Source organism: Streptomyces sp. BK022 (assembly GCF_004217355.1).
In the GTDB taxonomy this organism is placed as follows: domain Bacteria; phylum Actinomycetota; class Actinomycetes; order Streptomycetales; family Streptomycetaceae; genus Streptomyces; species Streptomyces griseoluteus.
On sequence record NZ_SHKU01000001.1, the window covers coordinates 1,015,372 to 1,073,042 of the forward strand.

Annotated in this window: 42 protein-coding genes (2 of these 42 only partly in view); 19 read left to right on the forward strand and 23 right to left on the reverse strand. The window is 71.8% G+C overall.

Features of this window, described 5'->3' with window-relative positions:
* The 4 genes from EV284_RS04680 to EV284_RS04695 form a co-directional block, all read right to left on the reverse strand.
* Positions 1-5,834: the 5' portion of a DNRLRE domain-containing protein gene (locus EV284_RS04680; protein WP_130330479.1), read on the reverse strand. 319 nt of this gene lie to the left of the window's left edge; only the first 5,834 of its 6,153 coding nucleotides appear in the window; the start codon lies at positions 5,832-5,834; the stop codon falls past the left edge of the window.
* 355 nt (positions 5,835-6,189) lie between these two features.
* Positions 6,190-6,849: a hypothetical protein gene (locus EV284_RS04685; RefSeq protein ID WP_130331106.1), complete on the reverse strand. Its 660-nt coding sequence runs from the start codon at positions 6,847-6,849 to the stop codon at positions 6,190-6,192.
* A gap of 41 nt (positions 6,850-6,890) precedes the next feature.
* Positions 6,891-8,483 carry a glycerol-3-phosphate dehydrogenase/oxidase gene (locus EV284_RS04690; RefSeq protein WP_130330481.1) on the reverse strand — a complete coding sequence of 531 codons (1,593 nt, stop codon included), beginning with the start codon at positions 8,481-8,483 and terminating at the stop codon, positions 6,891-6,893.
* A complete protein-coding gene (locus EV284_RS04695) occupies positions 8,480-9,079 on the reverse strand; it encodes a TetR/AcrR family transcriptional regulator (RefSeq protein WP_130330483.1) in 600 nt (199 codons plus the stop codon). The genes EV284_RS04690 and EV284_RS04695 overlap by 4 nt, the downstream gene beginning before the upstream one ends.
* Before the next feature lie 80 nt (positions 9,080-9,159).
* On the opposite strand from EV284_RS04695, the gene EV284_RS04700 reads away from it, so the two are divergent.
* The 4 genes from EV284_RS04700 to EV284_RS32605 are packed head-to-tail and all read left to right on the forward strand — an operon-like array spanning position 9,160 to position 13,815.
* A complete protein-coding gene (locus EV284_RS04700; protein WP_130330485.1) occupies positions 9,160-10,752 on the forward strand; it encodes an FAD-binding oxidoreductase in 1,593 nt (530 codons plus the stop codon).
* Between the two features lie 20 nt (positions 10,753-10,772).
* Positions 10,773-11,684: a YegS/Rv2252/BmrU family lipid kinase gene (locus EV284_RS04705; protein WP_130330487.1), complete on the forward strand. Its 912-nt coding sequence runs from the start codon at positions 10,773-10,775 to the stop codon at positions 11,682-11,684.
* 41 nt (positions 11,685-11,725) lie between these two features.
* Positions 11,726-12,991 carry a glycosyltransferase family 4 protein gene (locus tag EV284_RS04710; RefSeq protein WP_130330489.1) on the forward strand — a complete coding sequence of 422 codons (1,266 nt, stop codon included), beginning with the start codon at positions 11,726-11,728 and terminating at the stop codon, positions 12,989-12,991.
* Positions 12,988-13,815 carry a transferase gene (locus EV284_RS32605; protein ID WP_165425455.1) on the forward strand — a complete coding sequence of 276 codons (828 nt, stop codon included), beginning with the start codon at positions 12,988-12,990 and terminating at the stop codon, positions 13,813-13,815. Before EV284_RS04710 ends, EV284_RS32605 begins: the two co-directional genes overlap by 4 nt.
* Here the strand turns inward: EV284_RS32605 and EV284_RS04720 are convergent.
* A complete protein-coding gene (locus EV284_RS04720) occupies positions 13,799-15,736 on the reverse strand; it encodes a cellulase family glycosylhydrolase (RefSeq protein ID WP_130330491.1) in 1,938 nt (645 codons plus the stop codon). The two genes, EV284_RS32605 and EV284_RS04720, sit on opposite strands and share 17 nt — an antisense overlap.
* Positions 15,737-15,865: 129 nt before the next feature.
* Positions 15,866-17,938, reverse strand: a complete 2,073-nt coding sequence (locus tag EV284_RS04725) for a SpoIIE family protein phosphatase (RefSeq protein WP_165425456.1) — start codon at positions 17,936-17,938, stop codon at positions 15,866-15,868.
* Positions 17,939-18,034: 96 nt separating this feature from the next.
* On the opposite strand from EV284_RS04725, the gene EV284_RS04730 reads away from it, so the two are divergent.
* Both EV284_RS04730 and EV284_RS04735 read left to right on the forward strand, forming a co-directional pair.
* Entirely contained in the window at positions 18,035-18,622 is a 588-nt protein-coding gene (locus EV284_RS04730) for a thioredoxin domain-containing protein (RefSeq protein WP_130330495.1), read from the forward strand.
* A 107-nt stretch (positions 18,623-18,729) separates the two neighbouring features.
* Positions 18,730-19,116, forward strand: a complete 387-nt coding sequence (locus tag EV284_RS04735) for an NUDIX hydrolase (RefSeq protein ID WP_130330497.1) — start codon at positions 18,730-18,732, stop codon at positions 19,114-19,116.
* Between the two features lie 132 nt (positions 19,117-19,248).
* Here EV284_RS04735 and EV284_RS04740 read toward each other — a convergent pair whose 3' ends face one another.
* Together EV284_RS04740 and EV284_RS04745 are read right to left on the reverse strand one after the other, a co-directional pair.
* Entirely contained in the window at positions 19,249-21,759 is a 2,511-nt protein-coding gene (locus EV284_RS04740) for an ATP-dependent Clp protease ATP-binding subunit (protein ID WP_130330499.1), read from the reverse strand.
* A 100-nt stretch (positions 21,760-21,859) separates the two neighbouring features.
* Positions 21,860-23,608, reverse strand: a complete 1,749-nt coding sequence (locus tag EV284_RS04745; RefSeq protein ID WP_130330501.1) for an FUSC family protein — start codon at positions 23,606-23,608, stop codon at positions 21,860-21,862.
* A 101-nt stretch (positions 23,609-23,709) separates the two neighbouring features.
* Between EV284_RS04745 and EV284_RS04750 the strand changes: the two genes are divergently transcribed.
* Entirely contained in the window at positions 23,710-24,351 is a 642-nt protein-coding gene (locus EV284_RS04750; protein ID WP_130330503.1) for a DUF1345 domain-containing protein, read from the forward strand.
* Here EV284_RS04750 and EV284_RS04755 read toward each other — a convergent pair whose 3' ends face one another.
* The 7 genes from EV284_RS04755 to EV284_RS04785 all read right to left on the reverse strand — a co-directional run bounded on the left by EV284_RS04755 (position 24,352) and on the right by EV284_RS04785 (position 30,649).
* Positions 24,352-24,795 (reverse strand): molybdenum cofactor biosynthesis protein MoaE, encoded by a 444-nt coding sequence (locus EV284_RS04755; RefSeq protein WP_130330505.1) that lies wholly within the window; start codon positions 24,793-24,795, stop codon positions 24,352-24,354. It lies immediately after the preceding gene.
* A gap of 54 nt (positions 24,796-24,849) precedes the next feature.
* Positions 24,850-25,125 carry a MoaD/ThiS family protein gene (locus EV284_RS04760; RefSeq protein WP_130330507.1) on the reverse strand — a complete coding sequence of 92 codons (276 nt, stop codon included), beginning with the start codon at positions 25,123-25,125 and terminating at the stop codon, positions 24,850-24,852.
* A gap of 45 nt (positions 25,126-25,170) precedes the next feature.
* A complete protein-coding gene (locus EV284_RS04765; RefSeq protein ID WP_130330509.1) occupies positions 25,171-26,376 on the reverse strand; it encodes a molybdopterin molybdotransferase MoeA in 1,206 nt (401 codons plus the stop codon).
* Complete coding sequence (locus EV284_RS04770; protein ID WP_347402177.1) at positions 26,373-26,630, reverse strand: DUF6457 domain-containing protein; 258 nt, start codon at positions 26,628-26,630, stop codon at positions 26,373-26,375. The genes EV284_RS04765 and EV284_RS04770 overlap by 4 nt, the downstream gene beginning before the upstream one ends.
* 43 nt (positions 26,631-26,673) lie before the next feature.
* On the reverse strand, positions 26,674-27,705 hold the full coding sequence (gene moaA / locus EV284_RS04775) for a GTP 3',8-cyclase MoaA (protein WP_130330511.1): 1,032 nt from the start codon (positions 27,703-27,705) through the stop codon (positions 26,674-26,676).
* Between the two features lie 326 nt (positions 27,706-28,031).
* Positions 28,032-29,060, reverse strand: a complete 1,029-nt coding sequence (gene cydB / locus EV284_RS04780) for a cytochrome d ubiquinol oxidase subunit II (protein WP_130330513.1) — start codon at positions 29,058-29,060, stop codon at positions 28,032-28,034.
* A gap of 23 nt (positions 29,061-29,083) precedes the next feature.
* On the reverse strand, positions 29,084-30,649 hold the full coding sequence (locus EV284_RS04785) for a cytochrome ubiquinol oxidase subunit I (protein ID WP_130330515.1): 1,566 nt from the start codon (positions 30,647-30,649) through the stop codon (positions 29,084-29,086).
* 316 nt (positions 30,650-30,965) lie between these two features.
* Here EV284_RS04785 and EV284_RS04790 point away from each other — a divergent pair, with 316 nt between their 5' ends.
* Positions 30,966-33,266: an FdhF/YdeP family oxidoreductase gene (locus EV284_RS04790; protein WP_130330517.1), complete on the forward strand. Its 2,301-nt coding sequence runs from the start codon at positions 30,966-30,968 to the stop codon at positions 33,264-33,266.
* A 353-nt stretch (positions 33,267-33,619) separates the two neighbouring features.
* Positions 33,620-34,456, forward strand: a complete 837-nt coding sequence (gene fdhD / locus EV284_RS04795) for a formate dehydrogenase accessory sulfurtransferase FdhD (protein WP_130330519.1) — start codon at positions 33,620-33,622, stop codon at positions 34,454-34,456.
* Between the two features lie 45 nt (positions 34,457-34,501).
* On the opposite strand, the gene EV284_RS04800 is transcribed toward fdhD, so the two are convergent.
* Positions 34,502-35,437 (reverse strand): LysR family transcriptional regulator, encoded by a 936-nt coding sequence (locus tag EV284_RS04800; RefSeq protein WP_130330521.1) that lies wholly within the window; start codon positions 35,435-35,437, stop codon positions 34,502-34,504.
* A 317-nt stretch (positions 35,438-35,754) separates the two neighbouring features.
* Between EV284_RS04800 and EV284_RS04805 the strand changes: the two genes are divergently transcribed.
* The 4 genes from EV284_RS04805 (at position 35,755) to EV284_RS04820 (ending at position 42,685) form a co-directional block, all read left to right on the forward strand.
* On the forward strand, positions 35,755-37,512 hold the full coding sequence (locus tag EV284_RS04805) for an FUSC family protein (RefSeq protein WP_242625564.1): 1,758 nt from the start codon (positions 35,755-35,757) through the stop codon (positions 37,510-37,512).
* A 190-nt stretch (positions 37,513-37,702) separates the two neighbouring features.
* The gene (locus EV284_RS04810) at positions 37,703-38,674 is read left to right on the forward strand and encodes a Dyp-type peroxidase (protein ID WP_130330525.1); all 972 of its coding nucleotides are present in this window, start codon (positions 37,703-37,705) and stop codon (positions 38,672-38,674) included.
* A gap of 112 nt (positions 38,675-38,786) precedes the next feature.
* Entirely contained in the window at positions 38,787-40,226 is a 1,440-nt protein-coding gene (locus EV284_RS04815) for a glutamate decarboxylase (protein WP_130330527.1), read from the forward strand.
* 164 nt (positions 40,227-40,390) lie between these two features.
* The gene (locus tag EV284_RS04820) at positions 40,391-42,685 is read left to right on the forward strand and encodes an FdhF/YdeP family oxidoreductase (protein ID WP_130330529.1); all 2,295 of its coding nucleotides are present in this window, start codon (positions 40,391-40,393) and stop codon (positions 42,683-42,685) included.
* 83 nt (positions 42,686-42,768) lie between these two features.
* Here the strand turns inward: EV284_RS04820 and EV284_RS04825 are convergent, their stop codons facing one another.
* The gene (locus tag EV284_RS04825; RefSeq protein WP_130330531.1) at positions 42,769-43,212 is read right to left on the reverse strand and encodes an Hsp20/alpha crystallin family protein; all 444 of its coding nucleotides are present in this window, start codon (positions 43,210-43,212) and stop codon (positions 42,769-42,771) included.
* Positions 43,213-43,401: 189 nt separating this feature from the next.
* Between EV284_RS04825 and EV284_RS04830 the strand changes: the two genes are divergently transcribed.
* On the forward strand, positions 43,402-45,990 hold the full coding sequence (locus EV284_RS04830) for an ATP-dependent Clp protease ATP-binding subunit (RefSeq protein ID WP_130330533.1): 2,589 nt from the start codon (positions 43,402-43,404) through the stop codon (positions 45,988-45,990).
* A 25-nt stretch (positions 45,991-46,015) separates the two neighbouring features.
* Complete coding sequence (locus tag EV284_RS04835; RefSeq protein WP_130330535.1) at positions 46,016-46,306, forward strand: hypothetical protein; 291 nt, start codon at positions 46,016-46,018, stop codon at positions 46,304-46,306.
* A 79-nt stretch (positions 46,307-46,385) separates the two neighbouring features.
* On the opposite strand, the gene EV284_RS04840 is transcribed toward EV284_RS04835, so the two are convergent.
* The 3 genes from EV284_RS04840 to EV284_RS04850 all read right to left on the reverse strand — a co-directional run bounded on the left by EV284_RS04840 (position 46,386) and on the right by EV284_RS04850 (position 50,131).
* Positions 46,386-46,862, reverse strand: a complete 477-nt coding sequence (locus EV284_RS04840; protein WP_130330537.1) for a GreA/GreB family elongation factor — start codon at positions 46,860-46,862, stop codon at positions 46,386-46,388.
* Positions 46,863-46,906: 44 nt separating this feature from the next.
* Positions 46,907-48,322 (reverse strand): glucose-6-phosphate dehydrogenase, encoded by a 1,416-nt coding sequence (locus EV284_RS04845; RefSeq protein WP_130330539.1) that lies wholly within the window; start codon positions 48,320-48,322, stop codon positions 46,907-46,909.
* Positions 48,323-48,685: 363 nt separating this feature from the next.
* Positions 48,686-50,131, reverse strand: coding sequence for a sugar porter family MFS transporter (locus EV284_RS04850; protein WP_130331110.1), 1,446 nt, complete (start codon positions 50,129-50,131; stop codon positions 48,686-48,688).
* A gap of 185 nt (positions 50,132-50,316) precedes the next feature.
* Here EV284_RS04850 and EV284_RS33130 point away from each other — a divergent pair, with 185 nt between their 5' ends.
* Positions 50,317-50,559 (forward strand): hypothetical protein, encoded by a 243-nt coding sequence (locus EV284_RS33130; protein WP_242625565.1) that lies wholly within the window; start codon positions 50,317-50,319, stop codon positions 50,557-50,559.
* Positions 50,560-50,587: 28 nt separating this feature from the next.
* A complete protein-coding gene (locus EV284_RS04860; RefSeq protein WP_242625566.1) occupies positions 50,588-51,616 on the forward strand; it encodes a cation diffusion facilitator family transporter in 1,029 nt (342 codons plus the stop codon).
* Positions 51,617-51,623: 7 nt separating this feature from the next.
* Here the strand turns inward: EV284_RS04860 and EV284_RS04865 are convergent, their stop codons facing one another.
* On the reverse strand, positions 51,624-52,913 hold the full coding sequence (locus EV284_RS04865) for a DUF3533 domain-containing protein (RefSeq protein WP_130330541.1): 1,290 nt from the start codon (positions 52,911-52,913) through the stop codon (positions 51,624-51,626).
* Positions 52,914-53,205: 292 nt separating this feature from the next.
* On the opposite strand from EV284_RS04865, the gene EV284_RS04870 reads away from it, so the two are divergent.
* Positions 53,206-53,748 carry a DoxX family protein gene (locus EV284_RS04870; RefSeq protein WP_130330543.1) on the forward strand — a complete coding sequence of 181 codons (543 nt, stop codon included), beginning with the start codon at positions 53,206-53,208 and terminating at the stop codon, positions 53,746-53,748.
* 317 nt (positions 53,749-54,065) lie between these two features.
* Positions 54,066-56,369 (forward strand): FdhF/YdeP family oxidoreductase, encoded by a 2,304-nt coding sequence (locus tag EV284_RS04875; protein ID WP_130331114.1) that lies wholly within the window; start codon positions 54,066-54,068, stop codon positions 56,367-56,369.
* A gap of 66 nt (positions 56,370-56,435) precedes the next feature.
* On the opposite strand, the gene cydB (EV284_RS04880) is transcribed toward EV284_RS04875, so the two are convergent.
* On the reverse strand, positions 56,436-57,437 hold the full coding sequence (gene cydB, locus EV284_RS04880) for a cytochrome d ubiquinol oxidase subunit II (RefSeq protein WP_130330545.1): 1,002 nt from the start codon (positions 57,435-57,437) through the stop codon (positions 56,436-56,438).
* Between the two features lie 12 nt (positions 57,438-57,449).
* On the reverse strand, positions 57,450-57,671 hold the final stretch of the coding sequence (locus tag EV284_RS04885) for a cytochrome ubiquinol oxidase subunit I (protein ID WP_130330547.1). Its footprint extends 1,314 nt past the window's final position; the window shows 222 of its 1,536 coding nt (coding positions 1,315-1,536); its start codon lies beyond the right edge, outside the window; the stop codon is at positions 57,450-57,452.

Below are 57,671 nucleotides of genomic sequence, written 5' to 3' on the forward strand. Positions count from 1 at the left end.
GGGTCGGCCGGGTAGACGTAGGCGTCATCGTTGCCGCCGAGGACAGGGTCCACGGAGAGGAACCGTCCGGCGGTGGGGTCGTACAGCCGTACCCCCATCAGGACGGCCCCGGTGACGGAGTCCGCGGAACGCTGGGCGGTGCCGAGCCAGCCATAGCGGGCGGCGGCGGTCTCGCCCTCGGGGTTGCCGTACTCGTCGTAGGACTGGGCGAGCACCGGCTGGGCCGTGTTCAGCGGGAGTCGTGCCGTCACATCGCCGTGGATGTCGCTGAGCTGCAGTACCGCCGAACCGGAGGCGTCGGTGGTGGCGTCCAGTTGGCCGTCGATCCCCCGTACGTCCCGTGTGATCGTGCCACTGGAGTCCTCGGCGGTCCAGGTCGGGCTGTCGCCGTCCGCACCGTAGTGGTTGCTCCTGGCCGCGGTCGCTGTCCAGGTGCCCCCGCTGTTGGTCTCGGTGGTCCAGGACGCGAGGCGCCCGGCCGCGTCCTGGGTCCAGGTCTGCCGGTCGCTCCCCGTCGTCTGCTGGCGGACGAGGTCGTTGGCGTAGTACCCGGTGGTCGCGCCGGACGCCTGGGTGGTGGTCCGGCCGAAGGCGTCGTAAGCCGTGCCCGAGGTGACCAGCCGGTCCGCGCTGTCGTAGGTGGACGACCGCGTGGTCGCGCCCGTCGAGGTGCAGGCCGCGCCGACGTCGGCGGTCTCCGTCGCCAGCGAAGTGCGGTTGCTGTTGTCGTCGAAGGCGTAGTCGCGCCGGGTGCAGGCCCCGTTCGGGTCGCTGTCGTCCGCCCGCGTCAGGCGTCCGGCCGCGTCGTAGGTGTACGCGCGGGCCCGGGTCTGGCCGTTGCTGTCGACATCCGTGACAGCCTGGTCCTGGACCGATCTGTCGACGTCGTCCGAGGCGATGACCATGCCGTCGCTGTCCCGGGTGTAGACGCGGGAGGTCGCGGCACCGGTCTCGTCCTGGCTGACGGTGAGGGTGTAACCGCCCGGCAGGGACTGCGTCGCCGGATCGCCGTCCGCGTCGTACGTCGCGGCGAAGGTGCCGGCGAGCGAGTCGGTGCGCGAGGTCTCCAGTCCCCGCGGGTCCTTGGCGGTGTCGTAGGTGTAGGTGGTGGTGGAAGGCGCCGAGTCGGTGGTCCTCACCACACGGTCGAGCGCGTCGTACTGCTTGTCGGCCGTGTTGCCGGCGCCGTCGCTGTAGGAGATCTCCCGCCCGAGGCGGTCGTAGGTGTGGGTGACCCTGCCCACGCTCGACGAGGTGGAGGCGACCTTTCCGTCAGCCGGGTCGTACGTCGTCGAGACGTCCGGGACCGCCGTACCGACCCCGCCGGTGACGGATGTCAGCGTCGGACGGCCCGCCGAGTCGTACGTGTCAGTGGCGGTCCGGGTAACCGAGTTGGCGGTCTCCGTCGTCTTCGCCGTGTTGCCCCAGCGGTCGTACTCGACCGTCCGGGTGGGCAGCTCCGACGGGTTGGAACCACCGCCAGTGATCGTCCCCGCCGGGCCGGTCGAGCAGATCTGGTCCGCCCATTCGGGACGCCCGTTGCAGGAACCGGTGCCCGTGGCGGACCAGTACGTGGTGACCGTGGCGCCCGCGTCCGCACCGGACGACTTCGGCAGCCACGTCTTGACGACCCGCCCCTGGGAGTCGTACGCCGTGTGCGTCTTCAGCGCCAGACCGCTCGGGTCGACCACCGTGGTGGTCGGCAGGCCCTTGACCCAGTCGTAGTCGGTGGTCGTGGTACGCACGTCCGCGTCCGACGGGTAACCGTCCACGTATGCGCCCACCGCGGTGGTGGTGATCTGGCCGGCGACCGTGGCTGTGCCGTCGGCCGGGCGGCCCTCGTCGTACGCGGTGACGGTGTGCCGGCGCGCGGCCACCTCGCTGCCCGCGGGCAGGTCCACGCCGCCGGTGCCCGCGTGCAGGACGCTGGTCAGGGTGGCCAGATGGAGGGGACCGTAACTCTCCAGTTCGCGCTGCCCGTCGCTGGAGTACCCGTACGTGGTGGACAGTTGCTTCGCACGGTCTGCCGTGGTCAGGCCGTTGATGCCGAGCCTGGTCAGCTCGTCCAGCCCCGCACCGCTGGTGGCGAGCGCCAACTCGCGGTTGCCCGCGGTCAGTTCACGCACGGTGTTGCCCAGATTGTCGTACTCGGTCACGTTGAGGTGACCGCCCGGGGTGGAGCTGTCGGTCTCCCGGCCGGACGCGTCGGCGTACCAGATGGTGGCGCGGGTGTAGCTCGCGGCGGTCAGGGCCGATCCGGTGTTCGACGCGGGCACGGCGCCCGGCGGGAAGACGGCGGTGGCGTCGGTGGGGACGTCCGTCTGGCCCCAGGCCGCGATGTCGGCGGCGCCCACCTGGTAGGGGGCGTTGGCTCCGGTCAGGGGTACGTCGTAGACCACGCTGGTCGTGGCCGTGTCCCCGTCGGTCTGGCTCTGCGAGCCCGGCGCCAGGGTGGGACGGGCGGCGGAGAGCAGCATGCCGGGGCCCGCGGTCGCCGCGTTGCCCGCCGTACCGTAGGTGAAGGTCCACGGCAGCTCGCCGGGAGGCGTCAGGGTGGCGACGCGTCCGGCACTGTCATAGGCGTAGGCGGTCTTCAGGGCCGGCGAGATCCGGGGGTCCCAGCTCTCGCGGAGACGGCCGGAGTCGTACTGGGCGATCACGGTGGCGGTCGAGGAGGCCGCACCCGGGTCGGTGGCCCACAGCTTGATCTGCGCGACCTGGCCCGTGTAGTCACCGAACACCGTGGACGTGGCAGTCGTGGAGGCCGCGTACACGTACTCCAGGACCCGGCAGCCCTGGGTGGAGGGCGTCGTACCGCAGGTGGCGGACGCCACCGCCGAGGTGGGCGCGATCACGTACTTCGGCCGGGCCAGCGTGAGCGAGCCGTTGACGACCTTCGTCGAGACCACCGTGGTGGTGGTGTTGGACGTCGGCAGATAGGTGCTGGTCACCTGCCAGGTGGTGGCGGCGGGGTCGACCTTGGCGAACGTGGTCGTGGTGCCATCGGTGTCCTTCAGCGTGAAGGAACCCGTCAGGGACCCGGTGAGCGTCAGGCTCTCCGCACCCGGCTCGCTCCTCCAGCCGCCGGCCGAGGTGGCGGTGAACCCGGTCCCCTTGCCGTTCACGTCCATGACCGCCACCGAGGTGGACGAGGTCTGACGGACGTAGGCATAGTCGGAGTCGGCGAGTTCCGCGGTGGTACCGGCCGTCCACTGCGGGCCGAAGATCGCCACCTGCCCCTGGGCGTTCGCGCCCGCGGTCGGCTGCCGTGACGAGGCCGTACGCCGTACGTTCATCCCGAACGCGGACGCGTCCGTCGCCGACAGGGTGTAGTCACCCGTGAGCTCGTTGACCGAACCAGGACCCACGCCGGTCGACGGTGCGTTGCCCGCGTCGCGGTCCACGGTGACCGTCGAGGTCGGTGAGTACCCCGTCGTCGTGCCGTCGGTGAAGGCGGCACGGACGTCGACCGGGCCGTCCTCGGTCAGCGAGGTGGTGATGTTCCACGTCAGCGCGGGCGGCGCGCCACTCGGCGCGGCCAGCGGCCACGCTGTCACGGCAGAGCCGCCGCTGTTCCGCGTCACATCGGCGAGGGGAACGTTGTGCCAGGTGTCGGTCTCGCCGCGGCGGTACTGGTACGTCACGCCGGTGTAGGTGGACTTGCCGGTGGAGGAGAGGGCGACGCGCCGGGCGGGCCGATCGCCGTTGCCGGGGCTCAGCAGCGCGGCACCGTCCGCTCCCACCCCGAAGGAGTACGCGGTCTTCGCCGTCGACAGGTTGCCGCCGGAGTCGATGGTCTGGGCGTACAGCGTGTGCCAGCCGTCGGCGGGGGTGATGGAGACGGTCAGCGGGTCGCCGCCGGTGCCGTCCACCGTGTCGTCGACGCGCTTCGCCGCCGTCGGGTCGTCCAGGCCCCACTTGAAGCCCTGGCCGTCCGTCGACGTCGTGTCGAGAGTGCAGGTCACCGCGCCGGGAGCCTTCACCGACCACGTGCTCTGCGGGTACGAGGGGCAACTGACGGCCGGAGCGGCGGGCAGTCCCGTGTTCAGCACGAACGTGTTGTAGCCGGTCCAGGACCCGTAGTCGGTGGAGTCGTAGCCCCGTACCCGGTAACGCAGGTGCGCGCCCACGGGGAAGGCGTTGGCCGACGGGATGGCCAGGGTGGCCGTGGAACCGGACGCCACACCCCCGCTGGTCGCCGTGTACGTGTACGTGGTGTCGGCGTACGCGGGGTCCGGCGTGACCTCGAACTGGGCCTTGACCGTGCCGCCGTCCGCGTCGGTCACCTTGGCCGACAGCGTCGGCGTCAGCGACGTGGCGTACCGGTGGCCGTTGTAGGCGTTCAGTGCCGACGGCGAGATCGCGGCGGACGTCGGGACGGTCGGGTAGGAGTTGTAGGTGACCGTCAGGTGCGGCTCGGCCGAGTTGTCGCCGGAGATGTAGTTGGCGGACCGGAAGCGACGCCACGTGGTCGGGTCGGTCTCGTTCGCACCGGCGATCTGCAGACCGTAGTTGGCGCTGCCGCTCGCCCAGGCGGACACGATGGAGTCGATGTCGAAGTTCATCGTGCCGCCGGGGCAGGAGCTGTCGTAGCCCAGTGCCGCCTTGTTCACGACGGCGCCGGTCGCGGTGGTCGCCGGCCTGGTGCCCCAGGTGAGAGCGGAGGAGTCCCAGGTGCCGGTGACACGGCGTACCTCGGTGCCCGCTCCGGTGGTGCCGCAGGTCGCCGAGTAGTAGGAGTACAGGGCCAGGTTCGTGTCGGTGATGTGCTTGCCGGTGAACGGCGACACGTCGAACTTCAGGTACGAACGCGCGACGTCGGCACCGGTGTCATAGGTTCCCGACTTCAGCTCGGGCGACGAGACCTGCGAGTCCGGGTAGTCCGGCGTCTGCACCCAGGTGTCGGTGGTGACCGCGAGCGTGGAGGTCGGGTCGACCGTGACCGGGTAGGTGAGCGCGGGGTCGGCCAGGAACTTCGCGTCCGGAGTCAGGACCAGGGTCTGCGCCCCGTCCTTCCCGGTCTCGACGCGGGTGGCCACCCGGGCCAGATGCTTCGACTCGCCCGAACGCCGGTCCTTGGAGGAGTCCCACATCATGGGAGCCGGGGCCTCGGCCACCAGCTTGCCGGTCTTGTCCTTCATCAGAAGGTGGCCCGAAGCCGCCCGCGTCAGGGTCAGCCCGTCCAACTGCAAGGGAATGCGGTACGACACCGGGCCGTTGGGCGCACTCGCCAGGATCACGTCGTCGGAGAAGCCCTGCTTCTGCGCCGTGACCTTCAGCGTCTGCCCGGACCCCAGGTCGTATGACGCCGTCGGCCCCTTCACCTTCGGAGCCGGCAGCCTGTCCTGCCAGCCCATGGCGAACCGGGTCCTGCCCCGGACGACCGATGCCAGCCGGCCGTCACCGCCGTCGGAGACGGCGATGTCCGCGGCCGCCGCCCTGGGCTTCAGATCGGCGCCCGCGTCCGACAGCGAGGTGTCGATGTCCTGCCACTTGCCGTCCTGCCTCACCCGCACCGGACCGGCGAAGGACTCCGTCCGCAACGATCCCGAGGGCAGCGCCCACGTGGTCGAAGCCTCTGTCCGCTTGGACAGCACCTCGATCCCGCGCCCCTGCAACCGGGCCATCAGCAGGGCCGAGGCCGTGTCGGCCGCCTCTGCGGGTCCGATCGGCTTCTTGTCCCGGCTGACGGAAGCCGTGATGGGGCCGGTGTTGCCCACCGCGACAGCCTGGCCGCTGTTCAGCACAAGCGCGGTCTCGGCCAGGAGCGCCAAGGACACCGCGGCGGCGACTCTGCTTCGCTGCCAGAACCGCTGGGGTATTCGGCGTCTCATGGTTCCTGGCCGCGGTCTTGGGCGTGCGTGAATCATTCGCAACTCCTGGTTGCCCGAGTGATGCTGAGGGGGGATGGCGCCCCCATGATCCACACGCGCCTGACCAGGCGACTTTAATATGATCAAGGTCATTACAGGGGTTGGCAAAGAACCTGCGGAACGTATCGCCGATCAACAGGTTTGAAGGTCCCCTACAGTGGGCAGCCGCATGCCCTTGCCTCGGGGAGTCGGCGCCGCGTCACCGATCGGGACACTCCAGGTACCGCCGTTGCCGTCCCCGTCTTTGCCAAACGCTGGCAGGATATGCGCCCAACTCGGGCAACGGCTCGGGTGGGCAGGCGCCGCAAACGGTGGGTCACCGCATGGGTGCCGGCCCCGGGACGCGCACCGTGGTGGTCACCCGGACCTGGCACGGCATGCGCGGAGTCGAGCCGAAGCCGAAGCGCACCGGTGGGTCCACCGGGGCGAGCGGCCCCAGGTCGCGGCCCTCGTAGGCGGCCGTCGCCGCCGTGAGCCGGCGCAGGTCGCGGGCGCCGTACCACTCGTACCGGCCGTTGCCCGCGGAGCCCCGCGTGTGGACGCCCATCAGCAGGCGGGCCACCGGGTCGGTCAGGGCGGCGAAGGCGGGCCGGGAGGTGACCGGGGCCGCCAGGCGGAGCAGGGTGCCCAGGGCGCCCCGGCGGCCGACCGTGAAGCACAGGTCGAGCAGCGCACCGGACGCTACCGTCCAGCGGTCCCCGGCGGTCCGCACCTCCACCGGTACCACCCTTACCTCGTCGAACGCGTACGTCCCCGCGATGAACTCCGCCACCCGCCCGGTCGGCGCCAGCAACGTGCGGTGGCCGTCCGGGCGTTCCAGCATCACGTCGCTGAAGGCGCCGAAGGGGCTGCGGGGCCAGTGGCCCAGGACCAGGCGGGTGCCCGAGGCCGTGCCGACGCCGGTGATCCAGCCGTCGAAGCGGAGGTCGACGCGGTCGCGCGCGGGTGGGGGCGGGGCAGGGGAGCCGGGGGGCATCACGCGCAACGGATGCCCCTGGTGGGCAGCGGTGAAACAGGTCAGACCCCCGATGGGGTGGCCCGCGACAGGATCTCGGCGGCGGCCGCGAGTGCCTCGGCGCGGTCCTCGGGGACGAGGCCGATGCGGGTGCGGCGGTCCAGGAGGTCGGACGGGTCGAGGGCGCCCTCGTGGCGGGCGGCCCAGAGGAGTTCCGCGCGGGTGACCGGGTGGCCGGGGAGCACCGGCTCGGCCAGCGCCGGGTCCCGCTCGGCCAGGGCGAGGACGGCCGGGGCCTCGGTGCCGTGGCGGCGGACCAGCCGGGCGGGGGCGGACAGGTCGCGCAGGCGCTCCGGGGCCGCGGCGCCGACCAGGGGCAGCGTGGCGGTGGGGGAGGGTACCGAGGGCAGGCCGCGCGCGGACACGGCCGCGTCCACGGCGTCCTGCGCCATCCTCCGGTACGTCGTGAGCTTGCCGCCGACCACGGTCACCACCCCGTCCGCCGAGGTCAGCACCGCGTGCCGCCGCGAGATGTCCGAGGTGCGCACCGAGTCGGGGGCGCCCGGCACGGAGGTGTCCAGCAGCGGACGCAGCCCGGCGAACGCCCCGTCCACCTCCTCCCGCCGCACCGGCGTGTCCAGCACCGAGCCCAGCACGTCCAGCAGGAAGCCGATGTCCGTCTCGGGCACCTCGGGCACATCCGGGATCGCGCCCTCGGCCGGCTCGTCCGTGAGGCCCACATAGGTACGGCCGTCGCCCTGCGGGAGCACCAGCACGAAGCGGTTGGTCTCGCCGGGGACCGGTATGTGCAGGCCGGCCGGGAGCGCGCCCAGGCGCTCGGAGCGCAGCACGAGATGGGTGCCCCGCGAGGGCCGTACGCGGAAGCCGTCGACCAGGCCCCCGGCCCACACGCCGGTCGCGTTGACCACGGCACGCGCCCGGATCTCCCCTTCCTCGCCGGTGAGTTCGTCCCGGATGCGGGCGCCGGTGGAGCCGAGTTCCAGGGCGCGGACGCGGGTGAGGACGCGCGCGCCGTGCGCTGCCGCCGTACGGGCCAGGGCGGTGACCAGGCGGGCGTCGTCGGTCACCTTGCCGTCCCAGGACAGCAGGCCGCCGCGCAGCCCGCCGGCGCGCACCGAGGGCGCCAGATGCCGGGCCTCCGCCGCCGTCAGCCGGCGCGGCACCGGCAGTATCTGGCGCGGGGTGCGGGCGGCCCTGCGGAGCATGTCCCCGGCCCGGAACCCCGCCCACGCCAGCGACGCCTGGGCCCGCGACACCAGCGGGGTCAGCGGCAGGACGAAGGGCTGCGCGGACACCAGGTGCGGTGCCGTACGCGTCATCAGCACGCCCCGCTCGACCGCGCTCTCGTGCGCCACGTCGAACTGGCCCGACGCCAGATAGCGCAGGCCGCCGTGGATCAGCTTGGAACTCCAGCGGGAGGTGCCGAAGGCCAGGTCGTGGGCGTCGACGGCGACCACGTCCAGACCGCGCGCCGCCGCGTCCAGGGCGACGCCCGCCCCCGTCGCGCCGAGACCCACCACCAGCAGGTCGGCCGTGCCGCCCCCGGCCGCCGAGGCCAGCTCGCGGGTGCGACGGGCGGCGTCGAGCGACGAACCCGGTGCCGCCGTACGGTCGGCGCGGTCGCGGTTGCTCATGGGGTGAGGGTCCTCTCCAGAAGGGTGCGCAGCTCGCCCAGGAAGGCGGCGGCGTCCAGCTCGGCGTCGTCCTCGTCGGTCATGGTGCGCAGCGACAGCGCGAAGGACTGCACCAGCAACAGCACCGCGCGGGCCTGGCGTTCGGCGTGCGTCACACGCACCGAGCCGTCGGCGTGGCCCTCGCGCAGCGCGTCGGTCAGGAGTGCCAGCAGGGCCTCCTGGGTGGCGCCGCGCCGGTCGAGGACGTAGGGGAGCAGCAGCTCGGGGTCGACGTCCAGGATCTTGTGGAACAGGGGGTGGTCCCGGAACTCGGTGACGCCCGCGACGAGTCCGGTCACGAGCCGGGCGCGGGTGTGCGGGCCCCCGGCCGCGCCGGGCATCGCGCGGGTGGCCACGGCGAGCCACTCGCGGGTCATCAAGTCGCCCACCAGCGTGCGCAGATCGGGCCAGCGCCGGTACAGGGTCATCCGGGAGACCCCGGCGCGGCGGGCCACGTCGGCGAGCGTGGTGCGGCGGACACCTACGGCCAGGACGCAGTCGCGCACCGCGTCGAGCACGGTGTCGGCGTCCGAACGGTTGTGACGGATGGACGTCATGTGTAACAGTGTAACGCCCCGGCGGCCGGGGGGAGATGGCGCCGCACACACCGAACCGACGTGGTAAGGACGACCGTCCGATGGACATGCTGTGGAACGGCTGGGGCGACCCGGCGAAGGCGGCCCCCCTGCCCGACGCGGTGGCCGGACTCCTGCACGACCTGCTCGGCGTCCGTCCGAGCCCGTCGACACCCGTCGCGCTGAACGACCTCGAGCTGCCGCGGCCCACGCTGGCCCCGGCCGCCCTGAAGGACCTCGCCGGCGCGGTGGGCTCGGCGGACCACGTCCGCACCGACACCGAGAGCCGTGTCCGGCACGTCCGGGGCAAGTCCACCCCCGACCTGCTGCGCATCCGCGCGGGCGACCTCACCGACGTGCCGCAGGCCGTCGTCCTGCCGGCCTCCCACGAGGAGGTGCTCGCCGTGCTGCGGGCCTGCGCCGCGCACGCGGTGGCGGTCGTGCCGTACGGCGGCGGCACCAGCGTCGTCGGCGGACTCGCCCCCGAGCGCGCGGAGTTCGTCACGCTGGACCTGCGCCGGATGGACGCCCTGCTCGACCTCGACCCGGTGTCCCGCACCGCCGTCCTCCAGCCCGGCCTGCGCGGCCCGCAGGCCGAAGCCCTGCTCGCCGCGCACGGGTTCACACTCGGCCACTTCCCGCAGTCCTTCGAGTGGGCCACCGTCGGGGGCTTCGCCGCCGCCCGCTCCAGCGGCCAGGCGTCCGCCGGGTACGGCCGCTTCGACGAGATGGTCCTCGGCCTGACCCTCGCCACCCCCGAGGGCACCGTCGAGACGGGCCGCGCCCCGCGCTCCGCCGCCGGACCCGACCTCCGCCAGCTGTTCCTGGGCTCCGAGGGTGCCTTCGGCGTCATCACCTCCGTCACCGTCCGGGTACGGCCCCGGCCCGAGCAACGCCTGTACGAGGGCTGGCGGTTCGCCACCTTCGCCGAAGGCGCCGCCGCGCTGCGCAGGCTCGCCCAGGACGGGCCCCGGCCCACCGTGCTCCGGCTCTCCGACGAGACGGAGACCCTGGTCGGCCTCGCCCAGCCGGACGCCATCGGTGCCGCCCTCGCCGACGGCGGCACCGGCTGCCTGGCCGTCACCGGCTACGAGGGCACCGAGGCCGACACCGCCCGGCGCCGCGAGGAGGCGGCCGCCGTCCTGCGCGAGTGCGGCGGCACCCTCGTCGGCACCGAACCCGGCGAACGCTGGGCCCACGGCCGCTACGAGGCGCCCTACCTGCGGGACGCCCTCCTCGACGCCGGCGCCTTCGCCGAGACCCTGGAGACCGCCGCGTTCTGGTCCCGGATACCCGAGCTGTACACCGCCGTACGCACCGCCCTCACCGACACCCTCACCGGCGCCGGCACCCCGCCCCTGGTGATGTGCCACATCTCCCACGTGTACGAGAACGGCGCCTCCCTCTACTTCACCGTCGTCAGCGCCCAGGGCGACGACCCCGTCGCCCACTGGACCCCGGCCAAGCACGCGGCCAACGAGGCCGTGTTCGCGGCGGGCGGCACCATCTCCCACCACCACGGCGTCGGCACCGACCACCGCGACTGGTACGTACGCGAGGCCGGGCCCCTCGCCGTCGACGCGCTGCGCGCCGTCAAGGCCCTGCTCGACCCCGCCGGGCTGCTCAACCCCGGCGTCCTGCTCCCCACCGACTGACCGCGCCCGGAGGCACACCGATGCGAGAGTTCACCGCCGTGGTCAACCCGACCGCGGGCGCCTCCACCGGGGCCGCCACGCTGCTCCAGGTGGCCCGGCACCTGCGCGAGGCCGGCGCCACCCTGGAGACCGAGTACAGCCACAGCCTCGCCCACGCCCGCGAGACCGCCCTGCGCGCCGGGGAGAACGGCCGGGTCGTCCTCGCCGTCGGCGGCGACGGCATGGCCGGGGGTATCGGGGGAGCGCTCAGCGGCACCGGCGCCGTGCTGGGGCTCGTACCCGCCGGACGCGGCAACGACTTCGCCCGCGCCCTCCGCCTGCCCTCCGACCCCGAGGCCCTCGCCGAGCTCCTGCTGCACGCCGAGCCGCGGCGCGTCGACACCATCGAGGTCGAGTCAGCCGTCCACCCCCGCACCGTCGTCCTCGGCAGCGTCTACGCCGGGGTCGACGCCCTCGCCAACCGGTACGCCAACCGGTCCCGCCTGCTGCGCGGCGCCGCCTCCTACTACGCGGGCGGCCTGCGCGCCGTGGCCACCTGGCGCACCGCCGACTACCGGATCACCGTCGACGGCGAGGAACAGCGCCACCGCGGCTACACCGTCGTCGCCGCCAACTCGCCCTACTACGGCTTCGGCCGCGCCATCGCCCCCGCCGCCGAACTCGACGACGGCCTCCTCGACATCGTGCTGATACGCGAGGCCCCGCGCCGGCTCTTCTTCACCCTGATGAACGAGCTGAAGACCGGCGCCCACCTCAGCCGCCCCGAGGTGCGGGTCCTGCGCGGACGTGAGCTGCGCATCGAGGCGGACCGGCCCGTGCCGTACGGGGCCGACGGCGAGGTGGAAGCCACCCTCCCCGTCACCGTCCGGGTCCGCCCCGCCGACCTGACCGTGCTCAGCCCCTCACCGGATCCGACGGCCACGAAGCGGTAACGTCTTGCAACCGCGGGTGCCTCGACAAGGTCTGGACCGGCATGAAGATCTCTTTCCTGCTCCACAGCGCGTACCCGATCGGAGGAACGATCACCACCACCTTCAACCTGGCCGGGGCACTCGCCGAACGCCATGACGTGGAGATCGTCTCCGTGTTCCGGAACCGGGAGCGCCCCACCTTCACGCTGGACCCGCGTGTCCGGCTGCGCCCCCTCATCGACCTGCGCGAGGAACAGGACCACCCGGCACACCGCGAACCGGCGCGCGTCTTCCCCCGCGCCGAAGGGCGTTACGCCGAATACAGCAGACTCAGCGACGAGCGGATCGCGGAACACCTGGCGACCACGGACGCCGAGGTCGTCATCGGCACCCGGCCCGGGCTGAACGTGCACCTCGCCCTCCAGGCGCCCGACCACGTCCTCCGCGTCGGCCAGGAACACCTGACCTGGGGTCATCACTCGCCACGGCTGCGCACCGTGCTCCGCCGCGCCTACCGCCGTCTCGATCTGCTCACCACCGTCACCGGCGCCGACGCGGACGCCTACGGACGCGGCGCCTGGCTGCCGGGCGTCCGCGTCGAGGCCGTGCCCAACAGCGTGCCCGACCCCGTGCTGCCGCCCTCGGACGGCCGCGGCCGACTGATCGTCGCCGCGGGCAGGCTGGTCCCGATGAAGGACTACGAAACCCTGATCCGCGCCTTCGCGCACGTCGCCGCCGCCCACCCCGACTGGCGGCTGCGCATCTTCGGCAGGGGAGAGGAGCGCGACCGGCTGCGCGCCCTCATCGAGGAGCTCGGCCTCAGCGACAGCGCCTTCCTGATGGGCGCCGCCGTGCCCATGGAGTCCGAGTGGGTCAAGGCGTCCATCGCCACCGCCTCCTCCCACTTCGAGCCCTTCGGCATGACCATCGTCGAGGCGATGCGCTGCGGGCTGCCGGTGGTCAGCACCGACTGCGCCCACGGACCCGGCGAGATCATCCAGGACGGCGTCGACGGACGGCTCGTGCCGGTCGGTGACCCGGACGCCTTCGGCGCGGCCCTGCTGGACCTCGTCCGCGACGACGAACGGCGCCGCGTCATGGGCAAGGCCGCCCTGGAGAACTCCCGCCGCTACGCGCCAGACATCGTCGTGGCCCGCGCCGAGCGCCTGCTGGCCGACGCGCTGGCCGCCAAGAAGGCCGGCCGCCGCCCGGCGCGCGCACCGGGGGCGGGACGCCACCGGCTGGCGGCCGCCGGACAGAGCGCCCACGACCTCGCGTACACGGCCGCCTCCACCGCACTGCACACCGTGCGCGGGTGGCGACGATGAGAACGACCAGCGACAAGGAGACCGGTGTGATCCGCGTGACCTGTGTGGCGCACGCCGACGGCAGCCTCACCTTCGACCTCCCGCTCTCCTCCCCGGGAAGCGCCGCCCACCTGCTGCTGAAGGCCCGGCCGCGCAAGGGCGTCCCCGACCCCGCCGCACGCCGCCTCCCGCTCGAGGCCGCGGGCGGGGACCGGGTCCGCGCCGTGCTGGACCCGGTGCCCGCGCTGGAGGAGGGCCGCTGGGACACGTTCCTGGTCCGCGAACCGGACGCCGTGCCCGAGCAGTTGACCGCCGGGCCGCTGGACCTGCGGGTCCTGGTCGACGGCGCGTGCCTCGACCGGCCGTCCCCGGTGGCGGTCCGCATCCCCTACCGGGCGCTGGACGGCTTCCTGGCCGTCCGCGCCTGGCTGCGTCCCGCGCACGCGGAGACCGACCGGATCGCGGTCGCCGGCCACGCCACCACCGTCACCGCCCGACTGCACGGCACCGAGCTGAGCGAGTCGGCCGTCGTCCGGTTGCGCGGGCGGGGCAGAGGCGCGGAGCGCACCGTCCGGCCGAGCACCGCCGGCGACGGCCGGGGCTTCACCTTCACGGTCGGCCACGCCGAACTCGCCGGCGGCGACGGCACGGACGTCCGCTACTGGGACGTCGACGTGGTGCCCGCCGCCGGCGCGGCCCCGGTGCGGGTGGGCCGGGTCCTGGACGACGTGGCGGACCGCAAGCAGTCGTTCGTCTACCCGGCCACGAACGCCGGTGGACGCCTCGTCCGCCCCTACTACACGGTCGACAACGATCTCTCCTTCGAGGTCACCGACCCCGGCTGACCCCGGCCTGCGGCAGGGTCCGGCACAGCAGCGCCGCCGGGCCCTGCCGGGCGCCGAGGCGGGTGGTGAAGGCGATCCCGGCCGCGTACTCGTCCACCGCGCACTGGCCCTTGTACGCGCCTTCGGCGAACTCGCCGCCCGCACCGTCCGAGGGCCGGTTGTCCGAGCGGTCGAACCACACGGTCCGCCCGCTCCCCCCGAGCGCCGGCCGGCCCGGTGCGCACAGCGCCGCCGACACCCGCTCCCCGCGCACGCTGTAGCCGATCAGGAACGCGCCGGACGGGCACTGCAGTTTGGTGTACCCGGACGCCCAGTCGCCGCCGGAGACGAACCGCTCGTCCTTGACGACGCTCTGCGCGCCGTCCGCCGCGCGGAGTCCGGCCGCCCCCGCGTCCGTGCACAGCCCGCGCCCGCCCGTGTGGCTCAGCCCGGTCAGCCGCAGCCCGTCCGGGCAGGCCGCCTTGTACGCCCCCGCGTCCCAGTCGCCGGTGCTGCGCACCCTGAGCGACTCCACCGCGTCCCCGTGGCCGGTGTCCAGCATCTTCCACACGGCGGCCGTCGCGACCTGCCCGGTCTTCCCCGGTGCGTCCATCAGATGCCGCCAGGCCGGGGCCCGCCAGTCGCCGGAGTCCAGGAGCCCGGAGCGGCGGCCGCCCTCGTCGTAGCGGAGCAGCGCCCAGTCGTCGTGGCCGTCGAAGCCGACGAGCGGCCAGTACGCGAAGTCGGCGTCGTGGTCGGTGAAGTAGTCGGTGATGTTGCCGAACCAGGCGCGGGTCGCCGGGTTGGTCTCCCCGGCCCCGGCGCCGAACTCGCTGATCCACACCGGCGCCGTGTAGTGGCGGCCCGACTCCTCCGCGAAGAACGCCTCGTCCGTGAGCGCCGCGTCCAACTCGTCGCGGGACAGGTCCTGGTAGCGGGCGTCGTGTGTCTCGCCGATGCCGGTGGCGCCGCTGTGCCGGGGGCCGGTGTAGCCGTAGAAGTGGGCCGAGTAGACCAGCTTGTGGGAGTCGACCAGGGTGTGGGAGAGCGTGCGGGCCGGGGTCAACTGCGGGCGTCCGTGCGGGAGTCCGTCGACCGGGACGCCGGTCCAGTTGATGCCCTCGATCACGATGAGCAGCGCGGGGTTGGCCTCGGTGAGGATGCGGTCGCCGGCCGTCCGGGCCGCCGCGTACCAGTCGTGGGCGTCGCCCAGGCCCCAGTTGGGGTCGTCCAGGATGTCCCGGCGTACCTCGTTGTACAGGTCGGCGCCGACGACGCCGGGCACGGAGGCGTAGCGGCGGGCCATGAACACCCAGTCGTCCGCCCACTGCTGCGTGGACTGGCTACTGTTCCAGCGTTCGTTGCCGTCGATACCGCAGCACCAGCGGGAGGTGTTGGTGTGGTTGTTCAGGATGACGGCGAACCCGGCCTGGCTGAGCGCGTCCACGACCGCGTCGTACACCTGGAGCGGGGTCCTGCCGCGCAGCTGCGGGTTGGCCGTGACCGCCGCGTCCGGTACGGGTGTCGTGCGGTGGACCAGCTCGTTGGAGAACGGCAGCCGGATGGTGTTGACGCCCAGCTCCCGGAAGTCGGCGAGCAGCCGGGCGATCGGGACCCGGTCGAGGCCGAGCGGGATGTCGTGCGCGTTCTGGCCCGCGTGGTGGGAGGCCGGGTCGTCCACGCTGCCGCTGCCGTTGTAGGAACCCTGTGCGCCGTCCCAGTTGGCGGCCTTCAGCCGGAACCGGTCGCCCCGGCTGTCCACGATGTACCGGCCCCGCGTCGACAGCGGGGCCGACCAGCCGGCCGCCGCCCGCGTCGCGGCGTGCGCGACCGGGTCCGGTGCCGGGACCGGTGCGGCGTGGGCCGTGACGGTCGCGCTGGAGGCGAGCAGCAGCCCGGCGGCGGTGGCGGCCAGGCGCAGGGAACGGGGAGCGGTCGGCATGGAGGCGGCCCTCGGCTGTGATGGGGGGTGGGAGCGCGGGAACGCGTGGAGCGCAGTGTCCACCACACCGCACCCGTCACGGAAGGCGCCCGGCGGCCGATCCCGTCACAGCCTTTCACACCTCAACACTCAGTCGTGGATGGGGAGTTCGGCCCAGATGGTCTTGCCCCGGTGCTCCCGCCGGGTGCCCCAGCGCTCGGTGAGCTGGGCGGTGATGGTCAGTCCGCGCCCGTGCTCGTCGTCGTCCTCGGCCTGCCGCAACTGCGGGGCGGTGCTGCTGTCGTCGGTGACCTCGATGATCAGGGCCTGGTCGCGGACCAGCCGCAGCCGGACCGGTCCCGCGGAGTAGCGGATCGCGTTCGTCACCAGCTCGCTGACCACCAGGGTCGCGGTGAACACGAGGTCCTCCAGATGCCAGTGCCTCAGCCGCTCCTCGGTGCGCTCGCGGGCCAGCGAGACCGCCTGCGGCTCGTTCGGCAGCGACCACGAGGCCACCTTGTCGGCGCCCAGGGTGAGGGTGCGGACGACCAGCAGCACCCCGTCGTCGGCCGGATGGTGCGGCGCCAGATCGTGCAGCAGGGCGTCGCAGATGTCCGGCAGGGGGCGGTCCCGTGGTTGCAACGCGCGTTCGAGCCGGGTGAGTTGGTCGCCGGCATCGGTCCTCGCGTCCCGCAGCAGCACCGGGTTGCACAGCACCATCAGCGTGCCCGCCGGCACGTCGAAGTGCGCCGTGCGGTAGCGGGGCGCGCCCCGGCCCAGCGCCGGGCCGACCGGGACCTGCGCGAAGGTCACCGGCTCGTCGGGCCGGGCCACGGCGGGCGGCGGATGGCCCGCGCTGGCCACCGTGCACCGGTGCGCCACCGGGTCGTAGACCGCGTACAGACACGAGGTGCCAGCGCGCAGGCTGTCCAGGGACTCGTCCGGGTGCCGCGACTCCTCGGCGTCCAGCCGGCCCACCAGGTCGTGCAGCCGCTCCAGCAGTTCCTCGGGCGGCAGGTCGAGCGAGGCCAGCGCGCCGATCGCGGCCCGCAGACCGCCCATGGTGACGGCCGCCCGGATGCCACGCGTGGGCGGCTCCCCGACGACCATCGCCACCCGTGCCCCGGACAGCGGGATGATGTCGAACCAGTCGCCACTGGTGCTGCTCGGCAGGTAGCTGTGCGCGGTGGCCACCGCACTGTGGCCCGAGACGTGCGCGGGCCGCAGACTCAGCTGGAGGATGCGGGCCACCGACCGCTCCCGCGTGTACAGCCGCGCGTTGTCCAGGCACAGCGCGGTGTGCCGCGTCAGCTCGGTGGCGAGGCGCAGGTCGTCCTCGGTGAACGGCGCGGTGCCCCGGCCCCGGTAGAACCGGGCCAGGCCCAGCACCCCGCCCCGCGCGGCGAGCGGCACCGCCATCCTGGAACGCGCGCCGTCGGCCTGCGCGACCTCCTGCCCACCGGGTCCGGCCGGCACCGTGTCGGGCTCGGTGATCAGCACGGGGCGCCCCCCGGTCAGCACCTCCTTGTACCGCGAGGTGAGCCCCGGCTCCATCACACAGCCGACCTCCGCCGCCCGGTGCCCGTTCGCCGCCCGCACCGACCGGTACCCGGCACAGCGCAGCAGCAGATCGCGCCCCAGCGACTCCACCGGCGGCACATCGCCCCGCAGCACGGCGTCCAGCACGTCCACCACGACGGTGTCGGCGAGGTCCGGCACGCCGATGTCGGCGAGTTCCTGCGCGGTGCGCACGGTGTCCAGGCTGGTGCCGATCCGGGCGTTCGCCTCCCGCAGCACGCTCAGCCGGACCCGCGCCCGGTGCCGCTCGGTGGCGTCCACCACGCTGAGCGCCACCCCGGGCAGCCCGCCGTCCGCTGCCCGCAGCCGGAACGCGGACAGCGCCAGCACCCGGTCCGGCGCGTCCGGCGTGGCCCCGCCCGCCACCTCCACGTCCCGCCGGGGCTCCCCGGTGGCCAGTACCTCGCGCAGCATCGCCTCCACCGGCTCCCGGTGCAGACTGGCCGCCCACTGCCGCAGCGGCTGCCCCAGCGCTCCGCCCAGCGGCAGCACGTCGAAGTCCCCCGCCGCCTCGTTGAAGCCCACCAGCCGCAGCGCGCCGTCGAGCACGTACAGCGGGTGCGGCGAGTCGGCGAAGAGCGCGTCGAGCACGGCCCTGTCCAGGTCACGGCCGCGATGCGGAGCCCTGCTGTGCGATGAGTCCACCCCTCCAGACTGCGCCCGCGAGCGGCGTCGTGTCGTCCCGACCGCACCCCGTGCGCACCGTTCGTGCGTCACGCCCATCTGTGCCAAGCTCGACACATGACTCCCGCGAACACGACCGGCGGCGAAGGCACCACGCTGTACTACGGCGACCTGTCCGCGCCGCACGTGCTCCAGGTCTTCCTGGAGATGCGCGACCGTGCCTCCGCCCGCATGGCCCAGACGCTCCTGGACACCATCCGCAAGGGCGCCGACGGCGGACAGTACGTGGTGAAGTTCCACTTCGCCGGGACGATGGACGACACCGTGGGCGGCAACGGCGACCAGAAGGCGCTGGGCGCGCTGGCCGCGGCGAGCGACGAGGGGCAGCAGCAGTTCATCGAGTACCTCGGCGCCCTCTTCGACAACCAGCCCTTCCCGCCCGCCGAGGACAAGTTCTCGCAAGGGGCGGTGCTGCTGTCGATCGCCGGTGACGTGGACGGCCTGCGCTCGGCCGACTTCGACCGCAAGGTCTCCGACGACACCTATCTGACCTGGGCCGGGGAATCCATCGCCACCTTCGAGTCCTTCGGGCTGCCCGGCACCCCGGCCGTCTGGTACGACAAGGAGAACATCCCGGTCACCACGGTCGAGGGCGAAGTGGACACCGACCCGCAGAAGTTCCTCGCCGCGATCAGGACGTCCTGACCGAGCCGGGTGCGCGCCCGCCCCGCTGGGTAGGGAACGGCCGTCCGGCCAGTGGGCCGGGCGGTCGACGCGCGTGCGGACCGGCGCGCGGGGGAGAGGACGGGGCGATGACTTCCGAGCGGGAGGCCGGCGGCCGGGTGCTGGCGGTCGCGGTGTACGACGGACGGCTGCTGCTGGTGACCCAGGGGGACGGCGGCCCCTGGACGCTGCCCTCCGGCACCGCCGAACCGGCCGAGACCCCGGGCGCGACGGCCGAGCGGGTCGTCTACGAACTCACCGGCTACCTCGTCGACGGCACCGAACCGCTCGGCCCGGCCGACGGCGAGTCCCCGGACGCCGTCCCGGCCGTGGTCTGCCAGTTGCTGACCGACTCGCCCTCCGGCGGGGCCTCGCTGCCGGCCGGGCAGATACGCTGGGTCGCCTTCGAGGAGGCCGAGCGGGACGCGCTGCCGCCGGCCGTGCGCACCTACCTCCAGGGCCACAGCCCGGTCTGAGCCGGCGGGAACGTCTCGCGGTCCACCAAGGGCGGTCTCGGCCCCCGCCCTTCGCGCGACCGGCACGCCCGCACCGTCGACGGCAGGGGCGGTACGGGCGTCTGTCCGTACCGCTCCTTCAGCCGTGCGGTGTCACTCGGCGGACGCGGGCTCGTCCGGCTCCGGGTGACGCACGCTCAGGTGCAGCGAGTCGTCCCGTACGTCGGCGACGATCGTGTCGCCCTCGCCGACGCCGCCGGACAGCACCAGCTCCGCGATCCGGTTGTCCAGCTCGGTCTGGATCGTGCGGCGCAGCGGACGGGCACCGAACTCCGGCTTGTAGCCGTGCGCCACCAGCAGCTTCTTCGCCGCCTCGGTGACCTCCAGACCGATGCCCTGCGCCCGCACCCGCTGGGCGCTGCGCGCCAGCAGCAGGTCGATGATGTGCCCGAGGTCCTTCTCGCCGAGCGCGTGGAAGACGATCGTCTCGTCGATCCGGTTGAGGAACTCCGGCGGGAAGTGCCCCTGGAGGACCGACTCCAGTTCGCCCCGGATCTCGTCCACCTTGCCCTGATGGGCGAGGATCAGCTGCGAGCCGATGTTGCTGGTCAGGATGATCACCGTGTTGCGGAAGTCCACGGTACGGCCCTGCGAGTCGGTCAGCCGCCCGTCGTCCAGCACCTGCAGCAGCGTGTGGAAGACGTCCGGGTGCGCCTTCTCCACCTCGTCGAACAGCACCACGCTGTACGGCTGGCGGCGCACCTTCTCGGTGAGCTGGCCGGCCTCGTCGTAGCCGACGTAACCGGGCGGGGAGCCGACCAGGCGGGAGACGGTGTGCTTCTCCTGGAACTCGCTCATGTCGAACCGGATCAGCCGGTCCTCGTCTCCGAAGAGCAGCTCCGCGAGCGCCTTCGCCAGCTCCGTCTTGCCCACACCGGTCGGACCGAGGAACAGGAACGAGCCCACCGGACGGTCCGGGTCGCCCATGCCCGCCCGGTTGCGGCGCACCGCCTGCGCGATGGCGAGGACCGCCTCGTCCTGGCCGACCACGCGGTCGTGCAGCGCGTCCTCCAGCTTGAGCAGACGCTCCTTCTCGCTCTCGGTCAGCTGCGCCACCGGGATGCCCGTACGGCGGGACACGATCTCCGCGATGTCGTTCTCGGTGACCGCGACCACGCCCTCGCGGCGCTCCTCGATCTGCGCGAGTTCGGTCTCGATCTCGGCGATGTGGTGCTTGAGTTCCTTGGCGCGGTCGAACTCCTCGGTGGCGACCGCCTCGTCCTTCTCCCGGTTCAGCCGGGCGAGGGAGTCCTCACGGTCCTGCACCTCCTTGGACTTGCCCCGCGAGCGCAGCCGCACCCGGGCACCGGCCTGGTCCAGCAGGTCGATCGCCTTGTCGGGCAGGAACCGGTCCGCGATGTACCGGTCCGACAGCTCGGCCGCCGCGACCAGCGCCGCGTCGCTGAACCGGACCTGGTGGTGCGCCTCGTAGGCGTCGCGCAGCCCCTCCAGGATCTGGACCGTCTCCTCGACGCTGGGCTCCGGCACCTTCACCGGCTGGAACCGGCGCTCCAGCGCGGAGTCCTTCTCCACGTACTTGCGGTACTCGTCCAGCGTGGTGGCGCCGACGACATGCAGCTCGCCGCGGGCCAGCGCGGGCTTGAGGATGTTCCCGGCGTCCATCGAGCCCTCGCCGCCGGAACCGGCGCCGACGACCGTGTGCAGCTCGTCGATGAAGAGGATGACGTCCTGGGAGGCCGACGTCACCTCGTCGATGACCTTCTTCAGCCGCTCCTCGAACTCGCCCCGGTACTTCGCCCCGGCCACCAGACCGGCCAGGTCCAGCTCGACGACCCGGCGCCCCTCCAGCGTGCGCGGCACGTCCCCGGAGACGACCCGCTGGGCGAGGCCCTCCACGATGGCCGTCTTGCCGACACCGGGCTCGCCTATCAGCACCGGGTTGTTCTTGGACCGGCGGGACAGGATCTCGATGGTCTGCTCGATCTCCTCGCCGCGCCCCACCACCGGGTCGAGCTTCCCGGCGCGGGCGTCGGCCGTCAGATCGCGTCCGTACTCGTCCAGCGTGGGCGTGCCGCTCGGCTCCTGCCGGGCCTCGGCCTTCGCGGCGGAACCGGCCTCGCGGGCCACCTTGCCGGTGTCCACGCCCAGATTGCGGGCCACCGAGGCGGCCTGGTCGTTGCCCGGGTCGAGCAGTGCCTGGAGGATGTGCTCCGGCCCGATGTACGAGGCGCCGGTGGCCTGCGAGCGCGCGTGCGCGCCGATCAGTACGCGCTTGGCGGCGGGGGTCAGGCCCGGCTCGGCCGAGGGGGTGCCGCTGCCCGAGGGCAGCGCCGCCTCCAGCTCCTTGGCGAGGTCGTCCGGGTCGGTGCCGGAGCGGGCGAGCAGGGTGCGGGACGGCTCGACCTGGGTGGCCGCCCACAGCAGATGCTCGGTGTCGAGGTCCTCGCTGCCGTCCTCGGCGGCACGCCGCGAGGCGCGGGCGATGAGTTCACGCGCGGAGTCGGTGAGCAGCCGGCCCACCGGAACGCGCTGCACCGCCGGGGGTGAGGACGCCGTGGACATGCCGAAGAAACGATTCAGTAGGTCGGAAAACGGGTCCGGCGATCCGAAGGACCCGAACGCACCCATAGGTGGCACTGACATACGAGCATCAGCCTCCTCTGTCTTCCCTCACGGGAACCCCACCTAATCACAGGGGAGTTGCGAAAATCCCCGGCAAGCGCACATCCGACCGCCGCCCGGATCAGCGGTGGAGAAGCCTCGCCAGCAGCAGATACGCGCGCTGCTCGGCCGCCGCCAGGGCCGCCGGATCGATTCCCGCCGACAGCAGTTCGCCCGCCGCCGCGTCGTCCGCCTCGCGCAACTCGACCACGCTGACGGCGAGATGGACCGGGATCACCGGATGCGGCGGCCGGGACCGGAAGGCCAGCGCCCGCTCGGCCCGCTCGGTCGCCTCGGTGCACTGCGCGAGCGCCCGCTCCACCCGCACCGCCGCCCGGTCGTGCACCACCAGCAGCGCGCACACCAGCCCGGTGACGATGCCGAGCAGGGACCCGAGCCCCCGGTCCACGATCAGCTGCTCCGGCGACTCCGGGTCGGCCAGATCGCTCAGCAGCAGCGCCAGCGGGGTCAGGAAGACCACGCCCAGGCCGTAGTTGCGCACGACCACGTACTCCATCAGGAACTCCAGCGCCACGATCACCAGCGCCAGCACCACCGGCGCCGGATGCCCGGCCAGCACCCCGAGCGCGATCATCAGGCCGAGCGCCGTGCCCAGGGTGCGCTGCACGGCTCGCTGGACCGTGGTGCGGACGTTGACCGAGTGCAGCACGGCCGCCGCCGAGATCGCCGCCCAGTAGCCGTGGCCCAGGCCGAGCGCCAGCGCGGCACCACCCGCCACCAGCGTGCCCAGCACCATCCGCAGCGCCGGGACCAGGAGCACCGACACCGGCTTGTGCCCGCCGGGCCGCCCCCGCACCAGCACCCACGCCCGCCGCGCCGCCGGATCGTCCGGCACCGGTGCGCGCGGCGAGAAGCGGCGGCCCGGCTCCGGAGGCAGCGAGGAGTACGCGGCCAGGTCGGCCAGCACCTGCGGACAGCGCTGGTGCCGGTCGGCCAGCATGCCCGCCTGGGTCCGCAGCAGCCTGGCCAGCTCCGGCGGGTCCCCGGGCGTGCCGCGCGTGGAGTCGACCAGCAGCGACCAGGACAGATCGGCCAGCCGGACACAGGTGTTGTCCTCACCGGGCCGCTCGGAGGTGGTCGGCGGGGCCAGCCCGAGCGAGTCGTACGCCTGGAGCACCGCCGCCGTCGCCCGGTGCCGCGAGCGGCCCACTCCGCCCCGCGCCGAGTCCAGCAGCTCGGCGAGCGCGCGCAGGGCCGCCGCCACCGACAGGCGCTGCGGCCGGTCGGGATGGACCAGGCGGCCCAGCAGCGCGAGCGCCCAGGCCGCCAGCGAACCCGCCGCGGCCATACCCGTGCGGGCGAGCACCTGGCCGGGCGTGGTCGTGGCGTTGGCGGCCACCGCGAAGGAGAACAGCAGCAGGATGGCGCCCAGGCCGCCGAGCCCGGTCGCGTCGCACACGTACTTGCACACGCCCGCCACCAGCGCGGTCGCCGTGACCACCACCGCCGCGCCCGCCACGCTGGACCAGGGACGCGCCACCGACGCCAGCGTCGAACCGAGGCCCACGCAGGCCGTCATGGCGAGCGCGACCCACGCCAGCACCCGCGCCCGGCGGCGGTAGGGCAGATTCCGGCCGAACGTCGTCGTGAACGCCCCGAGCATCCCGTACACCGCGAGGTCGGGACGGCCGGCCAGCACCGCCGGGAGGCCCGCGAGCGCCATCGCCAGGGCGGCGCGCACCGCGAACAGCAGCGCGCCGTCGACCCGCTGGAGGGCCAGCACCCCGCGCGGGAACAGCACGTGCCCGACGCCGGAGGTGTCCCACCGGCGCCCGCCGCCGGCGGGGGAGGAACGGCGCGAAGGGGGCATGTTCGGTGTATACCACCTGACCCGGCCGCGGTCCTGGTCGCCGGAAGCGGAGATGTCATCTGCCGGGCCGGATGCGGCGGACGGGGCTAGGGTGAGGCCGTATGAGCATGTGGCTGCCGTTGTCCGCGGTTCCCCGGCTCGGCGGCTGCCTCGCCGTCGGAGCGATCGCCGGCCTTGCTGTCGGCCTGACCGGCAATCCGGCGCCGCTGGCCATCCTGTCCGGTATCGCCGCCGTCGGCACCGTTTTCGTGGTCACCGGCTGGATCGTGCTGTGGCCCATGGACGCCGAGACCACCCGCGCCGACGCCCGCCGCGAGGACTTCCGGCCCGCCGTGGACGAGCTGGTGGTGGTCGGCGTCTCGCTGTGCGGGCTCGGGGGCATCGTGCTGATGCTGGTCGCGCACCGCTCCGGCGCCGACACCGGGGCCGCCGCGGCCATCGCGCTGCTCGGCGTCCTCATGGCCTGGGCCGCGCTGCACCTGATGTACACGACCCGCTACGCCTACCTGTACTACGGCCCGGCCCAGGGCGGCATCGACTTCAACTCCGAGCTGAAGCCCGCCTATCCGGACTTCTTCTACTTCAGCTACAACCTCGGCATGACCTACCAGGTCTCCGACACCAGCGTCTCGAACCCGTTGATCCGGTCGGTGGCGCTCCGGCACTGTCTGCTGTCGTACCTGTTCGGCATCAGCGTGCTGGCCACCACCATCAACCTGGTCGCGGGCGTCGTCACCGGCTGATCAGCAGGCGCCGACCCACTCCGTGGCGCCGTCCGTGAAGATCTGCCGCTTCCAGACCGGCACCTCGTGCTTGAGGGTGTCGATGAGCTTGCGGCACGCGGCGAACGCCTCCGCCCGGTGCGGGCAGGAGACAGCGGTGATCACCGCGATGTCCCCGATCGCCAGCAGACCCGTCCGGTGCACGGCGGCCAGCGCGCGCACCGGGAACTCAGCCGCGATCTCCTCGGCCACCCGGCGCAGCTCCGCCCCGGCGGAGGGATGGGCGCTGTACTCCAGGGACGACACCGACTTGCCGCCGTCGTGGTCGCGGACCGTGCCGACGAACAGCGCGGTACCGCCCGCCGCGTCGTCACCGACCGCCCCGTACACCTCGTCGAGGGAGAGCGGGGTGTCGCGCAGGCCGAGCAGGCGGATGGGGGAGGGGAACAGGGTGGGGAGCGACATGAGGTGATCCGGTTTCCGGGTGCGGGGGAAGGGGGTGGGCGGACGCGGGGCTGCTCAGCCGCCGGCGAAGGGCGGGAGCACCTCGACGACGGCGCCGTCCCGCAGGGTGACCGAGGCGTGGTCGCGGACGCCGACCGGGTCGCCGTCGACCAGGAAGGAGCAGACCCCCAGGACCTGTGCGAAGCGCGGCTCGTCCGCGTGGCGGGACCGCGCCTGCTCCAGTGCCTGGGCGAGGGTCCCCGCCCGGTAGGACTCCTCCGCCGTGCCGGCCGCGCCCTTGGCCGCGGCCCAGTAGCGGATGGTGCCGGTGGATGCCGTCTTCGTCTCCATGTCCTTCGCCTTCTCGGTGGTCGTGTCTGGGGTGATGGGGAGGGATCAGCCGGTGGGCAGCGGCAGCAGTTCCACCGCGTCCCCGGCCGCGGCTCCGCCGGGCGGCACCACGGCCAGCGCGTCGGCCAGGGCCAGCCCGCGCAGCATCGCCGGGCCGTCGTACGGCAGCGGTGCCACGCCGGTGCCCGCCGTACGCACCGGCAGCAGCCGGGTGTCACGAGGGTGGCCGGGGAGCGCCTCGGCGGTCACGGCACTGCGCGGCTCCGGGTCGGCGTGGCCGCCGAGCGCGCGCAGCAGGGGCGCGGCCAGGGTGGCCGTACCGGCCACGGCGGCCAGCGGGTTGCCGGGCAGCCCGACCAGGCGCCGGGTGCGGCCGTCGGCGGTGGCGGGCAGCTCGGCCAGCAGCATGGGGTGGCCCGGCCGTACCGAGACGGAGTCGACGATCAGCGGGGCGTCCAGCAGCCGCAGGGTCTCGTGCAGGAAGTCCACCGGCCCGGCCGCCGTGCTGCCGGTGGTGATCACCACGTCGGCGGGGGAGTGGGCCACGGCCTCGCGCAGCTCCGCCAGCCGGTCCGCCACCCGGTGCCGGCCGATCACCTCGGCGCCGAGACCGCGCAGCCAGGACGGCAGCAGCGGGCCGAGCGCGTCGCGTACCCGTCCGCCGCGCGGCACCCCGGCGTCCAGCAGCTCGTCGCCCAGGACGAACAGCTCCACGCTGGGGCGCCGGTGCACCACCAGCCGGTCGTAGCCGCTCGCCGCCGCGAGGCCCAGCACGGCCGGGGTGACACCGGTCCCCGCCGGGAGCAGCGGCTCACCGCTTACGCACTCCTGCCCGCGCGGGCGCACGTCGTGGCCCTCGGGGAGGGCGCCGGGGGTGGCGAGGTGGAGCAGGCTCGTGGACCGCTCCACCTCGCCGTGCTCGCGGCGCAGTACGGCGCTCGCCCCCGGCGGCAGCGGCGCGCCGGTGGCGATCGGTACGGCGGCGCCGGCCGCGAGCGGTGCCGGCCGCTCGCCGGCCAGCACGCCGCGTTCGCCCAACCGCCAGGGGGCGGGCCCGGACACGGCCCAGCCGTCCATGGCGGAGGTGGCGAACGGCGGCAGGTCCGTCAACGCCGTCAGCGGCTCGGCCAGGGCGTGGCCGAGCGCGTCCTCGAGGGTGCGCGGCACACCGGGCAGCGCGGGCCCCGCGGCGGCGCGCGCCAGGGAGCGGGCCCGCCGCCAGGACGGGTGGTGCGCCGGGAGGCCGGTCACAGCGCCGCCGCGCCGTTCTCACGCTCCGCGGCCCACTGCTCGGCCAGCCCGGTCACCCTCCGGTTCGCCTCCGACACCGCGTCGGCACCACCGGCCCGCAGCGCGGCCGCGTAGCCGACCAGGAAGGAGGTGATCGGGGCGGCCGGGCGGGCCACCTCGTGCGCGACCACCTTGGTCATGTCCAGCAGCTCGGCGATGTCGACATCGAGGTCGATGCCCAGCTCGGCCTTGGCCGCCGCGATCCATTCGTGCATCCGGTTCACTTCGTCGGTCCTCACTCGTGGGGTCGGTAGGGGCTCAGCCGCCGATGGCCGACATGGGCCGGTCGGGGCGGCGGAAGTCCGCGCTGTCGATGGCGTGGCCGGGGGCCTTGACGGCGATGCAGGAGCGCCAGGCGGTCTCCAGCGCGTCGTCGTCGGCGCCCGCCCGGAGCAGGGCGCGCAGGTCGGACTCCTTGGTGGCGAACAGGCAGTTGCGCAACTGGCCGTCGGCGGTCAGCCGTACCCGGTCGCAGTTGCCGCAGAACGGCCGGGTGACGCTGGCGATGACACCCACGCGGGAGTCCGTGCCGCCGATGTGCCACTCCTCGGCCGGGGCGTTGTCCTCGCGGGGCACGGGAGTGAGGGTGAAGCGCTCGCCGATCCGGTCCAGGATCTCGGCGGCGGTGACCATCTTCTCCCGCTCCCAGGCACCCTGGGCGTCCAGCGGCATCGACTCGATGAACCGCATCCGGTAGCCGTTCTCCACGGCGAACGCGGTCAGGTCCGCGATCTCGTCGTCGTTCACCCCGCGCACCGGCACCGCGTTGACCTTGACCGGGTCGAGACCGGCGGCGCGGGCGGCCCGCAGCCCCTCGAGCACGTCGGCCAGCCGGTCGCGCCGGGTGATGGCGGCGAACCGCTCCGGACGCAGGGTGTCCAGGCTGACGTTGACCCGGCCGAGCCCGGCCTCGCGCAGCGCGGCGGCGGTACGGGCGAGCCCGATGCCGTTGGTCGTGATGGACAGCGCGGGCGCCTTCGGAAGCGCGGACAGCCGGGCGACCAGACCGGGCAGCCCCCGGCGCACCAGGGGCTCCCCGCCGGTCAGCCGGACCTCGGTGATACCGAGTCGGCCGGTGGCGATGCCGACCAGGCGGACGATCTCGTCGTCGCTGAGCATCTCGTCCCTGGGCAGCCAGGCCAGCCCCTCGGCGGGCATGCAGTAGGTGCAGCGCAGGTTGCAGCGGTCGGTCAGGGACAGCCGGAGGTCGGTGTGGACGCGCCCGAAGCGGTCCACCAGCGGCTTCGGGGCGGCGGTGCCACTGTGCTGGTCGGTGAGCGGTCGGGACACGGGCCTGCCTTCTTCCTGTGCTGCCGGTCGGCGGTCGTACGGTGTGCGGTCCGCCCGCACCGGGCGGCGGTGGCGTGCTCCGGGTGGACGTGCGGTGCGCACCGGCCGCCCGGCACCGGGGACGCCGCCCGGCTCCACCAGGCGGGTCCGCGGCGCGCCGCGGCCGCGACGCCGGCGCGGCCGGGACACACTCCGATGATCATCACGGTCGGCGGCCCGGCCCCGGGACATCGCCACGCCGTCGGCCGTCGCCCCCCGGCCCGCGCGCGCGGCGCGGGCCCGGGTCAGACGGCGCAGGGCGCGGCACGTCATGGCGCGTCGGGTGTTCACGGCGCCACGCGGTGGCCCGGTGCGTGGGCGGCGACGGGGATGTGCTGGACGCCGATCCGCTTGCGGAACACCCAGTAGGTCCAGCCCTGGTAGAGCAGCACCAGCGGGGTGGCGAACCCGGCGACCCAGGTGATGATCCCCAGCGTGTACGAGCCGGCGGCCGCGTTGGTCGCGGTCAGGCTCCAGGCCGGGTTCAGGCTGGACGGCATCACCTGCGGGAACAGGGCGAGGAAGAGCATCGCGGTGGAGGCCACCACGCTCAGGCCGGAGGCGACGAACGCCCGCCCCTCGCGGGCGCCGAAGTTGAAGCCCAGCGACACCAGCACCGCGAGCAGGGCGACGGCCTCCGCCACCAGGCTGCGCACATTGCCGGTGTCGACCTGGGTCCAGGTCAGGAACGCCGCCAGCAGCAGGACGGACAGCACCCCGGCGGTCTGCGCCAGGTGCCGCGCCCGGTGCCGGATGCTGCCCACCGTCTTCAGCGAGGCGAACACCGCGCCGTGGAAGGTGAAGAGCACCGTCGTGGTCACGCCGCCCAGCAGCGCGTACGGCTGGACCAGTTCGGCGAGGCCGCCGTGGTACTCGTGGTCGGCGCCGATCGGCAGGCCGTGGACCAGAGCGGCGAACAGCACGCCCCACAGGAAGGCCAGCACCAGCGAGGTGACGAAGACGATCGCCTCCCAGTTGCGCTTCCAGCGCTCGCCGTCGCGCTTGTGCCGGTACTCGAAGGCCACACCGCGCAGGATCAGGCAGAGCAGGATGACGAACATCGGCAGGTAGAAGCCGCTGAACATCGTGGCGTACCAGTCGGGGAAGGCGGCGAAGGTCGCGCCGGCCGCGGTGACCAGCCAGACCTCGTTGCCGTCCCAGACGGGGCCGATGGTGTTGAGCAGGACGCGGCGCTCGGTCTCCCCGCGGGCGAGCACCCGGGTCAGGATGCCCACGCCGAAGTCGAAGCCCTCCAGGAAGAAGTAGCCGACCCACAGCAGGGCTATGACGAAGAACCAGAGGTCATGGAGATGCACGGTTCCGGACTCTCTCTCACTGATCAGTAGGCGAAGGCGAGCGGCTTGTCGGCGTCCCTCGGGGAGCCTTCGAGCGTGGAGTCGCCGCCGAGCTTGATGTCCCTGAGCGGTGGCCGCTCGGAGGTGACCGGACCGCCGCCCGCGTACTTCACCAGCAGCTTGAGTTCGACCACGGCGAGCGCGATGTACAGCAGGCTGAAGCCGATGAGCGTGACGAGCTGTTCGGTGAGCGAGACGTTCGGGGAGACCGCGTCCACGGTGCGCAGCAGGCCGGTGACGGCCCAGGGCTGACGGCCCATCGCGGTGAAGATCCAGCCGAAGGAGTTGGCGATCACCGGGAAGGCCAGGGTGAGGATGCCGGCCCGCCAGGCCAGCCCGCTCGCCACGGCGCCCAGCTCGCGGTTCCTGGTCAGCATCAGCCGGGGCACGTCGAAGGAGCCGGTGCGGTGCTCGGGGGCGAGCCAGAACTTCCGCCGCGTGAGCCAGAGTCCGGCCGCGCCGAGGCTGAAGGAGGTCATGCCGAACAGGATCATCGCCCGGAAACCCCAGTACGTCATGGGGACGTTGGGGATGTACTCGGCCGGTGAGCCGCCGTACGCGGCCGCCTCGGCCTTGGCCGTGTCGTTGATGCCGGGGACCGCCGAGTGGAAGTCCTTGTGCGCCAGGAACGAGAGCAGGCCGGGGACCTGGATGTCGACGCTGTTGCGCTGATGGGCGACGTCCGGGACGGCGAGGGCGGAGAAGGGGGCGGGTGCCTCCTTGTCCCACAGCGCCTCGGCGGCGGCCATCTTCATCGGCTGCTGCTCGAACATCACCTCGCCGAGCTTGTCACCGCTGATCGCGGTGCCCAGACCGAAGATCACGGCCAGCACCAGGCCGAGCCGCAGCGAGGTCCGCATGGCCGCGACCTGCTTGAGGTCGGTGGGCCGGCCCCGGCGCTGCAGCCGGGCCGCGCGCCACAGGTGGATGGCGGAGATGCCCATGACGAAGGCGGCGCCGGTGAGGAACGCGGCCGTCAGGGTGTGGGCGACCACCACGAGGTTGAGCTTCTGGAAGAGCACCGCGCCGATGTCCGTCAGATGCGCCTTGCCGGCCGCCTTGTCGAGGCGGAAGCCGACCGGGTTCTGCATGAAGGAGTTGGCGGCGAGGATGAAGTACGTCGACAGGATGGTGCCGATCGACACCATCCAGATGCACGCGCAGTGGACCTTCTTGGGCAGCTTGTCCCAGCCGAAGATCCACAGTCCGATGAAGGTGGACTCGAAGAAGAAGGCCAGCAGGGCCTCCAGGGCGAGCGGTGCGCCGAAGACGTCGCCCACGAAGCGGGAGTAGGCGGACCAGTTCATGCCGAACTGGAACTCCTGCACCAGCCCGGTGACGACACCCATGGCGATGTTGATCAGGAAGAGCTTGCCCCAGAACTTGGTGGCGTGGAAGTACTTCGTCTTGCCCGTGCGGACGTACGCCGTCTCCAGGCCCGCCGTGATCGCCACCAGGCTGATGGTGAGGGGCACGAACAGGTAGTGGTAGACGGTGGTCATCCCGAACTGCCATCGCGCGATGGTGTCCGGGGCCAATGCCAGGTACACGGCAGGTCTCTCCCGAATGTGAATTCTTGCTTGCTGTTCGTCGGCCAGCGTCGGGCAATTTGTCGCCCGAGTCAAAGAGGGGTGGTCGATGGGGTAATAGGCGGTAGTTATCCATGCCTCGAGGGGTGCCTGCCTCGCCAGCATCATGCCTGGTCACAGCCGTTCTGGGAAATGTGCGATGCTTCGGAAGGCGCGTGGAACCGGAAGATAAGCGGTACCTATCGCGTGATCGACACGGCCTCTTTGACTTTCCTTCCGGAAACCAAAGAAAATGCCGTTCGGCGGGATTCGTATTCACGAAAGAGGCAGACACACCATGAGCAGCAGCATCGAGGACCCGATCGACGAACTGACGGTCACGCCTCCCAAGACGTGGGCGACGGGTGTCCCGGCCGTGACGCACGCGCTGGAGTACTCGCTCAGCCAGACCTCCCCGCGGCGCACCATGCTCACGCTGCTGAACATCAACCAGGTCGACGGCATCGACTGCCCCGGCTGCGCCTGGCCCGAGGACAAGAAGCGGCACTTCAACGAGTACTGCGAGAACGGCGCCAAGCACATCAACGACGAGGCCACCTCGCGCCGCGTCACCCGGGAGTTCTTCCAGCAGTACTCGATCGCCGAGCTGGACTCGAAGTCCGACTACTGGCTCAACCAGCAGGGCCGGCTCACCGAGCCCATGGTGAAGTGGCCCGGCGCCACCCACTACGAGCCCATCAGCTGGGAGAAGGCGTTCGAGGTCCTGGCGAAGGAGCTGAAGCAGCTCGCCTCGCCCGACGAGGCCATGTTCTACGTCTCGGGCCGCCTGAACAACGAGGCCGCCTTCCTCCTCCAGCTGTTCTCCCGCGCGTTCGGCACCAACAACCTCCCCGACTGCTCCAACATGTGCCACGAGTCCACCGGCTGGGGTCTCGGCGCCGCGCTCGGCATCGGCAAGGGCAGCGTCTCGCTGGACGACATCCACCACTCCGACCTGATCTTCCTGGTCGGCCAGAACCCCGGCACCAACCACCCGCGCATGCTCGCCGCGCTGGAGGAGACCAAGCGCAACGGCGGCGAGGTCGTCGCGGTCAACACCCTCCCCGAGGCCGGCCTGATGCGGTTCAAGCACCCGCAGAAGGCGCGCGGTGTGATCGGCAACGGCACCCAGATCGCCGACCAGTTCGTGCACATCCGCGCCGGCGGCGACATGGCCCTCTTCCAGGGCCTCAACAAGCTGCTGCTGGACGCCGAGGACGCCGCGCCGGGCACCGTGCTCGACCACGCGTGGATCAACAGGAACTCCCGCGGTTTCCAGGAGTTCGCCGAGAGCGTCCGCAAGATCTCCTGGGACGACATCCTCCTCGCCACGGGCCTGACCCTGGACGAGATCAAGGAGGTCCACGAGCGGGTCATGAGGAGCAAGAGCGCCATCGTCTGCTGGGCGATGGGCGTGACCCAGCAGAAGCACGGCGTCGCCACCATCCGCGAGATCGTCAACTTCCTGATGCTGCGCGGCAACCTCGGCAAGCCCGGCGCCGGTGTCTGCCCCGTCCGCGGCCACTCCAACGTGCAGGGCGACCGCACCATGGGCGTCTGGGAGCAGATGTCCGACGCGTTCCTGGACGCGCTCGGCCGCGAGTTCGGCTTCGAGCCGCCCCGCCACCACGGCTACGACGCCGTGCAGGGCATCCGCGCGATGCACGAGGGCAAGGCCAAGTTCTTCCTCGGCGTGGCCGGCAACTTCGTCCGCGCCACCCCGGACAGCGAGTACACCGAGCAGGCCATGCGCAACTGCTCGCTGACCGCGCACATCTCGACCAAGCTCAACCGCTCCCACACCGTCTGCGGCGACACCGCGCTGCTCCTGCCCACCCTGGGCCGCAGCGACCGGGACATGCAGAACGGCGTCGAGCAGTGGATCACCGTCGAGGACTCGATGAGCGACGTCCACCGCTCGCACGGCAAGCTGCCCCCGGCCTCCAAGCACCTGCTCAGCGAGGTCGCCATCATCAGCCGCCTGGCGATCGCCACCCTCGGCGACAAGTACGGCATCCCCTGGAAGAGCTTCGAGGCCGACAACGACCGGATCCGTGACCGGATCTCGCGCGTCGTCCCCGGCTTCGAGAACTTCAACGAGCGCATCCGGCAGCCCGGAGGCTTCAACCTGCCGAGCCCGGTCAACAGCGACACGTTCCCGACCCCCAGCGGCAAGGCCGAGTTCTGGGCCAGCCGGTTCGAGATGCCGCACGTGCCCGCCGGTCACCTGCTGCTGCAGACGCTGCGCTCGCACGACCAGTGGAACACCATCTGGTACGCGCCCAACGACCGCTACCGGGGCATCCACAACGCCCGCCGGGTCGTCATGGTCAACCCGGCCGACCTGGAGCAGTTCGGCTTCCGCGACGGCGACATGGTCGACCTGGTGAGCGTGTGGACCGACAAGGAGCGCCGCGCCGAGTCCTTCAAGGTCGTCGCCTACCCGACGAGCCCCGGCTCCGCCGCCGCGTACTACCCGGAGACCAACGTGCTCGTCCCGCTGGACAGCGTCGCCGACATCAGCAACTGCCCCACCTCCAAGGGCGTGCTGATCCGGCTGGAGCCGTCCCGCATCCCGGCTCCCGGCCTCGCCGGCTGATCCGGCCCCCGGCTCCCCTCCCGACGGTCCGGGAGGGGAGGCGCACCGCGGATGGCCCGGTACCCGCTCCCCCGGCGGCACCGGGCCATCCGCGGCTGCCCACCGCACCCCGCGTCCCGCGCCCGCACCTCCGGCCGGGCCGCCACGCCAGTACGTCCGCCCTCTCCTCGTGCCACGGTGTCACCTAGAGTGGATTTCCCACGCCACCGCTGCATGCCGTCACCACAGGAGCCCGGCGGGCCCGGGCCACGGCCCGGCCGCCGACCCGACAAGCCGACCCCACCCCACCGCCACACACCGGCTCCGGCGGCGACGACAACCGCGGCCCGGAGCCCGAGGAGAGGAAGAAGACCATGGGACGAGTGACCGTCCGGCGTCGAGTGCTCCGCATCCGCGACGGCGCGTCCTCGCACCGCCCGGACACCCTGGCGGCCGAGGAGCCGATGGAGATCCGCGTCGGCGGCCGCCCGCTCACGGTGACCATGCGCACCCCCGGCGACGACTTCGACCTCGCCGCCGGCTTCCTGGTCAGCGAGGGCGTCGCGCACGCCGAGACCGACGTGGCGGGCATCCGCTACTGCCTGGGCGCCACCGACGACGGCAGCAACACCTACAACGTGGTCGACGTCGTCCTCGGCCCCGGCGTCGAGGCCCCCGACGCCTCCCTGGAGCGCAACTTCTACACCACGTCCTCCTGCGGCCTGTGCGGCAAGGCCAGCCTGGACGCGGTGCGCACCGTCGCCGCCTGGTCCGTCGCCGACGACGAGCTGCGCATGAGCCCGGAGATGCTGGCGACCCTGCCCGAGAAGCTGCGCGCCGCGCAGAAGGTGTTCGACAGCACCGGCGGCCTGCATGCGGCCGGGCTCTTCTCCTCAGAGGGCGAACTGCTCTGCCTGCGCGAGGACGTGGGTCGCCACAACGCCGTCGACAAGGTCGTCGGACACGCCCTGCGCTCCGGGATGCTCCCGCTGCGCGGCTGCGTCCTGATGGTCAGCGGCCGGGCCTCGTTCGAGCTGGTCCAGAAGGCGGTCATGGCCGGCATCCCGATGCTCGCCGCCGTCTCCGCGCCGTCCTCGCTCGCCGCCGACCTCGCCGCCGAGAGCGGCCTGACCCTGGTCGGCTTCCTGCGCGGCGACTCGATGAACGTCTACACCGGCGCCGAACGCCTGGAACCGCAGCCCGTCGCCTGACCCGCCCCGGTGGCCGCGCCGATACGGGCGCGGCCACCGGTGGTGCTACGAGAGCGGCAGCGCGGGACCGCCGGGCAGCCGCTCCAGGGCGCCGGCCACGTCCGTCTCCGTGGCGACCTCGGTCAGCGCGCGGGCCATCACCGACCCCGGCTGCTGGGACGTCGTCACCAGGCCCACCGGCACCGTCCAGTCCGGCTCCACCAGCGGCACCGCGCGCATGCCGTGCGGCACACCGAACACATGCAGCCAGGCGTGCGGGACGACGCTCGCCCACCGGCCGGTCCTGACGTGCGCGAACAGCGCGGCGACGGAGTCGGTCTCCACCCGGGGCGTCGGCTTCGCCCCCGCCTTGGCGAACACGTCGTCCAGCACCCGCCGGCCCTGCATCGACTCGTTCAGCAGGCACAGCGGGAGCCGGGCGGCCTCCGCCCAGGTCGCCGTCGACCGATGCGCCAGACCGTCGGCCGCGGTGATCAGCAGCACATAACGTTCCTCGTAGAGCGGAATGGCGTGGAAATGCCCCGAGAGTTCTTCCGGAAGATACGTGATTCCGGCGTCGATCTCGAAATTCTGGAGCTGGCGGAGAATGTCCTGGGACTGGAGGTCCGCTATCACTTCCACGGTGACCAGCGGATGCTCCGTGCAGAACGGACCCGTCAGCAGCGAGACGGCCGCGGACGCGGTCGGCACCGAGCCGATCCGCATCCGGCCACTGAGCCCGCAGCGCAGGGCACCGACCTCGTCCCGCAGCGCGTCGCGGTCGGCGAGGATCCGCTGCGCCCACACGACGATGCGCTCGCCCTCCGGGGTAAGCCCCTCGTACTTGCGGCCGCGCCGGACCAACGGCACGTCAAGCTCGTCCTCCAGCTTGCGGATCGCCTCGGAGAGCGCGGGCTGGGAGACGGAGCACGCCTGGGCGGCGCGGGCGAAATGGTGCTCCCTCGAGAGAGCGACGAGGTATTCGAGTTGGCGAAACAGCACGTCATGGGTGTACCCGACCGCTGACCGAAAAGCCAATCGGCCCAGCGGCCCGCCCGGCCGGGGTCCCCGCCCGCCGGCCCCGTCCGGGGCGGCCCCGGCGGGGGGCCGGAGGGCCGCTTCCGCCGAGTGCGGACCGTACCCGAATTCACACCGTGATGTTCTTCCCCTCGGAATTGTCCGGCAATTCGCCGAGTGTAATGCGAGAGGGCGCTCGCCCCTCCCCGATTTGCTAGAGTTAGTGATCTATGAAACGCGGCAACACCTCTCAGCTCATCGCTGGACTGGCCCGTGTTCTCTCGCCACGTGGCTCATTCGCCATGGCCAAGGTCAGCGGGGCGCTCCCTTTCGCGCTGCGGGCCGCGCTCACCATGGCGCTGCCCACCCTGCCGCTGGTGCTGCTCGGGCACCCGGACCTCGCCGTCTTCCCGGCGCTCGGCGCCTTCACCATCACCTTCGAGCGCAGCCTGCCGCTGCGCCGCCGCAGCCGGCTCCGGGTGCTCGCGCTGGTCGCCCTGGCGATGACGGCCGCCGTGGGGCTCGGCTCGCTGCTCGCCGTCTGGGTGGGCCCCTCCGGCCCGTGGAACCAGGGGCTCGCCGCCGTGGTGGGCATGGCCGCGGTCGCCGGACTCGCCAAGTTCGGCTGTGACTACGCCGGGCTGCGGGGCCTCGGGGCCGTACTCATCCTGGTCGCCTTCGCCGTCACGGCCGAGGGGACGCCCGCCCTCACCGACGTGCTGCCGCACACCGCGCTCACCGCGCTCGGCGCGGCCATCGCCTGGCTGGTCTGCCTGCCCAACTCCCTCCAGCCGCAGCGGCTCCAGCGGCTCGCGCTCGCCGACGCCCTGGAGTGCTTCGCCCGCGCCCTGGAGGCAGCCGGGCCGATCGAGACCTCCAAGGCCCGCCACCAGGCCGTGGTCGCCGCCCTGCGCGCCCACCACGCGCTCAACGACTCCGACGACGACGTCCTCGGCCTCACCCGCCGGGCCCCTGGACGCCCCGCCCCCGCCGGCTACTCCGCCGACTACGTCTGGGCCCTGCTCACCACCGACACCTGGCGCGACGCCGAGGGCGAGGTCGTCGCCCGGCACCTGCGCGAACAGGCGCGGATGCTCTCCGACCGCCGCTGGCACACCCTGCTCCCGCTGCCCGAGGAACTGTTCGAACCCCACACCGGCGACAGCGCCCCCGCCCGGACCGCCCCCGTCGTCCCCGCACCGCCCGCGAGCCGCCCGCCGGCGACGCTCCCCGCCCCGGCCGCGCACGCCGGCGGCGAACGGCCCCGGCCGCGCGGACGGCGCCGCCGCAGGGCCGCCGCCTTCCTGCCGACCGCCGTGCGGACCTTCGTCGGCACCGCGGCCGCGGGCGGGATCGCCCTCTTCCTCGGCGTCGGCCACAGTTACTGGGCCGCGATCTCCGCCGCCGCCGTGCTGCACTCCGTCAACGTGTGGAGCACCATGCAGCGGGCCGTGCAGCGCACCCTGGGCACCGCCATCGGCCTGCTGCTGACCAGCGCCGTCCTCGTCCTGCACCCCGGCCCGGTGGCGATCGTCTGCCTGATCATCGTCTTCGAGTTCTTCCTGGAGTACGTCGTCGCCCGCAACTACGGTCTCGGCGTCGTCTTCCTCACCCCGCTCGCGCTGCTGCTCAGCGAACTCTCCTCGCCCGTCTCCGCCTCCCGGCTGCTGCACGACCGCGTCATCGGCAGCGGCATCGGCATCAGCGTCGGCCTGGTCTGCGCCCTGCTGCTGGTGCACGGCCGGGCCGCCGTCCGGATGCGGGAGGCGCTGCACCTGTGCACGGTCGTCTCCGACCAGGCCGAGCACGCCCTGCACAGCACGGCCGCCCGGCGCCGGGTCGCCCAGGTGCAGCTGGCCGCGTCCGCCGTCGAGCTGTACGAGGCGAAGGAGGCCGCGAGCGGCGAACTGCGGCCCACCGGCGTCGACCCCGCCGCCGTCACCGCCGCCGAGCACCGCGCGTACGACCTGCTGGGCCGGCTCAGCCGCGCCGTGCTCGCCGACGACCGGGCCAGACGCGGCCGGGGCCGCAGACGCCCCGGAGCCGCTCGTCCCTCATGAGTCGCAAAGGCTCAGCTTTACTTCCACAAACCCTTCCGCACCGCACCGGCCCCGGCCTCGTGACAGCGAATTCACGGCATCCGGCGCGGCCGACGTGAACGGGCCGCGCCGTCGGCGTGAATCCGCACGGCAAACCACCCTGAGCGTCTATGTTCGTCTCGCGTGCAAGCTGATCAGAAAGCAGGTTTCCATGACCGAGACACAGCCCGTCGTCGTTCCTCCGGCCAGGGCGGCGGTATTCCTCGTGGTCACCATCCACGAGGGCGGCGAGGACACCGTACGAGGCTTGCTTCAGGACGTGCAGTCGCTGCGCCGCTCCACCGGATACCGCGATCCCGACGCCCAGTTGAGCTGCGTGGTCGGCATAGGCTCCGCGGCCTGGGACCGCCTCTTCACCGGGCCGCGCCCCGCCGGTCTGCACCCCTTCGTCGAGCTGGAGGGCGAGCGCCACAAGGCCCCGGGCACCCCCGGCGACCTCCTCTTCCATGTGCGCGGGCGCCGCATGGACATCGTCTTCGAGCTGGCCCGGCAGTTCGCCCAGCGGCTCAAGGGCGCCGCCACGGTCGTGGACGAGGTGCACGGCTTCAAGTTCTTCGACGACCGTGACCTGCTCGGCTTCGTGGACGGCAGCGCCAACCCCGAGGGGGAGCGCGCCACCGACGCGGTGTACGTGGGCGAGGAGGACCCGGACTTCCAGGGCGGCAGCTACGTCATCGTGCAGAAGTACCTGCACGACATGGACGCCTGGCACGCCCTGTCCACGGAGGAGCAGGAGCGTGCCATCGGCCGGTCCAAGCTCGCCAACATCGAGTTCCCGGACGACGTGAAGGCCCCCGACTCCCACGTCATGCTGAACACGATCGAGGGCGGGGACGGCCGGGAGCTGAAGATCGTCCGCGAGAACATGCCGTTCGGCACCATCGGCGACGACGAGTACGGCACCTACTTCATCGGCTACGCCCGTACGCCCGACGTCATCGAGCGGATGCTCCGGAACATGTTCCTCGGCCGGCAGCCCGGACAGCACGACCGGATTCTCAACTACTCGACCGCCGTCACCGGTTCCCTGTTCCACGTGCCGACCGTCTCCTTCCTCGACGCCCTCCCCGCCGCCCCCGGCGAGAAGGCGGCCGAGCGGGACATAGCCCTCAACGCCTCGTAACCCCCGAACGCCTGAACGGACGGCACCGGCCCTCTCTCAGGGCCGGTGCCGTCCGTGCGTTCCGCCCCACGACCCCCTGCCAGCGGACGCTGACCGAACCCAGGAAGCACTCATGTCGCCTCTTTCGCACGGCACTTCCCAGCAGCACCCCGACGAACCCGCCCTCGCCCTCAACCCGTTCTTCGGGCAGGCGAACCCGGTGACCGAGATGACCGAGGACCCGCCCAAGCACCGCCTGGCGGAACGGCCGTTGGCCCCCGACACCGCCTACCAGGTGGTCCACGACGAGCTGATGCTCGACGGCAACGCCCGGCTCAACCTCGCCACCTTCGTCACCACCTGGATGGAACCGCAGGCCGGGCGGCTGATGGGGGAGTCGCGCGACAAGAACATCATCGACAAGGACGAGTACCCGCGCACCGCCGAGCTGGAGCGGCGCTGCGTCGCCATGCTCGCCGACCTGTGGAACGCCCCCGACCCCCTGCGGGCCGTGGGCTGTTCGACCACCGGCTCCAGCGAGGCGTGCATGCTCGCCGGGCTCGCCATGAAGCGCCGCTGGACCCGGCGCAACGCCGACCGCTATCCCGGCAGCGCCCGCCCCAACCTGGTCATCGGCATCAACGCCCAGGTCTGCTGGGAGAAGTTCTGCAACTACTGGGAGGTGGAGGCCCGCCAACTCCCCATGGAGGGGGACCGGTTCCACCTCGACCCGCACGAAGCGGTCGAGCTGTGCGACGAGAACACCATCGGGGTCGTCGGCATCCTCGGCTCCACCTTCGACGGCTCCTACGAGCCCATCGCCCAGCTCTGCGCCGCCCTCGACGCCTACCAGGAGCGCACCGGCATCGACATCCCGGTCCACGTCGACGGCGCGTCCGGCGCGATGATCGCCCCCTTCCTCGACCCCGGCCTGGAGTGGGACTTCCGGCTCCCGCGCGTGGCCTCGATCAACACCTCCGGCCACAAGTACGGGCTGGTCTACCCGGGCGTCGGCTGGGCCCTGTGGCGGGACAAGGAGGCGCTGCCCGAGGACCTGGTCTTCCGGGTCAACTACCTCGGCGGCGACATGCCGACCTTCGCCCTCAACTTCTCCCGTCCCGGCTCCCAGGTCATCGCGCAGTACTACACCTTCCTCCGCCTGGGCCGCGAAGGCTTCCGCGCGGTCCAGCAGGCCACCCGTGACGTGGCCATGTCCTTGGCGCAGAAGGTGGCGGACATGGGGGACTTCAGACTGCTCACGCGCGGCGATCAGCTGCCGGTGTTCGCCTTCACCACCGCCGACCACGTCACGTCCTACGACGTCTTCGACATCTCCCGCCGGATGCGGGAGACCGGCTGGCTGGTCCCCGCGTACACCTTCCCGCGCAACCGCCAGGACCTCGCCGTGATGCGGGTGGTGTGCCGCAACGGCTTCAGCCGCGACCTCGCCGAGCTGTTCGCCCAGGACCTCGCCCGGCTGCTGCCCGAACTGCGCGACCAGCCGCACCCGATGGTCCGCGACCACCAGGCCGGGACCGGGTTCCACCACTCGGAGAGCCGGGCGGAGCGGTAGCCCGCCGAAAGGTTCCTCATACAGGCACTGGATCGCCGCCCCGGGCCGCACGCCGCGCGCCGCGGGGCGACGATCCTGGTCACGTCCGGACCCCGGTGTCCTAGGCTGGGCCGCACTCGCGTCATCTGCACGCAGCGAGTCGGCCTGGAACACAGGGAGTTGTGATGAGCCAAGACACGTCGGGACGACCCACCGAAGGTGCCGATAAGCGGGCCCCGGAGTTCCAGCCCTACCACCACCCGGCGGCCGGCTGGGGAGCGGCCAAGAGCGTCACGCGCTTCCTGATACGTGAGCGCGAACTCCTCGAAGGCCCCAAGGCCATCCAGAAGATGAACCACGAGGGCAAGGGCTTCGACTGTCCCGGCTGCGCGTGGCCGGACGACCTCAAGGGCCTCAGGCTCGACATCTGCGAGAACGGCATCAAGCACGTCACGTGGGAGATGACCCACAAGCGCGTCGGCCCCGCCTTCTTCGCCGCCCACACCGTCAGCGAGCTCGCCACCTGGAGCGACGCCGCGCTGGAGGACCAGGGCCGCCTCACGCATCCCATGCGCTACGACGCGGACACCGACACCTACGTCCCCGTCTCCTGGCAGGACGCCTTCGACCTGGTCGGCACCACCCTGCGCAGCCTCAAGAGCCCCGACCAGGCGTCGTACTACACCTCGGGCCGGCTCGGCAACGAGGCGACCTTCCTCTACCAGCTGATGGCGCGCGAGCTGGGCACCAACAACCTGCCCGACTGCTCCAACATGTGCCACGAGGCCAGCGGGCGCGCCATGCAGGCCGCGCTCGGCACCGGCAAGGGCACCGTCGACCTGGAGGACTGGGAGAAGACCGACGCCCTGTTCATCATCGGCGTCAACGCCGCCTCCAACGCGCCCCGGATGCTCACCTCGCTCGCCGAGGCGTACAAGCGCGGGGCGAAGATCGTGCACATCAACCCGCTGGTCGAGGCGGCCGCCACCCGCACGATCATCCCGCACGACTTCGTCGACATGGCGCTCAACCGGGCCACTCCCACCAGCTCGCTCAACCTCCAGCCGCGCATCGGCGGCGACATGGCCCTGCTGCGCGGCATGGCGAAGGCGATCCTCGCCGAGTCGGAGACCAACCCCAAGGCGCTCGACCAGGAGTTCATCGACCGGCACACCTCGGGCTTCGCCGACTACCGCGCGGTCGTCGAGGCCACGTCCTGGGAGGAGCTGGAACTCCAGTCCGGGCTGAGCCGCGCCGAGATCGAGTCCGCCGCGCGGATCTACTGCGACGCCGACCGCGCCATCTTCAGCTGGTGCCTCGGCGTCACCCAGCACGAGCACGGCGTGGACACCGTCCGCGAGATCGTCAACGTCCTGCTGCTTCGGGGCAATCTGGGCCGCGAGGGTGCCGGTCCGTCCCCGGTGCGCGGACACAGCAACGTGCAGGGCAATCGCACCTGCGGAATCGACCACCGGCCGTCCAAGGAGTTCCTCGACCGGCTGGCCGAGGTCTGCGAGATCGACCCGCCCCGCGAGCACGGCCTGGACACCGTCAACACCATCGAGGCCATGCACACCGGCGACGTCAAGGTCTTCGTCGGCATGGGGGGAAACTTCGCCCTCGCCGCGCCGGACACCGCCTACACCTTCGACGCGCTGCGCAAGTGCGAGCTGACCGTGCAGGTCAGCACCAAGCTCAACCGCAGCCACCTGGTGCACGGCAAGCAGGCGCTCATCCTGCCCTGCCTCGGCCGGACCGAGAAGGACAGGCAGGCAGGCGGCGAGCAGGGCACCTCGGTCGAGGACTCGATGTCCATGGTCCACCTCTCCGTCGGCATGAAGCGCCCCGCCTCCGAGCACCTGCTCTCCGAGCCCGCGATCATCGCCGGCATGGCACGCGCCGCCCTGCCCGACAGCGCCACCCCGTGGGAGTGGTACGTCGAGGACTACGACCGCATCCGCGACACCATGGCCAAGGCGCTGGAGGGCTTCGAGGACTTCAACCGCCGGGTCCGGCTGCCGCTGGGCTTCCGCATCAAGCAGCCCGCCCGCGAACTCGTCTTCCGCACCCCCACGGAGCGCGCCGAGTTCTCCAGCGCCGGCCTGACCGACGTCGTTCCCGCGACCGGCATGCTCAAGCTCGGCACGATGCGCTCCCACGACCAGTGGAACACCACGATCTACTCGGACGACGACCGCTACCGCGGGGTCAGGAACCTGCGCACGCTGATCTTCATGAACAAGGAGGACATGGCCGAGCGGGGGCTGAGCCTCTTCGACGAGGTCGACATCACCAGCATCGCCAAGGACGGCAGTAAGCGCAGCGTCCACGGTTACAAGGTGATCCCGTACGACATCCCCGAGGGGTGCGCGGCCGGGTACATGCCGGAGCTGAACGTGCTCTGCGCGATCGGCGACTACAGCACGCAGAGCGACCAGCCGCTGATGAAGAACGTCAATGTCATGGTGACGCCCGCTTAGCCGTCACGCCCGCGCCGAGTCGGACGTCACGCCGAAAGCGGCCGGCCATTTCCGGGGCCGGTCGCTTTCGTATGCGCGCGCTTTCAGGAACGGATCTCGATCGAGCGCCGGGTGGCCGCCTGGGATTTCGGCAGCCGGAGTGTCAGGACACCGTCGGAGAGATCGGCCTGAACGCCCTCGACATCGACGTCACCGGGGACCCGTACCCCGTAGGAGAAACTGCCGTCCCTGCGGCGCAGGGCGTTTTTGCCGGTGTTCTCGTCGAGCGAGCCGTGAATGTGCAGTTCACGGCCGTCGATCTCGATGTTCACGCTCTCGCGGGGAATGCCCGGCAATTCGGCGCGGACCAGATAGGCGTCGCCCGCGTCCTCCTCCTCGACCAGCGGCATCCAGTGCCTGGCCGGCTCGGCCGGCTGCGCGGACTGCTCCACCAGGCGGCTGACCTCGCCCCACAACTGCTGGAGTTCCACCACGGGATCGTGTCCGGCCCACCAGGCCGATCTCGCAACGCCCGCACGTTCGCTCATGCCCGGACTCCTCTTCTCCTCGCCTGCATATAAGGAGTGTGCACAACACGCTCGACACCGGCAGCAAGGCTCAGGCAAACGGGTGGGGAAAGCCCGGAAATCCCTTGGGGGAGCTTGCTTCCTCAGGTTGCGAGGCCCTGGACATCGCGGTTCAGTGAAAACCTGATCCGTCGCGCACCAGGAGCTGCCATGTCGATGTCGTTCGGTTCACCGTTCGGTTCCTCCGACCCGTTCAGCGACCTGCTGAACCGGTTCTTCGGCATGTCACCGGCGTCATCACCCCCCGCTGTGCAGCGAGTTCCCATCGGCCGGCTGCTCACCGAGTCCTCGCGGGAACTGCTCAACCTGGCCGCGCAGAAGGCCGAGGAGGACGGCACCTCCGACCTCGACACCCAGCACCTGCTGTGGGCCGCGACCAAGGTCGAGCCCAGCCGCCGCATCCTCGCGCAGGCCGGGGTCGACCCCGACAAGCTCGCCGAGACGATCAGTGAGGTGCTGCCCGGCGAGTCCGGCACCCCGTCCGCCGAGCCGGGCCTCACCCCGGCGGCCAAGCGCACCCTCGCCGACGCCTTCGCCCAGTCGCAGGCGGCCGGCAACTCCTACATCGGCCCGGAGCACATCCTGGCCGCGCTGCTGGACGACGCCGACTCCGGCGCCGGGCGTCTGCTGTCCGCCGAGGGCCTCGACGGAAAGAAGCTGGCCTCGCGCACCGAGCAGGCCGCGCGCCAGGACCAGGGCCGCCCGGGGGGCGGCCCCACCAGCACGCTGGACGAGTTCGGCCGTGACCTCACCGAGGAGGCCAAGCAGGGCAAGCTCGACCCGGTGGTCGGACGCGCCGACGAGATCGAGCAGACGGTCGAGATCCTCTCCCGCCGTTCCAAGAACAACCCGGTGCTCATCGGCGAGCCCGGCGTCGGCAAGACCGCCATCGTGGAGGGACTCGCCCAGCGCATCGTGATCGGGGACGTACCCGACACCCTGAAGGACAAGCGGGTCGTCGCCCTCGACATGTCCGGCCTGGTGGCCGGCGCCCAGTACCGCGGCCAGTTCGAGGAGCGACTGAAGAAGGTCATCGAGGACGTCCAGGCCTCCGAGGGCGAGATCATCCTCTTCATCGACGAGCTGCACACCGTCGTCGGCGCCGGCGCCACCGGCGAGGGCTCGATGGACGCGGGCAACATCCTCAAGCCCGCCCTCGCCCGCGGCGAGCTGCACGTCGTCGGCGCGACCACGATCGACGAGTACCGCAAGTACGTCGAGAAGGACGCCGCCCTCGAACGGCGCTTCCAGCCCGTCATGGTGCCGGAGCCCAGCGTCGCGGAGACGGTGCTGATCCTCGAAGGGCTGCGCGACGCCTACGAGGCCCACCACCAGGTCCGCTACGAGGACGCCGCGCTCGAAGCCTGTGCCGGGCTGTCCGACCGCTACATCACCGACCGCTTCCTCCCGGACAAGGCCATCGACCTGATGGACCAGGCCGGCGCGCGGGTACGGCTGCGCAGCGCGGCCCGCTCCACCGAGGTGGTCGCCCGCGAGGACAAGATCGCCAAGCTGCGCCGCGAGCTGGACGAGGCGGTGTCCGGCCAGGACTACGAGAGGGCGAACGACCTCAAGAAGAAGATCGCCGAGGTCGAGGCCGAACTCGCCGGCATCGAGGAGCGCCGCGAGGGCGTCGTCACCGTCACCCCGAACGACATCGCCGACATCGTCTCCCGCCGGACCGGCATCCCCGTCTCGCAGCTCACCGCCAGCGAGAAGGAGCGGCTGCTCAACCTGGAGGAGGAGATGCACGCCCGCATCGTCGGGCAGAACGAGGCCGTCACCGCGGTCTCGCAGGCGGTCCGCCGCAACCGCGCCGGCATGGGCGACCCGGACCGTCCGGTGGGCTCCTTCCTCTTCCTCGGCCCCACGGGTGTCGGCAAGACCGAACTCGCCAAGGCCCTCGCCGAGCTGCTGTTCGGCGACGAGGACCGCATGATCCGGTTCGACATGAGCGAGTTCCAGGAGAAGCACACCGTCTCCCGCCTGGTCGGCGCGCCTCCCGGATACGTCGGCTACGAGGAGGCCGGACAGCTCACCGAGAAGGTCCGCCGCCAGCCGTACAGCGTGGTGCTGTTCGACGAGATCGAGAAGGCGCACCCGGATGTGTTCAGCACGCTGCTCCAGATCCTGGACGACGGCCGGCTGACCGACGGCCAGGGCCGCACCGTCGACTTCCGGCACACCGTCATCATCATGACGTCGAACATCGGCGCCCACCTGATCCTGGCGCACCAGGGCGACGTGTCCGAGATCAAGGACGACCTGCTGGAGGAGCTGCGCGGCCGGTTCCTGCCCGAGTTCCTCAACCGGATCGACGACATCATCATCTTCCACAGCCTCACCGAGGACGACCTCTCCGAGATCGTGGACCACCTGCTGGACCAGAGCCGGCGCCGGGTGAAGGCGCAGGGGTTGCAGCTGGAGGTCACCGAGGCGGCGAAGAAGCTGCTGATCGCCCACGGTCACCAGCCGGAGTTCGGCGCGCGTCCGCTGCGCCGCACGATCCAGACCGAGCTGGACAACCGCATCGCCGAGCTGCTGCTCAGCGGCCAGGCCGACCCGGGGGACACGATCGTCGCGGATGTACAGAACGACTCGCTGCACGTCATCGTGCGCAAGCCGGACGAGAAGAAGTCCGAGAAGGGCGACGAGCCCGCGGGGAAGAAGGCGGCGGCCAAGAAGACCGCGTCCGGCGGCAAGAAGAAGGCCGACTCGAAGGACGCCGAAGCCAAGTAGGACTTACGGCGGCAAGGAGAACCCCATGGCGCACCACCACAAGTCCAACAAGAGGGTCGAGGGCGACCCCGACAGCGACCACGGGCGTGGGCTGCCCCGCCGCCCGGACGAGACCGAGCTTCAGGAACGCACCCAGGAGGACCGGCGTGACGTCGGCCTCCCCGTCCGGGAGCAGGAGAGCCCGGAGCGGATCTACGAGCAGGAGAGCGCCGAGATCGACCGCCAGGTCGAACGGGGCGAGGTGGAGACGGGTGACCTGACGCGCCGGCAGCGCGAGCAGGAGGACCCCTTCCCGCCCTCCCACTACGACGGCTGACCCCGCGGGCGGCCGACGAGCCCGGGCGGACCGGACGCGATGTCCAGCCCGCCCGGGCTCGTGTCTGTCCGCCGCTCTCTCAGCCCTTGTCGCCGGGCGCGCCCAGGGAGACCACGACCGCGGTGGCCTCGCCGTCCGGGGCGTCGTAGCTGACGGTGTCGCCGGGGGTGCGGCCGAGCAGCGCGCGGCCCAGCGGGCTGTCGGAGGTGACCAGCTTCGGGTCGCGGGCGTCGGCGATCTCGCCGATGTGCAGGGTGTCCGTGGTGCCGTCCGCGAACCGGACGGTGACCGTCGTGCCCACCCCGACCTTGTCGGTCGGGACCGGGCCCCCGATGTCCGCCTGGCGCAGCCGGTCCTCGACCCGGTCGATGCGCTCGTCCAGCCGGCCCAGCTGGTCGGCCCGCTGGATCTCGTCGGCCTGGTCGGCACGGTCCCCGACCTCGTCGGAGTCCTTCAGCGTCGCGGCGACCGTCTTGCGCTCCTCACGCAGATCGGACAGTTCCTGCTCGAGCGCCTTGCGTGCGTCGGCGCTGATCGGCTCGGGGTCACCGGTCATTCCTGCTCCAGTGCTACAGACGGAAAGTGCTGGACACGAGCACCCTACTGGCGCGAGCCCGGTGCCGGGGGAACCTCGGGGACCCAGGGCCGCTGCCACGGCGGACTGCCCGCCACCAGCGCGTCCGCCTGGGGCGGGCCCCAGGAGCCGGGCGGGTACGGGTGGACCGGCGGGGGATAGGTGAGGAGCGGCTGGATGATCCGCCAGCACTCCTCGACCGCCCGCTGCGGTGCGAAGTACTTGTCGTCACCGGTCAGGGCCGCGTACAGGAGGCGTTCGTACGGGGCGAGGGGCTTGCCGAGTTCGCGGGCGAAGACGGTGTCCAGGGGGACCGGACGCCAGGCCGACTCCTCGTCCAGGGCGGAGAGCTGGAGGCGCATGCCGGCCTCGGGGTCGATGCGCAGCACGATCTGGTTGCCGGCGACCTGGCCGGGGTCGGGGAGGAAGCCGAGCCGGGGAGGCTCGCGCAGGATCAGCCGCACCTCGGTCACCCGTACCGGCAGCCGCTTGCCCGCGCGGATGAAGACCGGCACGCCGTCCCACCGCCAGTTGTTGATCTCCAGCCGGAGCGCCGCGTACGTCTCCACGGTCGAGTCCGGTGCCACACCCGGCAGTTGCTGGTAGCCGATGTACTGGCCGCGCACGTACGCGTGCACGTCCGCCTCGGGCATCGCGCGCAGCACCTCGATCCGCTTGTCCCACAGATCGGTCGCGCTCGGCCCGACCGGCGGGTCCATCGCCACCAGGGCCAGCACCAGCAGCAGGTGATTCTGGATCACATCGCGCAGCGCGCCGACCTGTTCGTAGAAGCCACCGCGGCCCTCGACGCCGAACTCCTCGGCCATCGTGATCTGGATGGCCACCACGCTGTCCCGGTGCCACAGCTCGGCCAGCGCGGAGTTGGCGAACCGCAGGTACTCCAGCTCGATGACGGGTTCCTTGCCCAGGAAGTGGTCGACCCTCAGGATCTGGTTCTCGTCCAGCACCGCCGTCAGCTTGCGGTCCAGGGCGCGGGCCGACGCCAGGTCGTGCCCGAACGGCTTCTCCAGCGCCACCCGCGCCTGCCCCAGCAGCCGGGCGGAGGCGAGCTGGTCCACGATCGGGGCGAACAGCGCGGGCGGGGTCTCCAGATAGAACAGCGGACGCTTGCGGCGCCCCAGCTCCTGGGCGAGCCGCCCATAGGTCTCGGGCACGGTGAGGTCTCCGGCCACATAGGCCATCCGGCCTGCCAGCCGCTCCAGCACGGCCCGGTCGACCGACTCCTCCGCCTGCTCCACCGCCGTACGGACCAGGTCCGCCAGCTCGTCGTGGCTCATCTCGCGGCGGCCGACACCGATCACGGGGCAGTCGAGCAGCCCCCGGCCCTCCAGCTTGTAGAGCGCGGGGAAGGTCATCTTCCGCGCGAGATCCCCGGTCACCCCGAAGATCACCAGAGTGTCGGCTTCCCAGGTTCCGGCCATCGGCGGATACTCCTCGTCCCGGCGGCGGGCGCGCGCGACGGCGCCCCCTTTCTCGGTCTCTCGTATCGTCCGTGTCCCGGACCCGGCGCGCGACTCGGGGCGCGCGCCGGGCGACCGTGCTCGCGGGGCATACCCGCATGTATGGTGTCCGGACCGCGGGGCAGGAGATCATCCGTCCCCGTACCGAACGTGTCCGACCACGCCAGAAGGAGGCCCGCATGTCCTCGAAGCGACGCCGGAAGAAGAAGGCCCGCCGCAAGAACGGCGCCAACCACGGCAAGCGGCCCCAGTCCTGAGCGACGGCCGCACCGGGCCCGGTCACCCCACCGCGGGGCGACCGGGCCCGGCCTGTTTCCCGGCTCCTCAGGTCCGGCTGCGGTCCCCGGCCCGGCGGCCGGTGTCCTTCCCGGCCGGGCCGGGGTGCCCGAACCGGGCCTGGAGGGCGGCGTCGACCTCCTCGAAGGAGCGGTCCTTCGTCTCGGGCACGAACCGGGCCACGAACAGCAGCCCGCAGAGGCAGATCACGGCGAACACCAGGAACGTCTCGCCCTGCCCGATCGCGGCCGCCAGCGGCAGGAAGGCCTGGCTGACCGCGAAGTTGGAGATCCAGTTGGTGGTCGTCGCCGTGCTCGACCCCAGCGCCCGCACCGCCGGCGGGAACAGCTCGCCCACCAGCACCCAGAAGATGGGTCCGAGACCGCCCGCGTAGGCGGCGATGTAAAGGATCATGTAGAGCAGGGACAGCTCGGAGTTCCAGCTCGCGACGAAGCTCAGGCCCAGCAGTGCCACCAGAAGCGTCATCCCGGCCAGCGAGAACAGCAGCAGGGTGCGCCGGCCCGCCCGGTCGATGAGCCTGGTCGCCACGATGGTCATCACCAGGTTGATCACACCGATGAACACCGAGTAGAAGATCGAGTTGGAGGCGCTGAGCCCGGTCTTCTCGATGATGGTCGGCGCGTAGTAGATGATCGTGTTGATGCCGCCGAACTGCTGGACGACGGCCATCGTCACGCCCACGATCAGCGCCGGGCGCACCTTCGGGCCGAGCAGCGTCCGCCAGCCCGGCCGGGGCGCGTGGGCGCCGTCCCGGTGCCGCAGCCCGGTCACCACCCGCTCCGCGTCGTCCTTCGGCAGCACCAGCGTCAGCACCTCGCGGGCCTCGGTCCAGCGGCCCTTGCGCACCAGCCAGGGCAGCGACTCCGGCAGCACCAGCAGCGCGCACAGCGTCAGCACCGACGCCGGGACGGCGCCGAGCGCGAACATCAGCCGCCAGTCCCCGCTGCCGGAGAAGGCCAGGTCGATCAGGTACGACACCAGGATGCCCACCGTGATCATGAGCTGGTTGGCGCTCAGCACCCGGCCCCGGATCGCGGTGGGGGAGATCTCCGAGAGGTACACCGGCACGGTCGCCGAGGCCGCGCCCACCGCGAGCCCGAGCACGACCCGGCCGACCAGCAGGTGCCAGTACGTCGGCGCGGTCGCGGCGACGGCGGTGCCGACGATGAAGACGGCGCCCTCCAGCGCCACCGCCTTCCGGCGCCCGATCGCGTCCGCGAGCCGGCCCGCGAGCAGCGCGCCCGCCATGGCGCCGACCAGCAGGACGGAGACGATGGTGCCCTGCTCGGCGGCGGAGAGGTGGAAGTCGCGGGTGATGAACAGCAGGGCGCCGGAGACCACCCCGGTGTCGTAGCCGAAGAGGAAGCCGCCGACGGCGATGAGCGCGGCCCAGCGGTAGATCCTCCGCAGGCCCTTGGGGGGCACCTGGTCGACCGGTCCGTGCGTGCCCGGTTCACGGGAGAAGCCCTGCATCTGCACGTCCTGTCGTCGGCGGTTCGCCATCGGTTCGTCGTCGGTCACGGGCGGCGGCCGGCACAGCGCGGCGCGGGCAAGGTGTTCCGCGCACGCCCCGCACGGAAACGGCGCCCTCACCCGAACGGCACCCGGGTCCCCCGTTCGGACGGCAGCGCCGGCCGGTGCCCGGCGGGCGGCCGAGAGTGGGCGTCCCCGGCATCGAGCAGCACGACGCGGCCGGACACCCCGAACCGCCGACCGCCGGTGCCGCGACATCACCGGGTCCGGCCACCGTCGAACTCGACGGTGAGCAGGGCGAGTACAACCTGTGCCTGCACGTCGGCACCGGCCTGCCCGTCCTGGAGGCCGTCTCGGTGAGCCATCCGCTCACCGACCTCACCCTCGGCGCCGCCGAGGTCGTCCACGACCACCTGGACCGGTCATGAGATCACGGAAGAGGGTTACTGTCCGGCTATGAGCGAACAGGGTGAACCGGGAATGGAACGAGGGACGAACGCGGGCGGGGGCCCCTACCTGGACCCCCGCGTGGGCTCCGCGGGCGGTCCCGGCGCGGGCGGGTCGACCTTCACCGTCCTCGTGGCGGCCGCCGCCAACTTCGGCGTGGCGCTCGCCAAGGCCGTCGCCGGTGTGCTCAGCGGCTCCAGCGCCATGCTCGCCGAGGCCGGGCACTCGGTCGCCGACACCCTGACCGAGGCCCTGCTCTTCGTCGCCCTCAAGCGGAGCAGGAAACCCGCCGACGAGGACCACCCCCTCGGCTACGGCCCCGAGCGGTACATCTGGGCGCTGCTCGCCTCCGTCGCCACCTTCGTCGGCGGCGGCGTCTTCGCCGTGTACGACGGCATCCACGCCCTCACCCAGGGCGAGAAGCCGGGCGACCCGCTGATCTCCTACATCGTGCTCGCCGTCGCGTTCGTGCTGGAGGGGCTCTCCCTGCGCACCGGCTGGCGGCAGGCCACCGGCCGGGCCGAGCACTTCCGGGTGCCGATCCTGCGCTACCTCCAGCACACCCCCGACACCGCCGTGAAGGCCGTCGTCATGGAGGACTCCGCCGCGCTCATCGGCCTGGTGCTCGCCGCCCTCGGGCTGCTCGGCGGCCAGCTCACCGGCTCCGGGATCTTCGACGGCATCGCCTCCATCCTCATCGGTGTGCTGCTCATCGCCGTGGCCTACATCCTCGGCCGTGCCAACACCGAACTCCTCGTCGGCCGCGCCCTGCCCAAACCGATGCGGGAGGCCGTACGCCGGGAACTGCTCTCCGTGGACGCCGTCCAGGACGTGATGGAACTGACCACGCTGGTCCAGGGGCCGGGGGAGATCCTGATCGCGGCCAAGGTCGACTTCCGCGACGTCTCCACCTCCGCCCAGATCGAGTGGGCCTGCGAGGAGGCGGAGACCAGGCTGCGCACCCTCATCCCGGCGGTCAAGCGCGTCTACCTGGACCCCACGCCCCCGCGTACGAGTCCGCCGCCCCTGTCGGAGTAGCGGGCGGTCAACCCGGCTGGGGCACCATCCGGTGCAGGCCCCGGCGGTCGTAGTAGCGGGTCGCCGCGAAGCCGAACGCCAGGGCCACCACGAAGCCGATCGCGATCATCGTCCAGCCGCGCCCCAGCCCGGCGTCGGCACGGGCGTCGAAGTAGAGGATCGCCCGTACCCCGGCCGCCAGTTGACGCATCGGCTCGAAGGCCCCGAGGAACCGGTAGAAGCCCGGCACCGCCTCCAGCGGCACGGTGGCGCCCGAGGACGGCAGCGCGAACGCGATGAAGACGAACATCGACACGAGCTGTCCCAGGCTGCCGAAGGCCGCGTTGATCGCCTGGACCCCCAGCCCGACCGTCAGCGTCGCACAGTACGAGAACACCCACAGCAGACCGGCGTGCGGGGCGTCCATGCCCAGTACGCCGATCGTCGCCAGCATGATCAGCGAGGTGGTGAGCAGCGAGAGGCCGGCCGTCATCACCATCTTCAGCACCAGCGTCTGGGTCCGGGTGATGTGCACCGTCGGACGCCGCGAGTGCCAGGGGCCGATCTCCGTGTCGGCGTAGCCGAGCCCGCTGTCGACGCCGTTGTGGATGATGTTGCCGCCGATGAACCCGGCCAGCACCAGCAGCAGCGCGTAGTAGAAGGCGCTCAGACCCAGCCCGCTGTGGGCGCCGATGGGATGGCCCACCTGGGTCCGCACCTCCACCGGGTCGGCGATCAGCACCCGGGTCGCCGCGCTCGCCCGCCTCACCTCGGGAGACGCCGACAACTGCTTGCCGACCGAGACCGACACCTGGTGCGCCGCGCTCTGCGTGATCCGCCCCGCGAGCGAGGAGGCCAGGCTGCCGACGCCGGGGTTGGTCAGCACGGTCAGCGCCGGGCGGGACTTCGCGTCCGGGGTGGCCAGCGCGCCCACGGTCGCCGTGAAGTCCGCCGGGATCACCAGGGCGCCGTACACCCGGCCCGACGCCAGCTCGTCCTGCGCCCTGGCCCGGGACATCGGGCGCCAGCGGACCCGGTCGTCGGAAGAGCCGGAGGAGAGGATGGAGCGGGCGGCCTGCGTGCCCACGTTGGCCTGCTGACCCGGCAGCGGCTTGCCCTCGTCCTGGTCGACCAGCGCCACCGGCATCCGGTGCAGGCTGCCCTCCGGGGTGAGGATGCCGCCCATGTACAGCAGCGACAGCACCAGCGCGACCAGCGAGCTGAGCACGGCGGGCATCAGCCACAGCTTCCACCGCCCCAGCAGCTGCGCCGCGCTCACCCACGGTCCGGACGCGTGCGGGGGCATCCCGGATGCCATACCACTCCAAGAGGTGCAGTCGGCGGCAACCGCCGAACGGGCTGCGGCGCGGGGCCCGTACATGGTCGGCCGCCGGGCCGCACCGCCCGCGGACGCAAGCCGACGATAGAGCCCGGACGCCGGAACGTCCCGCCGCGACACCGGCCATCTGCTCCGGGTGACCGAAGGGAGCGGACCCCGCGATCTCGCGTGCCCCTCGCGTGTCCCTCGCGTACTCCGGGGGGCGTGCCGCCCCGATGGTCGCTAGCGTGTTGCCCAGTTCGGACCGCTTTGCCGACGGAAGGACCACCCCATGGGGCGACGCAAGGATCTCGGACTGCTGGCCGTACGCCTCGGCACCGGCGGCGTACTGGCCGCCCACGGTGCGCAGAAGCTGCTCGGCTGGTTCGGCGGCGGAGGCATCGAGGGCACGGCCGAGTTCATGGAGTCCGTGGGCTTCCGCCCCGGCAAGGTGAGCGCCATCGCGTCCGGGTCGGCCGAGCTGGGCGGCGGAGTCCTGCTCGCGCTCGGTCTCGCCACGCCCGCCGCCGGTGCCGCCGTGGCCGGGGGCATGGGCGGCGCCGTCTCCGTGCACCGCCCCAACGGATTCTTCGCCATGGCGGGCGGCTACGAATACCCGGCCTACCTCGGCTACATCGCCACCTGTATCGGCCTGACCGGGCCCGGCCGCTACTCCCTGGACCGGCTCCTCGGCTACCGGCTCGACCGGCCCCGGTTCGTCCTGCTCTCCTTCGCGCTGAGCGCCGCCGGCACCGCGGTGGTCGTCGCCCGCCGGGAACAGGTGCTCTCGGCCCAGCGGCGCGAGGAGGCGGCGCCGGTCACCCCGGCTCCCTGAAGGGGGTCGCACCTGCGAGCTGGACCTCCCTTTCCGCCTGGACCATGCGGCACGGAACTCGGTCACCGAGACCGGATTCCGTGCCGTTCCGCCTTTTCTGAGTTATCGGAAACCCCTTTTTCCGATGCCGGGGAATGAGGTCCCGAGACCGATCCGGAAAACGCCGTTCGGCCTTTGTTTTCAAGGGGTGCGCGTCGCGTGGCGGGTGCTGATACCCCGACATACTCTGGCCTAAAGCTCCATAGACAGGTATGGACGCACGCCGCGACGGCGGAAGGGTGAGAGCCTTGAGCACCTTGGACGAAGAACAGTCACGGATGATGGAGGCGGAGTCGGACCTCGAGCCTCGCGTGGGCCCGATCCCCAAGGGGGAGCCGTACTTCCACCCTTACCACCACCCCGCCGCTGGATGGGGCGCCGCCAAAAGCGTGACCAAATTCCTGCTGGACGAGGGAACGCTGATCGAGGGCCCGCGGGCCATCATGAAGATGAACCACGAGAACGGTGGTTTCGACTGTCCCGGATGTGCGTGGCCGGATGACACCAAGGGCCTGAAGCTTGACATCTGTGAGAACGGAATCAAGCACGTCACATGGGAACTGACGCACAAGAGGGCCGACCGTGAGATGTTCGCGCGCCACACGGTGAGCGAAATGCACGAGTGGAGCGACTTCAAGCTGGAGGACCAGGGCCGGCTCACCGAGCCCATGGTCTACGACGCGGCCACCGACCACTACGTGCCGATCTCCTGGCACGACGCCTTCGAGCTCGTCGGACGCCACCTGCGCAATCTGGAGAACCCCAACCAGGCGTCGTACTACACCTCGGGCCGGCTCGGCAACGAGGCCACTTTCCTCTACCAGTTGATGGCGCGCGAGCTGGGCACCAACAACCTGCCCGACTGCTCCAACATGTGCCACGAGGCCAGCGGGCGTGCCATGCAGGCCGCGCTCGGCACCGGCAAGGGCACCGTCGACCTCAAGGACTGGGAAGCCACCGACGCCCTGTTCATCCTCGGCGTCAACGTCGCCTCCAACGCGCCCCGGATGCTCACCTCGCTGACCGAGGCGTTCGACCGGGGTGCGCAGATCGTGCACATCAACCCGTTCATCGAGGCGGGCGCCACCAAGGCGATCATCCCGCACGACTTCCTGGACATGGCCACCTTCCACGCCACCCGGACCAGCACCCTGGACCTCCAGGTGCGGATCGGCGGTGACATGGCGCTGCTGCGCGGCATGGCCAAGGCGGTGCTGGAGCAGGCCAAGATCGACCCCAAGGCCATCGACAGCCAGTTCATCAACCGGCACACCGTCGGCTTCGAGGAGTACCGGGCGCTGTGCGAGGCCACGCCCTGGGAGGAGCTGGAGCGCCAGTCCGGGCTCAGCCGCGCGGACATCCTCAAGGCGGCCCGGATCTACACCGACGCCGACCGCTCCATCATCAGCTGGTGCCTCGGCGTCACCCAGCACGAGCACGGCGTGGACACCGTCCGCGAGATCATCAACCTGCTGCTTCTGCGCGGCAACCTGGGCCGCGAGGGGGCCGGTCCCTCCCCGGTGCGCGGGCACAGCAACGTGCAGGGCAACCGCACCTGCGGCATCGACCACCGCCCCGAGCCGGAGTTCCTGGACCGGCTGGCCGAGGTCTGCAAGATCGACCCGCCGCGCGACCACGGCCTCGACACCATCGGCACGCTCCAGGCGATGAACCGGGGCGACGTCAAGGTGTTCATCGGCATGGGCGGCAACTTCGCCCTCGCGGTGCCCGACTCGCCGTTCAGCTACGAGGCGCTGCGCAACTGCGATCTCACGGTCCAGGTCAGCACCAAGCTGAACCGCAGCCATGTCGTCCACGGCAAGGAGGCGCTGATCCTGCCGTGCCTCGCCCGCACGGACAAGGACCACCAGCGGGGCGGCGTGCAGAGCACCTCGGTCGAGGACTCGATGTCGATGGTCCACCTGTCGGTCGGCATGAAGCGGCCCGCCTCCAAGAAGCTGCTCTCCGAGCCCGCGATCGTCGCCGGCATGGCCCGCGCCGCCCTGCCCGCGAGCCCCACGCCGTGGGAGTGGTACATCGAGGACTACGACCGCATCCGGGACACCATGTCCGAAGTCCTGGACGGCTTCGAGGACTTCAACCGCCGGGTCCGGCTTCCGCTGGGCTTCCGCATCAAGCAGCCCGCCCGTGAGCTGATCTTCCTCACCGAGTCCGGCAGGGCGGAGTTCTCCAGCGCCAAGCTGGCCGACGTGGTGCCCGCCCCGGGCATGCTGGCGCTCGGCACGATGCGCTCGCACGACCAGTGGAACACCACGATCTACTCCGACAACGACCGCTACCGCGGCATCAAGAACCTGCGCGAACTCGTCTTCATGAACGAGGACGACATGCGCGAGCGCGGGATCTCGGAGTTCGACCCGGTGAACATCGTCGCCACGGCGAAGGACGGCAGCCACCGCTACCTCGACGGCTACCTCGCCATCCCGTACGACATGCCGCGCGGCTGTGCGGCCGGGTACATGCCCGAGATGAACGTGCTGATCGCGCTGTGCGACTACAGCACCCAGAGCGACCAGCCGCTCATGAAGCACGTCAAGGTGCACATCTCCCCGGCGACCTGACCGGACCCCGGCACATGGGTGGGCCCCCTCCGGCCGGAGGGGGCCCACCCGTGTGCCGCTTACGGCTCAGTGGCCGGCCGGGATGTGGTGCACCGCGATGCGCTTGCTGAACACCCAGTACGTCCAGCTCTGGTAGATGATGATCAGCGGCGCGAAGATCGCCGCGACGATCGTCATCACCGTCAGGGTGTACGACGCGGACGAGGAGTTGGAGACCGTCAGCGACCAGGCCGGGTTCAGCGTCGAGGGCATCACGTCCGGGAACAACGTCAGGAACAGCATGGCGAAGGACGCGACCACGGTGAGCGCGGAGAAGACGAACGCCCAGCCCTCGCGGCCCAGTTGGTTGAAGAACAGGGCGACGGGCAGCGCCACGAAGGCCACGATCATCACCCCGAGGCTCTGGCCGTTGCCCGAGTTCGCCTGTGTCCACAGCAGGAACGCCAGGAGCAGCAGGAGGGAGGCGAGGCCCAGCACGGGCACCAGCCTGCGGGCCCGCCGGCGGATCTCGCCCTCCGTCTTCAGCGCCGCGAAGATCGCTCCGTGGCAGGTGAACAGCACCAGCGTGGTGATGCCGCCGAGCACGGCGTACCCGTTGAACAGGTCACCGGGGGAGCCCACATAGGACTTCTGGCGGTCGATGGCGATGCCGCGGACCATGTTGGCGAAGATGACGCCCCACAGGAACGGGATGATCACCGAGGTCCAGAACGTGACCTGCTCCCAGCTCAGCTGCCAGCGCATGCTGTCGCGCTTGGCCCGGTACTCGAAGGAGACTCCGCGTCCGATCAGGCAGAGCACGATGATCAGCAGCGGGATGTAGAAGCCGCTGAACAGGGTGGCGTACCAGTCGGGGAAGGCCGCGAAGGTGGCGCCGGCGGCGGCGATCACCCAGACCTCGTTGCCGTCCCAGACCGGGGCGATGGTGTTGATGAGGACGCGCCGCTCGGTGCTGTCGCGGGCCATCGTCTGGGTGAGGACGCCCACCCCGAAGTCGAACCCCTCCAGGAAGAAGTAGCCGACCCACAGGAGGGCGATCAGGATGAACCAGAGATCGTGGAGATGCATGGCGATCCGTCCTCAGTAGGCGATGGAGAGCGGCTTGTCCTGGTCGTCGGGGGAGATGCGCAGGGTCGGGTCCTTGGTGGGGGGCCGCTCGTCGACATCGGGCCCCGGTCTGGAGTACTTGACCATGAGACCGCCCTCGACCACCGCGAGGATCGCGTAGACCACGGAAAGCGCGACCAGCGAGCCGACCTGGGTGCCCACGCTGACATTGGGCGAGACGGCGTCCGCGGTCTT

What these genes read in the sequence shown, in the direction of transcription:
- EV284_RS04820 (WP_130330529.1), top strand. Translation starts at nt 40,391, where the DNA reads ATGAGCCAAGACACGTCGGGACGACCCACCGAAGGTGCCGATAAGCGG.
- EV284_RS04875 (WP_130331114.1), top strand. Translation starts at nt 54,066, where the DNA reads ATGATGGAGGCGGAGTCGGACCTCGAGCCTCGCGTGGGCCCGATCCCC.
- EV284_RS04740 (WP_130330499.1), bottom strand. Translation starts at nt 21,759, where the DNA reads ATGTCAGTGCCACCTATGGGTGCGTTCGGGTCCTTCGGATCGCCGGAC.
- EV284_RS32605 (WP_165425455.1), top strand. Translation starts at nt 12,988, where the DNA reads ATGAGAACGACCAGCGACAAGGAGACCGGTGTGATCCGCGTGACCTGT.
- EV284_RS04695 (WP_130330483.1), bottom strand. Translation starts at nt 9,079, where the DNA reads ATGACGTCCATCCGTCACAACCGTTCGGACGCCGACACCGTGCTCGAC.
- EV284_RS04760 (WP_130330507.1), bottom strand. Translation starts at nt 25,125, where the DNA reads ATGGAGACGAAGACGGCATCCACCGGCACCATCCGCTACTGGGCCGCG.
- EV284_RS04805 (WP_242625564.1), top strand. Translation starts at nt 35,755, where the DNA reads ATGGCCAAGGTCAGCGGGGCGCTCCCTTTCGCGCTGCGGGCCGCGCTC.
- EV284_RS04745 (WP_130330501.1), bottom strand. Translation starts at nt 23,608, where the DNA reads ATGCCCCCTTCGCGCCGTTCCTCCCCCGCCGGCGGCGGGCGCCGGTGG.
- cydB (WP_130330545.1), bottom strand. Translation starts at nt 57,437, where the DNA reads ATGCATCTCCACGATCTCTGGTTCATCCTGATCGCCCTCCTGTGGGTC.
- EV284_RS04870 (WP_130330543.1), top strand. Translation starts at nt 53,206, where the DNA reads ATGGGGCGACGCAAGGATCTCGGACTGCTGGCCGTACGCCTCGGCACC.
- EV284_RS04690 (WP_130330481.1), bottom strand. Translation starts at nt 8,483, where the DNA reads ATGAGCAACCGCGACCGCGCCGACCGTACGGCGGCACCGGGTTCGTCG.
- EV284_RS04850 (WP_130331110.1), bottom strand. Translation starts at nt 50,131, where the DNA reads ATGCAGGGCTTCTCCCGTGAACCGGGCACGCACGGACCGGTCGACCAG.
- EV284_RS04865 (WP_130330541.1), bottom strand. Translation starts at nt 52,913, where the DNA reads ATGGCATCCGGGATGCCCCCGCACGCGTCCGGACCGTGGGTGAGCGCG.
- EV284_RS04755 (WP_130330505.1), bottom strand. Translation starts at nt 24,795, where the DNA reads ATGTCGCTCCCCACCCTGTTCCCCTCCCCCATCCGCCTGCTCGGCCTG.
- EV284_RS04810 (WP_130330525.1), top strand. Translation starts at nt 37,703, where the DNA reads ATGACCGAGACACAGCCCGTCGTCGTTCCTCCGGCCAGGGCGGCGGTA.
- EV284_RS04790 (WP_130330517.1), top strand. Translation starts at nt 30,966, where the DNA reads ATGAGCAGCAGCATCGAGGACCCGATCGACGAACTGACGGTCACGCCT.
- EV284_RS04705 (WP_130330487.1), top strand. Translation starts at nt 10,773, where the DNA reads ATGCGAGAGTTCACCGCCGTGGTCAACCCGACCGCGGGCGCCTCCACC.
- EV284_RS04815 (WP_130330527.1), top strand. Translation starts at nt 38,787, where the DNA reads ATGTCGCCTCTTTCGCACGGCACTTCCCAGCAGCACCCCGACGAACCC.
- EV284_RS04860 (WP_242625566.1), top strand. Translation starts at nt 50,588, where the DNA reads ATGAGCGAACAGGGTGAACCGGGAATGGAACGAGGGACGAACGCGGGC.
- EV284_RS04710 (WP_130330489.1), top strand. Translation starts at nt 11,726, where the DNA reads ATGAAGATCTCTTTCCTGCTCCACAGCGCGTACCCGATCGGAGGAACG.
- EV284_RS04730 (WP_130330495.1), top strand. Translation starts at nt 18,035, where the DNA reads ATGACTCCCGCGAACACGACCGGCGGCGAAGGCACCACGCTGTACTAC.
- EV284_RS04840 (WP_130330537.1), bottom strand. Translation starts at nt 46,862, where the DNA reads ATGACCGGTGACCCCGAGCCGATCAGCGCCGACGCACGCAAGGCGCTC.
- EV284_RS04750 (WP_130330503.1), top strand. Translation starts at nt 23,710, where the DNA reads ATGAGCATGTGGCTGCCGTTGTCCGCGGTTCCCCGGCTCGGCGGCTGC.
- EV284_RS04825 (WP_130330531.1), bottom strand. Translation starts at nt 43,212, where the DNA reads ATGAGCGAACGTGCGGGCGTTGCGAGATCGGCCTGGTGGGCCGGACAC.
- fdhD (WP_130330519.1), top strand. Translation starts at nt 33,620, where the DNA reads ATGGGACGAGTGACCGTCCGGCGTCGAGTGCTCCGCATCCGCGACGGC.
- EV284_RS04845 (WP_130330539.1), bottom strand. Translation starts at nt 48,322, where the DNA reads ATGGCCGGAACCTGGGAAGCCGACACTCTGGTGATCTTCGGGGTGACC.
- EV284_RS04835 (WP_130330535.1), top strand. Translation starts at nt 46,016, where the DNA reads ATGGCGCACCACCACAAGTCCAACAAGAGGGTCGAGGGCGACCCCGAC.
- EV284_RS04685 (WP_130331106.1), bottom strand. Translation starts at nt 6,849, where the DNA reads ATGCCCCCCGGCTCCCCTGCCCCGCCCCCACCCGCGCGCGACCGCGTC.
- EV284_RS04735 (WP_130330497.1), top strand. Translation starts at nt 18,730, where the DNA reads ATGACTTCCGAGCGGGAGGCCGGCGGCCGGGTGCTGGCGGTCGCGGTG.
- EV284_RS04720 (WP_130330491.1), bottom strand. Translation starts at nt 15,736, where the DNA reads ATGCCGACCGCTCCCCGTTCCCTGCGCCTGGCCGCCACCGCCGCCGGG.
- EV284_RS04700 (WP_130330485.1), top strand. Translation starts at nt 9,160, where the DNA reads ATGGACATGCTGTGGAACGGCTGGGGCGACCCGGCGAAGGCGGCCCCC.
- EV284_RS04830 (WP_130330533.1), top strand. Translation starts at nt 43,402, where the DNA reads ATGTCGATGTCGTTCGGTTCACCGTTCGGTTCCTCCGACCCGTTCAGC.
- EV284_RS04770 (WP_347402177.1), bottom strand. Translation starts at nt 26,630, where the DNA reads ATGCACGAATGGATCGCGGCGGCCAAGGCCGAGCTGGGCATCGACCTC.